The organism is Pusillimonas sp. NJUB218 (assembly GCF_003788685.1).
GTDB lineage: Bacteria > Pseudomonadota > Gammaproteobacteria > Burkholderiales > Burkholderiaceae_B > Neopusillimonas.
In genome coordinates, this window is sequence record NZ_NQMK01000001.1 from 454,578 (window position 1) to 512,248 (window position 57,671).

52 protein-coding genes and 2 tRNA genes (2 of these 54 cut by a window edge) are annotated in these 57,671 nt (G+C 59.0%); 16 read left to right on the top strand and 38 right to left on the bottom strand.

The annotated features are described in order from the left end of the window. A protein-coding gene (locus tag CHR62_RS02135; RefSeq protein ID WP_123659849.1) for a hypothetical protein crosses the window boundary here: on the top strand, positions 1-217 show its 3' portion. The gene continues 158 nt to the left of window position 1, outside the view; only the last 217 of its 375 coding nucleotides appear in the window; its start codon lies beyond the left edge, outside the window; the stop codon is at positions 215-217. Positions 218-399: 182 nt separating this feature from the next. Further along, positions 400-1,908, top strand: a complete 1,509-nt coding sequence (locus CHR62_RS02140) for an IS5 family transposase (protein ID WP_233574805.1) — start codon at positions 400-402, stop codon at positions 1,906-1,908. Positions 1,909-1,984: 76 nt separating this feature from the next. On the opposite strand, the gene CHR62_RS02145 is transcribed toward CHR62_RS02140, so the two are convergent. The 3 genes from CHR62_RS02145 to dcm form a co-directional block, all read right to left on the bottom strand. Next, on the bottom strand, positions 1,985-3,196 hold the full coding sequence (locus tag CHR62_RS02145; RefSeq protein ID WP_123659850.1) for a type II restriction endonuclease: 1,212 nt from the start codon (positions 3,194-3,196) through the stop codon (positions 1,985-1,987). A gap of 112 nt (positions 3,197-3,308) precedes the next feature. Further along, on the bottom strand, positions 3,309-3,767 hold the full coding sequence (locus CHR62_RS02150; RefSeq protein WP_123659851.1) for a very short patch repair endonuclease: 459 nt from the start codon (positions 3,765-3,767) through the stop codon (positions 3,309-3,311). A 1-nt stretch (position 3,768) separates the two neighbouring features. Beyond that, positions 3,769-5,016, bottom strand: a complete 1,248-nt coding sequence (gene dcm / locus CHR62_RS02155; protein ID WP_123659852.1) for a DNA (cytosine-5-)-methyltransferase — start codon at positions 5,014-5,016, stop codon at positions 3,769-3,771. 775 nt (positions 5,017-5,791) lie between these two features. Here dcm and CHR62_RS02160 point away from each other — a divergent pair. From CHR62_RS02160 to CHR62_RS02190, 8 genes are all read left to right on the top strand, one after another. Beyond that, positions 5,792-6,322, top strand: a complete 531-nt coding sequence (locus CHR62_RS02160) for a RadC family protein (protein ID WP_123659853.1) — start codon at positions 5,792-5,794, stop codon at positions 6,320-6,322. Positions 6,323-6,456: 134 nt separating this feature from the next. Continuing rightward, positions 6,457-6,864 (top strand): DUF6573 family protein, encoded by a 408-nt coding sequence (locus CHR62_RS02165; protein ID WP_123659854.1) that lies wholly within the window; start codon positions 6,457-6,459, stop codon positions 6,862-6,864. Between the two features lie 77 nt (positions 6,865-6,941). Next, the gene (locus CHR62_RS15675) at positions 6,942-7,112 is read left to right on the top strand and encodes a hypothetical protein (protein WP_199722876.1); all 171 of its coding nucleotides are present in this window, start codon (positions 6,942-6,944) and stop codon (positions 7,110-7,112) included. Between the two features lie 892 nt (positions 7,113-8,004). Next, complete coding sequence (locus tag CHR62_RS02170; protein WP_123659855.1) at positions 8,005-9,303, top strand: SAVED domain-containing protein; 1,299 nt, start codon at positions 8,005-8,007, stop codon at positions 9,301-9,303. Then, positions 9,296-10,636 carry a nucleotidyltransferase gene (locus CHR62_RS02175; RefSeq protein ID WP_233574807.1) on the top strand — a complete coding sequence of 447 codons (1,341 nt, stop codon included), beginning with the start codon at positions 9,296-9,298 and terminating at the stop codon, positions 10,634-10,636. Before CHR62_RS02170 ends, CHR62_RS02175 begins: the two co-directional genes overlap by 8 nt. Before the next feature lie 519 nt (positions 10,637-11,155). After that, entirely contained in the window at positions 11,156-12,106 is a 951-nt protein-coding gene (locus CHR62_RS02180) for a DUF1837 domain-containing protein (protein WP_123659856.1), read from the top strand. Continuing rightward, entirely contained in the window at positions 12,103-14,703 is a 2,601-nt protein-coding gene (locus tag CHR62_RS02185) for a DEAD/DEAH box helicase (protein WP_123659857.1), read from the top strand. Before CHR62_RS02180 ends, CHR62_RS02185 begins: the two co-directional genes overlap by 4 nt. 26 nt (positions 14,704-14,729) lie before the next feature. After that, on the top strand, positions 14,730-15,026 hold the full coding sequence (locus CHR62_RS02190; protein WP_050451002.1) for a DCL family protein: 297 nt from the start codon (positions 14,730-14,732) through the stop codon (positions 15,024-15,026). 437 nt (positions 15,027-15,463) lie between these two features. On the opposite strand, the gene CHR62_RS02195 is transcribed toward CHR62_RS02190, so the two are convergent. From CHR62_RS02195 to CHR62_RS02320, 26 genes are all read right to left on the bottom strand, one after another. Further along, entirely contained in the window at positions 15,464-16,741 is a 1,278-nt protein-coding gene (locus tag CHR62_RS02195; RefSeq protein WP_123659858.1) for a hypothetical protein, read from the bottom strand. Positions 16,742-17,078: 337 nt separating this feature from the next. After that, entirely contained in the window at positions 17,079-19,994 is a 2,916-nt protein-coding gene (mobF, locus tag CHR62_RS02200) for a MobF family relaxase (protein WP_233574809.1), read from the bottom strand. A 69-nt stretch (positions 19,995-20,063) separates the two neighbouring features. Then, positions 20,064-21,683, bottom strand: a complete 1,620-nt coding sequence (locus CHR62_RS02205) for a type IV secretion system DNA-binding domain-containing protein (protein ID WP_123659859.1) — start codon at positions 21,681-21,683, stop codon at positions 20,064-20,066. Between the two features lie 61 nt (positions 21,684-21,744). Further along, entirely contained in the window at positions 21,745-22,191 is a 447-nt protein-coding gene (locus CHR62_RS02210; RefSeq protein ID WP_123659860.1) for a hypothetical protein, read from the bottom strand. 4 nt (positions 22,192-22,195) lie between these two features. After that, entirely contained in the window at positions 22,196-22,906 is a 711-nt protein-coding gene (gene stbB, locus CHR62_RS02215; protein WP_123659861.1) for a StbB family protein, read from the bottom strand. A gap of 5 nt (positions 22,907-22,911) precedes the next feature. Further along, positions 22,912-23,388 carry a hypothetical protein gene (locus CHR62_RS02220; RefSeq protein ID WP_123659862.1) on the bottom strand — a complete coding sequence of 159 codons (477 nt, stop codon included), beginning with the start codon at positions 23,386-23,388 and terminating at the stop codon, positions 22,912-22,914. Beyond that, positions 23,385-23,660 (bottom strand): hypothetical protein, encoded by a 276-nt coding sequence (locus CHR62_RS02225; protein ID WP_123659863.1) that lies wholly within the window; start codon positions 23,658-23,660, stop codon positions 23,385-23,387. Before CHR62_RS02225 ends, CHR62_RS02220 begins: the two co-directional genes overlap by 4 nt. A 361-nt stretch (positions 23,661-24,021) precedes the next feature. Then, positions 24,022-24,954 carry a TrfA gene (locus tag CHR62_RS02230; protein ID WP_123659864.1) on the bottom strand — a complete coding sequence of 311 codons (933 nt, stop codon included), beginning with the start codon at positions 24,952-24,954 and terminating at the stop codon, positions 24,022-24,024. 98 nt (positions 24,955-25,052) lie between these two features. Continuing rightward, complete coding sequence (virB11, locus tag CHR62_RS02235; protein WP_233574811.1) at positions 25,053-26,027, bottom strand: P-type DNA transfer ATPase VirB11; 975 nt, start codon at positions 26,025-26,027, stop codon at positions 25,053-25,055. A gap of 10 nt (positions 26,028-26,037) precedes the next feature. Continuing rightward, positions 26,038-27,192: a type IV secretion system protein VirB10 gene (virB10, locus tag CHR62_RS02240; protein ID WP_123659866.1), complete on the bottom strand. Its 1,155-nt coding sequence runs from the start codon at positions 27,190-27,192 to the stop codon at positions 26,038-26,040. Further along, positions 27,189-28,070, bottom strand: coding sequence for a TrbG/VirB9 family P-type conjugative transfer protein (locus tag CHR62_RS02245; protein ID WP_123659867.1), 882 nt, complete (start codon positions 28,068-28,070; stop codon positions 27,189-27,191). Before CHR62_RS02245 ends, virB10 begins: the two co-directional genes overlap by 4 nt. 13 nt (positions 28,071-28,083) lie before the next feature. Then, positions 28,084-28,773, bottom strand: a complete 690-nt coding sequence (locus CHR62_RS02250) for a virB8 family protein (protein WP_123659868.1) — start codon at positions 28,771-28,773, stop codon at positions 28,084-28,086. Positions 28,774-28,776: 3 nt separating this feature from the next. After that, complete coding sequence (locus tag CHR62_RS02255) at positions 28,777-28,914, bottom strand: hypothetical protein (RefSeq protein ID WP_003804188.1); 138 nt, start codon at positions 28,912-28,914, stop codon at positions 28,777-28,779. A 73-nt stretch (positions 28,915-28,987) separates the two neighbouring features. Next, positions 28,988-29,974 (bottom strand): type IV secretion system protein, encoded by a 987-nt coding sequence (locus CHR62_RS02260; protein WP_123659869.1) that lies wholly within the window; start codon positions 29,972-29,974, stop codon positions 28,988-28,990. Between the two features lie 10 nt (positions 29,975-29,984). After that, on the bottom strand, positions 29,985-30,662 hold the full coding sequence (locus CHR62_RS02265; protein WP_123659870.1) for a type IV secretion system protein: 678 nt from the start codon (positions 30,660-30,662) through the stop codon (positions 29,985-29,987). Positions 30,663-30,758: 96 nt separating this feature from the next. Then, positions 30,759-31,178: a hypothetical protein gene (locus CHR62_RS02270; RefSeq protein ID WP_123659871.1), complete on the bottom strand. Its 420-nt coding sequence runs from the start codon at positions 31,176-31,178 to the stop codon at positions 30,759-30,761. Beyond that, on the bottom strand, positions 31,162-31,626 hold the full coding sequence (locus CHR62_RS02275) for a hypothetical protein (protein WP_123659872.1): 465 nt from the start codon (positions 31,624-31,626) through the stop codon (positions 31,162-31,164). Before CHR62_RS02275 ends, CHR62_RS02270 begins: the two co-directional genes overlap by 17 nt. Before the next feature lie 10 nt (positions 31,627-31,636). Next, entirely contained in the window at positions 31,637-34,075 is a 2,439-nt protein-coding gene (locus tag CHR62_RS02280; RefSeq protein WP_123659873.1) for a VirB4 family type IV secretion/conjugal transfer ATPase, read from the bottom strand. Continuing rightward, positions 34,072-34,422 (bottom strand): type IV secretion system protein VirB3, encoded by a 351-nt coding sequence (locus CHR62_RS02285; protein WP_123659874.1) that lies wholly within the window; start codon positions 34,420-34,422, stop codon positions 34,072-34,074. The genes CHR62_RS02280 and CHR62_RS02285 overlap by 4 nt, the downstream gene beginning before the upstream one ends. 3 nt (positions 34,423-34,425) lie before the next feature. Beyond that, a complete protein-coding gene (locus CHR62_RS02290; protein ID WP_123659875.1) occupies positions 34,426-34,740 on the bottom strand; it encodes a TrbC/VirB2 family protein in 315 nt (104 codons plus the stop codon). Between the two features lie 96 nt (positions 34,741-34,836). Continuing rightward, complete coding sequence (locus CHR62_RS02295) at positions 34,837-35,493, bottom strand: lytic transglycosylase domain-containing protein (RefSeq protein ID WP_123659876.1); 657 nt, start codon at positions 35,491-35,493, stop codon at positions 34,837-34,839. 33 nt (positions 35,494-35,526) lie between these two features. Further along, complete coding sequence (locus CHR62_RS02300; protein ID WP_123659877.1) at positions 35,527-36,216, bottom strand: TrbM/KikA/MpfK family conjugal transfer protein; 690 nt, start codon at positions 36,214-36,216, stop codon at positions 35,527-35,529. Between the two features lie 24 nt (positions 36,217-36,240). Beyond that, a complete protein-coding gene (locus CHR62_RS02305) occupies positions 36,241-36,552 on the bottom strand; it encodes a hypothetical protein (protein WP_123659878.1) in 312 nt (103 codons plus the stop codon). Between the two features lie 18 nt (positions 36,553-36,570). Then, positions 36,571-37,749 carry a tyrosine-type recombinase/integrase gene (locus CHR62_RS02310; RefSeq protein WP_123659879.1) on the bottom strand — a complete coding sequence of 393 codons (1,179 nt, stop codon included), beginning with the start codon at positions 37,747-37,749 and terminating at the stop codon, positions 36,571-36,573. A 173-nt stretch (positions 37,750-37,922) separates the two neighbouring features. Further along, a tRNA-Leu gene (locus CHR62_RS02315) sits at positions 37,923-38,007 on the bottom strand. 85 nt (positions 38,008-38,092) lie between these two features. After that, the gene (locus tag CHR62_RS02320) at positions 38,093-41,128 is read right to left on the bottom strand and encodes an autotransporter domain-containing protein (protein WP_123659880.1); all 3,036 of its coding nucleotides are present in this window, start codon (positions 41,126-41,128) and stop codon (positions 38,093-38,095) included. A gap of 215 nt (positions 41,129-41,343) precedes the next feature. On the opposite strand from CHR62_RS02320, the gene htpG reads away from it, so the two are divergent. Then, positions 41,344-43,254, top strand: a complete 1,911-nt coding sequence (htpG, locus tag CHR62_RS02325; RefSeq protein WP_123659881.1) for a molecular chaperone HtpG — start codon at positions 41,344-41,346, stop codon at positions 43,252-43,254. A gap of 100 nt (positions 43,255-43,354) precedes the next feature. On the opposite strand, the gene ampD is transcribed toward htpG, so the two are convergent. From ampD to CHR62_RS02335, 3 genes are read right to left on the bottom strand one after another with little or no spacing between them, the layout of a single operon-like run. Beyond that, positions 43,355-43,939 carry a 1,6-anhydro-N-acetylmuramyl-L-alanine amidase AmpD gene (ampD, locus tag CHR62_RS02330; protein ID WP_173862507.1) on the bottom strand — a complete coding sequence of 195 codons (585 nt, stop codon included), beginning with the start codon at positions 43,937-43,939 and terminating at the stop codon, positions 43,355-43,357. Next, on the bottom strand, positions 43,936-44,220 hold the full coding sequence (locus tag CHR62_RS15570; protein ID WP_158609081.1) for a PP0621 family protein: 285 nt from the start codon (positions 44,218-44,220) through the stop codon (positions 43,936-43,938). Before CHR62_RS15570 ends, ampD begins: the two co-directional genes overlap by 4 nt. Before the next feature lies 1 nt (position 44,221). Continuing rightward, positions 44,222-45,064, bottom strand: coding sequence for an inner membrane protein YpjD (locus CHR62_RS02335; RefSeq protein WP_123659882.1), 843 nt, complete (start codon positions 45,062-45,064; stop codon positions 44,222-44,224). Positions 45,065-45,166: 102 nt separating this feature from the next. On the opposite strand from CHR62_RS02335, the gene ffh reads away from it, so the two are divergent. Continuing rightward, entirely contained in the window at positions 45,167-46,579 is a 1,413-nt protein-coding gene (gene ffh / locus CHR62_RS02340; protein ID WP_123659883.1) for a signal recognition particle protein, read from the top strand. 31 nt (positions 46,580-46,610) lie between these two features. Here the strand turns inward: ffh and thiS are convergent, their stop codons facing one another. After that, positions 46,611-46,811 carry a sulfur carrier protein ThiS gene (gene thiS / locus CHR62_RS02345; protein WP_093969678.1) on the bottom strand — a complete coding sequence of 67 codons (201 nt, stop codon included), beginning with the start codon at positions 46,809-46,811 and terminating at the stop codon, positions 46,611-46,613. Next, on the bottom strand, positions 46,808-47,560 hold the full coding sequence (gene trmB, locus CHR62_RS02350; RefSeq protein WP_370318028.1) for a tRNA (guanosine(46)-N7)-methyltransferase TrmB: 753 nt from the start codon (positions 47,558-47,560) through the stop codon (positions 46,808-46,810). Before trmB ends, thiS begins: the two co-directional genes overlap by 4 nt. A gap of 36 nt (positions 47,561-47,596) precedes the next feature. On the opposite strand from trmB, the gene CHR62_RS02355 reads away from it, so the two are divergent. Further along, a tRNA-Gly gene (locus tag CHR62_RS02355) sits at positions 47,597-47,670 on the top strand. A gap of 67 nt (positions 47,671-47,737) precedes the next feature. Here CHR62_RS02355 and CHR62_RS02360 read toward each other — a convergent pair. From CHR62_RS02360 to CHR62_RS02375, 4 genes are all read right to left on the bottom strand, one after another. Then, complete coding sequence (locus tag CHR62_RS02360) at positions 47,738-49,207, bottom strand: NAD-dependent succinate-semialdehyde dehydrogenase (protein ID WP_123659885.1); 1,470 nt, start codon at positions 49,205-49,207, stop codon at positions 47,738-47,740. A 12-nt stretch (positions 49,208-49,219) separates the two neighbouring features. Beyond that, positions 49,220-50,152, bottom strand: a complete 933-nt coding sequence (locus CHR62_RS02365; protein WP_123659886.1) for a cation diffusion facilitator family transporter — start codon at positions 50,150-50,152, stop codon at positions 49,220-49,222. Further along, positions 50,152-52,224, bottom strand: coding sequence for a methionine--tRNA ligase (gene metG, locus CHR62_RS02370; RefSeq protein ID WP_123659887.1), 2,073 nt, complete (start codon positions 52,222-52,224; stop codon positions 50,152-50,154). The genes CHR62_RS02365 and metG overlap by 1 nt, the downstream gene beginning before the upstream one ends. A gap of 114 nt (positions 52,225-52,338) precedes the next feature. Next, the gene (locus CHR62_RS02375) at positions 52,339-52,623 is read right to left on the bottom strand and encodes a hypothetical protein (RefSeq protein ID WP_123659888.1); all 285 of its coding nucleotides are present in this window, start codon (positions 52,621-52,623) and stop codon (positions 52,339-52,341) included. A 106-nt stretch (positions 52,624-52,729) separates the two neighbouring features. On the opposite strand from CHR62_RS02375, the gene apbC reads away from it, so the two are divergent. The 3 genes from apbC to CHR62_RS02390 form a co-directional block, all read left to right on the top strand. Next, positions 52,730-53,812 (top strand): iron-sulfur cluster carrier protein ApbC, encoded by a 1,083-nt coding sequence (gene apbC / locus CHR62_RS02380; RefSeq protein ID WP_123659889.1) that lies wholly within the window; start codon positions 52,730-52,732, stop codon positions 53,810-53,812. An 88-nt stretch (positions 53,813-53,900) separates the two neighbouring features. After that, positions 53,901-55,673 (top strand): autotransporter assembly complex family protein, encoded by a 1,773-nt coding sequence (locus CHR62_RS02385; RefSeq protein WP_123659890.1) that lies wholly within the window; start codon positions 53,901-53,903, stop codon positions 55,671-55,673. 8 nt (positions 55,674-55,681) lie between these two features. After that, positions 55,682-57,671: the 5' portion of a translocation/assembly module TamB domain-containing protein gene (locus CHR62_RS02390; protein ID WP_123659891.1), read on the top strand. The gene runs 1,556 nt beyond the window's last position; only the first 1,990 of its 3,546 coding nucleotides appear in the window; the start codon lies at positions 55,682-55,684; its stop codon lies beyond the right edge, outside the window.

The window sequence follows — 57,671 nt, forward strand, 5'->3', positions numbered from 1 at the left end:
AGGCATGATGGGCGGCTCTATGGCGGATCAAATGCCCGGCATGATGATGGGTGGCCGGCAAGGGATGGGCGGCATGATGGCAGGATGCCCAATGATGGGCGGAATGACGGGAGTGTTGACCCCACAGCAGCAAATGCAGATGCATGCCGAGATGATGCAGGCTATGGGACAAATTATGGAAAAGTACGCTGGGGAGGCGGGAAAAAAGCCTAATTGATTTAGTTGATTTTTAGATAAAATTTTTACGAAAATTTTTTCGTAATGGCAACTGAAAAATATTTAGTCGGCCTTGAATAATCCCCGCAACCCGCATAAACACTGATGATTGGGGCAATTTCCGATACCCGGAACTCCCGGTTTGTTGTCCAATGGAGGTTGCTTTCTGGGAGTTTTACCGTCATGTTTGCCTGCCCCGCCACCGATGACTTTTTTCGTGCCCGTATCGACCAGATGATCGACCTGCGCCATCCGCAGGCAGTGCTGGCCTCGCGCATGTCGTGGCAGGAGATTGAGGCGGCGGTGGCGCACCGGCTCGTGCGCAAGGCGCACGACGGCGTGGCCATGCCGGACCTGGACTTGTTTGGCGAGAAGGTGCAGCGCCAGGTGTCGCGCAGCAATGCCGGGCGCCCACGCGTGCCGCTGCGGATCATGATTTCGCTGCTGTATCTGAAGCATGCCTTCAACGAGTCGGACGAGGGTGTGGTTGAGCGCTGGGGCGAGACGCCAACATGGCAGTTCTTCGCAGGTCAGGCGTACTTTGAACACCGCCCGCCGTGTGACGCCACCACGCTGGTGAAGTTTCGCAAACTGCTGGGCGAGGACGGTGTAGAAGAGTTGCTGGCCCAGACCATCAATGTGGCCGTCGAGCTCAAGCTCATCAAGCCGCAGGAGCTCAGTCGAGTCATCGTGGACAGCACGGTGCAGGAGAAGGCCATCGCCCACCCGACGGACAGCCGGCTGCTGGAGACGGCACGCATCAAGCTGGTGGAAGCGGCCAAGGGTGCCGGCATTGCGCTCAAGCAGACCTTTGCCAAGGAAGGTGCGCAACTGAGCCGCCAGGCCGGGCGCTTCGCTCATGCACGCCAGTTCAAGCGGATGCGCCGGGCGATCAAACGTCAGCGAACCATCGTCGGGCGGCTGGCCCGCGAGATCGACCGCAAAGCCAGTGCGATGGGGCAGGCCGTGCGCGAAGCACTGGACGAGGTGTTGGGCAAGGCCCAGCGTATTGGGGCTCAGATTGCCCAGCGCACGACTGTCGACGGCCAGCCCAAGCTGTACGCCTGGCACGCCCCGGAGGTCAGCTGTATCAGCAAGGGCAAGGCGCGCCGGCCTTACGAGTTTGGCGTGAAGGTGGGCATTGCCAGCACCTTCAAAGGCAACCTGATTGTGGGGGCTCGGGCGTTTCATCGTAATCCGTATGATGGCCACACGCTGAGTTCCCAACTGGAGCAGGCCAGTATTCTCATGCAGGACTGTGCCGCAGTGCCGGAAACGGTCTTTGTTGATCTGGGCTACCGGGGCGTCGATGCCGACAATCCCGGCGTACGCGTGGTGCACCGGGGCAAGCCGAAACGGTTGACGGCACAGGAAAGACGGCAGCTCAAGCGACGCCAGGCCATCGAGCCGATCATCGGACACCTGAAGGCGGATCACCGGATGGACCGCTGTCACTTGAAGGGCGAATACGGCGACCGGCTGCACGCGGTGCTGTGCGCGGCGGGCTACAACATCAAGTGGCTGCTGCGCATGATCGCCAAGAAGGGCGTGCCCTTCCTGAGGGCGCTTTTTTTGCGCCTCGTGAAAGGCACGATGCCACGCTGGTTCTGGCTAGCCTTCGCCGCGAGTCGGCCTGTCGAGCGCTTGAATGACAGTCTCGGCGTTCGAAAGAAGTGGCTATTGGCGGCGTGAAAAGGGGCGCTGAGCGCTCAAATGAATATTTCAGGGACGACGAGTTAGGGGCTCCCTTCGAGATAGCCTTGCAGTGCTATTGTCTTTCTCTGACCAGTTGAATGAAGTCATGAAGACTGAGAAGCCATGGCCGCTGGTGCGTTGTGTACGAGGTATGCACTGCCTCCGGAAGCACGAGCGTCAGCCTCTTGTCGCGCATCTCGCTTGTCTGCGCGACTGAAATGCTGGGCTCAAGCGTCAACAGGTGCTTGTCCTCTATGCGGTCGGCTTCGGCGAGTACCTGACGCCATCGGTCTTTGCAAGTGGATTTCACCCCGAGCATCGTCAAGCGTCTGGTGTCGAAGTGCGGATTCAGGTACTGCTCGATTCCGGGAAAGACAAAATCGGGTTTCGACTTGTTTTCGGTGATTTTTGTGCGGTCATGGCGGATGTCATGACGGATGAAAACTTCTTCCAGGTGGTTCTCAAGTGCGTGCCCGACCCGGCTCTTGCGTCTGTTCTGTACTGACAGTGAAAAGGCGAGGAATCCGTCGACGTCGTTTTCAAAACCCTCGGTCAGGCGATCCGCAACGATGTGCCGCTCAAGTGTGCGAAAAAGTTGCTCTTCACGGACCATCCACGCCATCAGAACGCCATCAGGGTCGTCGCGTGGATCCAGCTGCGAAACAGTGCTGCGTGCGAACGTCGAGAATACTCGCGTTGTCGGAAACTTGCCGCCAAACTGTTCAAGCATTATGTCAAGGAAGTCATCGGTCTCCTCGTCCTGAACGACTCCGATTTGTTCAAGAATGAGCCTGGATGCGAACTCAAGCTTGATATGGTCTGATTCTGTTTCTGCCTTTATCGAAAACCCGGGACGTTCAGTATCGGCAAATCCGAACAACCATTTGATCTGGTTTGCTACCGTCGAGCCGGCCTCCGCCACTACCACCAGTACCGAACCGTCCTGCTTCAGGCCAATCACCATCAGGTCGCCAGGGCTGGCCCTTGTGGACACCTCTGTGGTTGGAAAGTAGAGCCGGTGCTCGGAACGGGTTGGATGCGCTGCGCGCGCGTCGTACCAGGTAAGCAACCCCTCTGAAATGACGGGCGCGTCGGTATCTTCATCCGTCAGATAGATGAACCTAGAGTAATACTTTCGCTTCTCGGAAGCCGTACCGAACAGTTTCTTCAGGGCTTCTACACCGTTGAGTTCGTGCTGGTTCGAGCTCACCAGGTCAGCTTCGACAGCGCTGAGGGTTTTTATTGCGACACCCGAGAAAAACTCTGATAAATAGCCTTTTTTCATGAGCCTTAAAAGTTTGTACGAGTCAGTTACTTTCTTGCCATCGTACACGACGACAAGGCATCAGGCTATGCGCGGCATGAAAGCATGCGTTTCCTTGAAGGCTGCCCGCCTGTCAAGGCTGACACCCACGGATTTCCAGTTCGGGGACGTCGCTACGTATCCATTTCGTAATCGCATCGGTCAAGGTGAGAAGCTCCCACTTACCTCGCCCTTTGAGAGCGCATTCCCACACGATGGCTACGCGCCATTCAGACTTCAGCAGGATGGAAATCGCCCGCTCGTCGTTATGCCTGTTGCGGTCAATCTTGGTTTTCCAGAAGTCGGTACGGGTTGATGGCAACCTGAAAAGGTTGCAGGTGTGACCATGCCAGAAACAGCCGTGAACGAAGACGGCAGCCCGGTAGCGCGGAAGAACGATATCAGGTTTGCCTGCCAGCTTCTTTTCGTGGAGTCTGTACCGGAACCCTTGTCTGAAGAGTTCTTTTCTGATGATGATCTCGGGACGCGTGTCTTTCCCCCGGATTCCCGCCATCATCTTGCTGCGGGTTCCGGGGGTAACGACATCTGTCATATCAGGTGAACAGCCGTTTCTGTGGAACCCCGGTTTGCTTCTCGATCAGGACCTGAATGTGCGGCTTCATGATCCGGGCGACCTCGGCGATAACCGGAACTGCAACTGCATTTCCGAACTGCCGGTATGCCTGGGTATCGGAAACGGGGATCTTCCAGCCTTCGGGAAAGCCCATCAGCCGGGCGCATTCGCGCGGGGTAAGACGTCGGGGGTTCTTGCCGGGGCCTTGATCCACGAGAATTTCCGAACCGTCCTTGTAGTATCGGGCCGACAGGGTGCGAGATGTCATTTCCCTGTTGACCAGCCCGAAGCCGAAACCGTTGCCAGCCGCCTTGTGCTTCTGCGCGTAATTTTGCAGATAGGCCCAAAGTTTGTCTGAAAGGGTGTACTTCGGAAGCACCTTGCCATCCGGTGTTGTGTACAGCCCATCGCCTGTCTCTGATCCATCCTCCGGGTGGAGAACAGTGTCCAGCTTTGGGCCCTGCCCGGGCAAGAGCAGGTCATCGAACGAGAATCCGGTGTTCTCCCGAAAGCCAACAATGATGATGCGCTCACGGTGCTGCGGCACAAAGTGCTTCGCATCGATGACTTTCGCTTCTACGGTGTAGCCAAGCTCGTCACGAAGGGTTTCCATGATGATGCGGAATGTATTGCCCTTGTCGTGGGAGACAAGGTTCTTCACGTTCTCCAGCAGGAACGCCTTCGGGCGCTTTGCGGCAATAATTCGTGCGACATCAAAAAACAGCGTGCCCTGGGTTGTACATTCAAAGCCATGGGGACGGCCAAGTGCGTTCTTCTTGGACACTCCGGCGATGGAGAAGGGCTGGCAGGGGAAGCCGGCCAGAAGCACGTCATGGTCTGGCACATCGTGCTCGTTGATTTCGGTAATATCCCCGTTTACCGTGTGATCGTCCCCGAAATTTGCCGAATAGGTCTTCTGCGACCATGTATTCCATTCGGATGTAAATACACATTTTCCGCCGTGCTGCTGAAAGCCCAGCCTGATGCCACCGATGCCTGCGAAAAGATCGATAAATGTAAAGTCGTGGCCATCCGGGGAGATCGCAGGAGCGTCTTTGACGACGATCTTCTCAAGCGCAAGACCAGCTATTGTCGAGGGGGGAACCTTGCCGGATTTCCAGCGTGAAACCGTCTTTGCATCGACGCCGAGCAATGCTGCTACTTCTTTCTGGGTGTTGTGCTTCAACGCTTCTTGAAGCAGGGCGAGTGCTTCGGTGGGGTCACCCATGATGTTCTCCGGTTCGCTGGGAATAATGGCGGACATTTTGCCATTTTTTATGCCTAGCGGCAAACTCTACCGATCCCTTCATTGTGGTACAAGCTGACACTGAGGTGGGCATTTTGACCATTGTTGCATATAACTGTATTTTTATACAGTTATATGTCGGTCATCTCAACATGCATAGTCCCTGTCCTTGTGATGGCTAGAATGGTGAATGGATGTCTTGTCGTCTCGTGCTTTATGGGGCCAGTTCCTCAACGATCCGTGTGCCCGGTCGTCAAAATGCCTTTCTCCCTTGGTCGGTTATCCCGGTCGGCCGCCACATCCACAACCGTTCGGGCTTGGCATCGGTGGCTGAAACATAGCCACCACACGTTTCCCCAGAAAAACAAAGTCAGATCGCCCCACGGGCGATAGTGGCGCTCGCCGCGCGGCCGGTGGTCGCAGTCAGGTGCTGGTGGGCCTGGTGTGCGTTGCCATGAGTACGCCGCCCAAACCGCCGACTGTACTGCAGTCCATTCCCGCTGCTCTGGCTTTCGCGGCATAAACGGCCCGCTCCCCGCGTGGCGGGTCCCCTCCATTTATTCCACGGTCCTGTTCATCGTGCCCGTACGGCAGTTCAGCACGGCAAGGCGACGAACTCACAGCAACGGCGGCAAACCGGGCCCAGCGTAGTACTGCGACAACCGCAAACCCTACAACAGGCTCGGAATCTTCAGCCCCGGTCAGCAGTGAACAGCCTTGACACCCTGAACTGATTCCACCCTGGAGGGAATACACCATGAAAGAGTACCAATCGCTTGCGCTTGCCTTGGACAACATGAACGACAGCCTGCCGCTGTATGTGAAAAGCCCGCGCGGTCGCTACCAGCCCGCACGTGACGACCAGATTCTGGCCGCAGCACGTCATGCGGCAGACAGCCTGATCAGCAAAGAGCAGGCACTGAACCAGCCCCCGGTTGTTGAGGCGTTTTTCAAGGCGAAGCTGGCCGGCCTGGGCCACGAATGCGCCGCCGTAGCGTATCTGGACCACCAGTTCAGACTGATTCGCTACATGGAAATATCGCAGGGCACCATCAGCCAGGCATCGGTTTACCCGCGTGAGGTCGTGAAGACGGGGCTTCGTTTGAATGCTTCGGCAGTGATTATGGCCCATAACCACCCGAGCGGATCGCCGACCCCAAGCCACGCCGACATCACCTTGACGACGCACCTGAGGAAGGCTCTGGCGCTAATTGATCTTCGCTTGCTGGATCACATCATTGTGACCGGCAAAGGCACGTCGTCGATGGCGTCTATGGGGCTGATTTGATCTAAGCGGGCCGGCTTATCACCGGCCCGCGTTATGAAAAGAAAAACTGTTCGGAACTTTTATGTTGCGGTGTGTCAAAACTAGTAACTCCGGAGTAAGAAGCAATCGCAACAAGACTAATAAGGGAGTTTGCAATGGAATTTTTCGCCATTGAAGATCACCTGGTTCACTGCTACACGCGGAGACAGGCGATGACCGACGGGATGCTTGTCGATATCAGCGAGGCAGCCGTCGAAGCAGGGTTCAGGGCTCCGGTCGCCATGACCAGAACCGCATGGGCCGATTGCGTGGAGTGGTCACAAGCCACGGCCGACCGCAAGGCGATATTGCAGGATGAGGAGGGCAGGCTGTGGGATGTGGTGTACATGGCCATGCTGGCTGCACGACGCAGCGAAGGCATGTCCCGCACGGTGTTCGACGTGTACCGCGTGCCGGTCACCGGGAAGGGCGTGAAGCCGCGCCGCACTACGCTGGTGATGCAGATTGGCCCCGGTGATGCCGGGGAACCCGTGATCACGATTTCGCTTCCCGGCGAAGACTGAAACGAGATACCCCGATCCGGCAGGCCCGCGAAAGCTGGGCGCCGGATCATCGAAATCATTCATAGGAACGCGACATCATGACGCATGATCTGGATAGCCTGGCGCAAGCCGTTTGGCGGTCTCATTTTCTGGGTATCTCGTACCGGCTACCGCCCATGACGGCCAAAGAGCTGGGCATACTTTGCCGCTTGCTGGAGTTTCCGGCGACACAGGACGTGGCAAACGCCAGCGGTGGTGTACTGCAATAACAACGGAAAGCGGAAAAAAGCAGGCTGTACTGGCTGGGTGCCAGCGCAGCCTTTTTTCATACATCAAGCTGAATTGTGCGCTTCGGCTGCTGGTGGTGGTATGCGTCAGTTGAATGCCTGAGTGATGCGGGGGAGGGGATGCGTTCCCTTTCTTGGCATGATGGTGACGGTGAGTGTTCCCCGGAGTTTCCGGGTCCCAGGGCATAGACCTTGCAGTCACTGACGTGCCTGCAGACGCCTTGACGTGCTGAAACGTGAAGCGTGTTTCATCCCTTAAAGGCGTCACACATGACGCACCCGGGTTGGGTGGGGGGAATGCAGGTATGGGTTGGTTCCGGGCGGTTTGCGAGCGAAATTGTTTGTGGCCGCAGCAGAGCTGGGTTATTGTTTATCCTGTTGATTTTTATAACCTATCGTGTAGGCCGGTTGTAGTTTCCAGTTCGGGCGAACCGCCGTAGTTAGGCTGCATGATTGGGCGGGTGATGAGTCCGATACGGCATAGGTATCCGCTGGATACTTGGTTGAGACAGTTTGAGACTTTCGTTGCACTCCTTGGGGATCATCCGATGAGCGAATGGATAGGGGTTGAGGACGTAGGTGCCTCTGGCGTCATGCTTGAGGTGGAATCTCTTTCGAGAGAGCAGGGCTGACTGCCTGAAAACGGCCAAAACCGGACTGTCAGATATTCAGAGGGGAAAACGTTTAAAGGGCTGCTCAAATCGTAAATCGGCTAAAAATGACACACACGTGCTCCTCAGCCGTTGAATTCGTTGATGCCAGCGAGCTGGAATGACTCCTCTCCTTTAGTTACAGAACAACGGTCTATTGGTCATCTAAGACTGGGGAACCTACTATCCGTACCCAACTTCTTGGAGCAACAGGAACAAGCTCAATGTCACTTTCTTCTTACAACTTACCCGCGCCATCCGATTGGCAGGCATTCGAGCGCTTCACTCGCGATCTATTCAGCGCCGTCTGGAACGACCCGCGTGCCCAGATGAATGGCCGTAACGGTCAGCCGCAATCAGGCGTTGACGTGTTCGGCATCAATGTGCGAACCGACTCCCTCGAAGGGGTTCAGTGCAAAGGCAAGGACGCCCGCTATGGGCACAGCGTCACTATCGATGAGCTCAAGAGCGAGGTGAGTAAAGCGCTGACATTTTCCCCGGCGCTATCTCACTACTACTTGGTGACCAGCGGCGTTGCAGACGTAAAAGTGCAGGAGGAGGCGCGCCGCATCAACGACACGCATAAGAAGGCAGGGCTGTTTGGCGTTGACGTCTATAGCTGGGACCAGTTGCTGGCGCATCTGCAAGACTACCCTAAAGTTGCCCGTAACCACTACCGAGCGCTGCAGGTGGCCCTATCCGAAATACATGAGCCGGCGGAGCTTATTGCCATTTGCCATCAATCCTTCCAGAACGCGAACGCGCAGTTCCAAACCGTGGATGCAGTCGCCGCAGCGGAGGGTTTTTACCCAATCCAGATGGACGCCTCAATGCACTACGAATCCGGCGTGCTAGACGTGAAAGCTGCGCTCGCCGGTCAGCGCAACTTGTTCCGCGACATCACAGGCCAAATTAGAGCCCACCCGGATGCGATGGTGGCCTATTTCGGCATCGCGCACATTCCGCTGACGATGCACGCTGGAACTGCCGCGTCGACCAAAAAGGCGATTCGGCTGTACGAGCTAGATGCAACCACAGGGCAGTGGGAGGTGCTACGGGAAGAGCCTGGGCCAGATCTCGGTGTGGAGTTGGTGGACATGGGCGGCCCGGTAGGCGGACCTCACGCCGTCATCCAAGTCGAGGTGAGCGCGCGAGTTGCCAAGAGTGACATCGACCAGACCATCACGCAGCCGTATCGGCACCTCGTCGTTCGCATTGCGGAGCCAAAGCGTGGAGTCGTAATGCACCACGATCAGGCGCGCGCCGTGGCAAACAAGTTTCGGGAGGCGGTCGACCAAATCCACAACGAGAACCCCGGCAGTACGCAACACATCTTCGCTGCCACCCCAGTGTCCGTTTCGTTCCGCCTCGGCCAAATGGTAAGTCAGACAATGCACCGCTCGGTGCTTGTCTACAACTACTCACAACGAAGCATCCCGCCCTACCAGTGGGCTGTCGATTTGGTTGCCGCGGACGGAGCTCCCGACCAACTCTGGATTTCAGAAGGAAAACCTCGTGTTTGATGTATCCAAAGAACTGAACGTCTTTTACGAGAGCCATGTCCGCTTGAGTACCGACCTACGCAATGACTTGGGGCGCTACCGAGAATTGAACCTGCAGAGGCTTACGGACGGCTTAAAGGTGCTAGGCGACAAGAAAGGTGTGATCTTCAACAGATTTGTCGATAACAAGAATCAGGGCAGCTACGCAATGCATACCCTGAATCAGTGCGTGCACACTGATTACGACATCGACGTGGCCGTCATTTTTGAGAATGACGACTTGCCAGAAGACGCTGCGGACGCTCGTAAGCGGGTGCGTGATGCTCTGGCTGAGAAATGCAGTAACTTCACAAAGGAGCCAGAAGCGCGCAAAAACGCGGTAACCATCTGGTACGCAGAGGGCTACCACATCGACTTCGCGGTCTACCGGCGCAGAACAAATTGGCTGGGCGACACCGTCATTGAACACGCCGGTGGCGATGGTTGGACTGAGCGCGATCCCTTGTCTTACACGAACTGGTTCACCGATAAGGTGACCACAATGAGCCCGCACACGACGCTTGAAAGCCTACTCGGTACGAAGGTCACCGTGTCTAAGCAGCAGCTGCGGCGTATAGTTCGCTTCGTAAAGGCCTTCGCTAGGTCGCGCTCATCCTGGGCGCTGCCCGGCGGCATCATCATCTCGACTCTGGTCTGCGAGGTTTACAAATCCCATCCAACGCGGGATGACGTTGCATTGCATGACACGCTGAAGGCGCTGCTGACCCGGCTGAAGGCCAACGTGCATGTCGACAACCCTGTGCAACCCGGCATGAGATTTACAGCTTACGAGCGCCGGTGCAAGGAGGTCGAGCGCCTGCGAGACTGCCTTGAGGAGAAGCTTCCAAGCCTAGATGTTCTACACCGTTCGGACTGCACGGCACTCCAGGCCTCCGCCGCATGGGATGCCATTTTCTGGCACGACTTTTGGGCAGAGCAAAAGCACGCGGCCTACTGCGCCCCTGCTACTGAAGGAATCTCCGTCGAGTGCTGGCTGGCTAGGAATGAAGGGGGGGCTGTATTCAAAAAGCATCGCAGCGATTCCACGCCGTTACCCAAGGGCTTGCATCTACGGTTCACGGCAAAGCCGGAAGGCATCGTACCGCCATATACCATTCGCTGGTCCGTCCAAAATGAGGGTCATGAAGCCCAGGACGCTGGGCAACTGGCTCACAACTCGGTGAAGTCGGCGAACGAGCCGTACTGGACGTCAACGGCATTTAAGGGTCGACAGAAGATGATTTGCGAAGTGCTGAAGGACGGAGTCACCGTGCGTAGAACCGAACACTACGTGCGCATCGGTACTAGCCGATAGCCTAGATGTTCCCTGGGGTCATAGTAGTGAGGTGTCTAAATCTAGACTTGATCTGACTAATACTGTCAGGCAGGAAACGACCTAAAGCGGAAGTTCCAATATTTGCCGTGAGCGTCTGGTAAAAGCAGCTTTTAGTCATCCGAGATCTGCGACGCAACAGCCGTTGTCAGACTGAATCAAGCATGCGAAATACGAAGAATTTTGAAACAGCATCATAGCCTGGTGGGGCCCAGACAGGCTGGTCTACCTATCAATTCAGGACTTCATTGATCTCAATTTCAAGTGCTGCACGGACTTTCCCAACACAGGTCGTCGGGTATCAGTTGAATGACATGGATGTTGTTATGCAATCATGCCCGTCAACCGAGCCCGGCAGAGGGGCGATTATGTTGTGATTTGACCGACTTAATCCCTGCTTAAAGCGCCTTAAGCGTCAGTTCGTGGACTATGGAGGTTTATTCGGTTACATTTGCTTTCGTTGCCCGTCTGTAGGAGACGGGTAGACGATATGGAGGCCGTTTGTCGACCATCACTGCCACTGATCTCGAATCTGCCCTAACGGGAAATCCAGAAGCACTAGAGGTTCATCTTACGCTAGTGGAGCGAGACGTCCCCATTGAGGGACATTCAGTCAAGATTCACTGTCACTGTCTTTCGGTGGATGGGAATGGTCGTGTTCAACCGCATCGACTGGCGGAGTTCATGCGGAACGCCGTCGTTGACTATGCGATCCCGCGCTCGAAACTCGCCGATGCGAAGGCGCGCGATCATAGGTTCAATAGCACTGAGGCAGTCGCCGAACTCGTCGAGCGGGCCAAACGCTCATTTACCGATTTGGCGAACACCGGCGAGGGTGGCGAGATGTTGCTGTTCCTACTGGCGGAGCGCTTCCTCAAGTTGCCACAAATTCTTTGCAAGATGGATCTCAAGACGGACACGCGAATGCACTATCACGGCGCGGACGGAGTGTATGCCGGGGTGACACCAGAAGGAGTATTAAAGCTCTACTGGGGTGAATCAAAAATCTACGGTGATGCGAGCGCTGCGATTCGTGCCTGCCTTAATTCCCTCGGCCCCTTCCTGATCGAACTCGAACACGAGGAGGCAGAGCGGGAGCGCGACCTGATGCTCCTGAGCGACAAGGCCGACCTTAGTAACCCAGCTCTCACCGATGCGCTCAAGAACTATTTTGACAAGTCGTCGGTCATGTCGAAGCGGGTCCAATATTGCGGCGTGGCCCTTGTAGGCTTCGACGCACCATTCTACCCAGAAGCCGATGCGAAGGCTGTTGCTGAGGAGATAGTCAAGGCATCCCGCACGGCACTTACTGGTTGGAGCAATAGCATTGGGGAACGGCTCAAATTGGAGAATCTTGACCAGATGGAAATCGAGATGTTCTGTATCCCTCTGCCTTCAGCCGAAGGTTTCCGCGCCGCATTCCTCAAGGCGATGGGGATCAAGGAACAATGAGCCTCGCTGACCTCCAATCCTGGCTGCTCCAAGAAGGCGTCCGAGACGATCTCGATGCAATTACCCGACTCACAGTACGCCACGAACTAGATAATCTGGCGCCAGACCCGTCCGCACCGTCCGCCACGGCGATTGATTGGCCCAGATTGTTGCTCGCTGGCAGCATTCTGGCGCGATCCGATCAAAGGCACGATCAAGAAGCCGCGCTCCGGATCGCAACCGCTGCAATTTCTCTGACGGACGGTCAAGCACTCAACGACGCAGGTGCCGTCCTCTTGGGTAAGCTTTCCAACTTCCGGGCCATCGCGTTAGCCACGAATCGGGGCCTGCTGACAGCTGACCTTGACGGGCGGCTGGGCGTCGGGTTGCGTCTCGAAGCTCAGCGCCGCGAGATGGACCGTTCCATCTTGGTGCAATCGAGTGGTGCTTGGCTACAAGTAAACGATTTTCAGCAACGCTTCTGGAGCAATGCGGGAGGGGAACGCTGGCTCTCGGCATCCGCGCCTACCGCCTCTGGCAAGACGTTTCTCGTGCTTCAGTGGCTGATCGACCAAGTGATTGCGCGTGAGGCGCGGGTGGCCGTCTACCTCGCGCCGACCCGCGCGCTGGTCTCCGAGATAGAGACCAGTCTCAAGAGACTCCTAGGTAATACCGAGGAAATTGAGGTGTCGTCTCTTCCCCTTCCCGATAAGTATAGAGTCGCTCGCGCTGGCGGCGCGCGAGTGATTCTCGTATTCACACAGGAACGGTTGCACTTTCTCGCCAACGTCCTCAGTGACGTGCTTTCGATCGATCTGCTCATCGTGGACGAAGCGCACAAGATCGGTGACAACCAGCGCGGCGTGATTTTGCAGGATGCAATAGAGCGGGCCACCCGTGCTAACCCAAAGTTGAAGGCTGTATTTATCAGTCCGGCGACCCAGAACCCAGAAGAGCTACTCACGGATGCCCCCGATGGTGTACAGACCGTCGCCGTCGATAGCGACTTCTCCACCGTCCTTCAGAACCTCATGGTTGCGACCCAGGTACCGCGAAAATCGAAGCTCTGGACGCTTACTCTTCGACAGGAGGGAGCAACACTTCCGGTAGGGACTCTACAGCTCGCGAGCACGCCGGATGGACTCAAGAAGCGCCTTGCGTTCATCGCCGCGGCTGTCGGTGAGAGGGGTGGTACGCTCGTCTACACGAATGGCGCCGGAGAGGCGGAAGAGGTCGCCGATCTGATCAGTCAGCTCGTCCCCAAGCTTAGACCCGTCGATTCGGAGCTCTTAGAACTCGCTGAACTTGCTCGGAAGGGCGTGCACCAGGACTTTCGGCTTGCACCGTTAGTTGAGCGAGGGGTGGCGTTTCACTACGGCAACATGCCATCGCTGCTCCGGCTAGAGATAGAACGGCTGTTCCGTTCAGGAAAAATTCGCTTCCTTGTATGTACCTCAACTCTGATCGAGGGCGTGAACCTGTCGTGTCGCACAATAGTTGTGCGTGGACCGCGAAAAGGGAAAGGCCATCCGATGGAGCCGCACGACTTCTGGAACTTGGCTGGCCGCGCAGGCAGATGGGGAGATGAGTTCCAAGGAAACATCATCTGTATCGATCCGGAGGATACGCAGGCTTGGCCCAGCGGTGTGCCCAGCCGCGCGCGCTACCCCATTAAGCGCGAAAGCGACGCTGTTCTCGACCTTGGCGACGGTATGGCGGACTATCTATCCGAGCGTGGATTATCGGATATTTCCAGCATTGAGGATACGGATAAATTCGAACAGGTTGGCGCCTATCTGCTCACCACGTTCATGCGGCTTGGCTCTATATCAGCAGCTAGCCTCTCGAAGCGCCATGACGCTGCGTCGATTGCGAAGCTCGACCAGGCTCTCGGTGCCTTGGCAGCGCAGATCGAAATCGACGTTGATCTGGCGGCTCGGCATCCAGGGGTTAGCGCGGTTGGCCTTCAGCGCCTTCTTGAAGCTTTCCGTTCATATGGCGGTGATGTCGAAAACCTGCTCCTGGCCGAGGTGGCGAGCAATGACAGTTACGACCGGTTCATAACGATTATGGGAAGGATTAACAAGCACATGTTTCTAGCCTTCACCCCCGAAAGCCGTATTAGGCTATATGCGTTGATCATCTTCAAATGGTTAAAGGGGTATTCGTTGGCTAAGATCATCCGAGATAGCATCGAATGGCACCAAAACACCGCGAGATCTTTCAAGCTCCCGGACTTGATCCGCGGCACGATGGAATTGGTGGAACAGATCGCCCGCTTCAGGGCGCCAAAGTACCTTTCAGCCTATATGGATGTACTGCACCTGCACCTGCGTGAGATTGGCCGTGAAGATTTAATCGACGACGGTTTGGATATCGGAACGCAGCTTGAGTTCGGCGTTTCGTCGACGACACTTCTCTCGCTCATGGAGCTTGGCCTTTCCCGCATGAGCGCTGTTGTTTTGTACGAAAAAATTGCCCGCGACGACCTCAGCAGAGAGGAATGCGTGGCGTGGATCGCCGAGCGTGTGGGGCAACTCCAAACAATGGATGTCCCAGCCATCATCATCCGCGAGGTGCGCGAACGTCTCACGCTGCCTGGCGACATAGCCTCGTAATACCACCACTGAATTGGAGGTTACGCATGCCCGCAAAGCCCATTGCCCTCGGCCCATTGCAGTTCGACAGGAGGGGGGATGCCGTCAAATACTTGAAGGCGATGCTCCACCGGTATGACGTGGGCGATCGAGTCAGCGCCGACGACGCAGTGATTCTACGAGCGGCGCTGGAGCGCCATCCAAATGCCGCCGCAAAAATTGGTTGCGGCATTACCGACTTCAGTGTTCGAACTGCTGACTTCGGCACAAAGTGCTTCTGGGTGAATCGTACTGATGGAACGACCGAAAAATTTTCCATTACCGGCTCCATCCACGGTAGTTAAGCAAGATAGCGTTATCCGCACTCGTCCAGGGCACTAAAAGTGATAGATCATATGCCTAATCAGCTGTCATCTTGCACTTGCTTGCAGACTGCGGGAAATTCGGTAATGCGTGCGGGGAATCGAACGCAAAACTGAACCCTAAAACAGGTCGGGGAAAGTCGCGCACGTTGGAGCTAGGCGGCGAGTGACAAACGTGCGTTCGACACTTAGCCGGACGCGATTTGCCGGACCACCGTCGGCTCCCGCAGCAAAGTAGACAGTGAGCGGCGTCTATCGAATTTACGGTTCTGGCCAATTGTAGCCAAACAGACAGCCGGCTCCGACCCTAAGCAGACGTTGAAGCAACTGAGCAGCTCGCTGGAGGATCTACCTCCGAACCGGCCTCAGCGAAGCTCTTGCCCGAGACCTAGAACCAACCGATACCAGTTCTCCCTACATCAACTCAGGGCTTGCCCATGGCGCGCTGGCTCAGAGAACATAGAGCCCGTGTAAGAGACTTCTTCGCAGCAGAACCGGCCTTCGGTATCGGCAAAAATGTCCAGCATACTGCGTCGCTTGGAAAGCGGCTTGACGTCGAAGAACATCTGCATTCCAACGAGATACCGCTTTGAAAATTCCTCCAACGAATAACTCAGGAGGTGAATGTTCTCGACATAGCTGCCCTCGTGGATGTTGAAGGAACCCACAAGGATCTCCACGGTGTCGGCGCTAATACCGCAATAGAACTTGGCGTGAAAGTCCGTTTTGAAGAACGCCTTCTTCTCATCTAGTGTGGCAAGTGTTGGGTTCAACAGACCCCAACTCTTCAGGAATTCAACGTCCATCTCCGTATCCTTTGCCGCTTCCTTCAGGAGATTAAAGGTTGCCTTACGAGTGATGAGCAGGGTCTTCGCAGGATCGGTGTACTTCAGAACCCAGTTCCAGAGGTTGGGAACCTTTTTCTTCGCACCCGGAAAGTTGAATCCGATGAAGGGCGCAGCCAGCAGAACTGCGCTGTGGCTGGCCCGCCATCGAAGGAGAAGCTTTTCCAGGATCGCGATGCAGTCGTCGCGCGAGAAGATGCCATCAACATCTAAAGTCTTATTGCCTTCCGAAAAAGGTGCGGTGGGGGCAATGTCGATTAGCCAGTAGTCTGCCGCCCGTTCAGCGACGGACTCCGCGAAATATCGATAGAAGCGAGCTTCATGGGTTCGACCACAAGTGCATGGAGTTGCAACGCGGGCGCTGATGCCTTCTGGAGCCCCTCCGCGGCTGTTAGCTAGGTACCAGTTCAGGTAGGTTGCGAATGCAGAGTTGATCGATTCCAGATGGTCGTTCAGCGCCTCATAGGCTTTTGCGTCCAGTTCCGTCCCGCATGCAGTGCATCGATACAACGCTCGAGATGCGAGGTCGTAGAAGTCTTCGAGCTCTCCATGGGTTATCAGCAGCATTCGTTCCGCGGCCTGGCCTATGTCGGCCACTCCATGCTTGGCAAGGGTATGCGCTCGGTTGTTAATCTCGTCGTCCCAACTATCAATAATGGTTGCGCCAGCCCCGACGCTGGACGCGTCGTCAGGATTCTTCACTTCTAACGGAAAGAGCGAAGCGCACGCATTGCACTTCAATACCCACCCACCGGAATCATTGACTCCGCCCGGGTAGCGCCCGACCCTCAGATTAATGTTCGCCCCGCAGCTTGGGCACTTCGCAATCTCGTCTCTATGCACGGCGTTCATTAGATTCTCACGATTGTTTTTTCACTCTTGCACGCGTAACCCACCCAAGTTGAGCAGCGAAAGATCGCTCCGGGGGCCGATCGCTACCCAGGCGAAGGCTTTCAACGGCTGCTTCTGGTCTATTGTGTTGAAAAACTCTATTCGGCACGCTCGAATTTGGACTGAGAAAGAATCGACCTTCCAGAATCGCGCATATGCCGCGATCTAACGTCAGGTAAGGGGTCAAGCACTCCTTCGGATAGTTAAAAAACTGTTGGTTTGGAGTTTTTCAACACAATAGGCCGAAACCTGTCACACCAATCATTCGGCGGTCACGTGCCGAGGAGCATTGGATTCCCTATAAAATCGCATCAAAAAATGAATCAATGTTTCCTCTTTTTACTTCATCCCTCCCGGCCAGATCAATAGCCAGACCCTTCGTTCTTTCCGTCGCCACTGCTTCCGGCAACTTCGCCACATCATTCGTAAACACCTTCACACTGTGCCTCTCCCGCGAAATGCTCACGTAGTAGGTATCCTGGGCCGTGGTCCGGCTATGGCTTTCAGCGTTGTACAGCACACGGTCACAGGTCAATCCTTGCGCACTGTGGGCCGTGGTGGCATAGGCGTGATCCAGGTGTAGTGGTTGGCCAGCTGGCAGATCAACCCGGCGATTTCCGGTCTGAACGGTCACATGCGTGTCTGACACGTGCACCACCTGGAGCCTTTGCCCGTTCACCAGATCCAGCTCGGCGCTGTTGCGCGTGATGCGTACCCAGTCGCCGGGTGAGAGCTCGGCCCGGTGTTCGCGGTACACCGACAGCTTCGACAGGCTACGCAGGTTGATATCAATGGCTTGGGATGCATCCTTGCCGTAAGGCACCACACTGATCCGGTCAGCATGCTCGTCGCAGCGCTTAACCTGATACAACCGTCCGCGCTGCAGGCCGCAGCGGTAGTCGCGTTCGGGCTGGATGATGTCGCCCACGGTGTAATACTTTGCGCAGCGCCGCTCGGCGCGGGTGGTGTCGTGGCGGGTCAGCAGGGTGAACATCTTGCCTTGGCCTTTCAGGCCCAGCAATTCATGCACGCGCTCGTTGATGGCCTGGCGTGACGCATTGGTGCCGGTCACGATCAGGGTTTTACCCTGCTCCAACGCACTCAGAGCGGTGTATTCCTGAGCAATCGCGTTGTATCTGTCCTTTCCATCACGGGTTTTTCCGCCATGTTCATCAGTGGTTATGGCATCCGGAATGCACATCACGTCATCAAGCAGTTTCAGCGATTCGCTCGCCCGGCCGGTGGCGGCCAGCGTCACGGCCTGGCGCAGCCGTTCGCTTTGCTGGCGTTTTATGTCGCTCATCACCACGGTTTTCATGCCCTGTTCCTGCAGCAGGGCAAAGGCGCGGCCGGCTTCCACCGCTTTGGTTTGTGCGGTGTCGCCCAGCGTCACGATCTTGGCGCCGGTGGCTTGCACCTGGGCCAGCAGCTTGTCCATCTGGCGCACGGGAATTACCCCGGCTTCGTCAATCACCACCACGGTTTTCGGGCCCATGTCGTGTCTGGCCCGTCGCTTGTTGCGGGCGTTCAGGAAGGCCGACACGGTTTGGGCGGCAATGCCATCTTCGCGAAGATTGTTCACCTGGCTGCCATAAGGGGCCAGCGCCTCCATGCTCAACCCCTGGCGCTGCAGCAGTTCCTTGGCCGTCTGCAGGGCATACGACTTGCCTGTGCCCGCCATGCCCTGTATGCCGGTGATCTGGTTCGGGTGATTCAGGATCAGTTCTACGGCTTCGCGTTGGCCGGCGGTCAGGCCCTTGTCTTGCAGGGCATCTTGTAGAATTGCAGAGGGCATGACGGGTTGCACGGCGCCACGGCCTTGCCGCTCTGCCTGAACAATGCGTTGTTCTGCCTCCAGGGCTACACGGGTGGCATAGGTGGGCTCATCAAACACCAATCGGCCTTCACGTATGGCGTTGTCTATTGTCTCAAGGGCATCGCCATAGGTGCGACCATGTTCGGCCACCAGCAGTGTTGCCCAGCCTTCGCGGGTGCGAGGTGTGTCCTGCCTGTCTTGCGCGGGCCGGTAGTGCGGGGCATTGCTCAGCAGTGACCCCTCATCCAGCCGGCGTTGCACGGCTTTCTTCACATCCAGCGGGCTGATGCGCCCGCTGGCATGGCGCACGGCCATGGCCAGAAGGTCAGACTCTGGCATTAGGCTTTCGCGTTCGGACAGGTGTTTGATGGCCCAGACCAGCGCCGCATTGGCCACAAAATCTGCCGGTTCGCGTTTTGAATCGGCCGTGGCGGTCGATGCCGCTGCACCGTTCTCTGGAAGGGCGCCAAACGCCATGCCGGCTTCGCGTGCCTGGGTCACCCAGTGCTGGAACAGCTCGTTGCGGCTCAGCTCAGCCGTTTTCTGCTGGCGGGTGGCGAGCGTCAGCATCTGCCGCTGTGCATGGCTGGCTGATTCGCGCTCCTTGCCGCGCTGGGCTAAGGCCGATTCCACCTGGGCGCTGCGCTTGCTGAACACGTCAATTTGTTCGCGACTGATGTGGGCCAGTTCGATATGATTCTTTTCATACCGCACGCCATAGCCCAGTTCGCGCACGCGCTTGTCCAGTTCGGCCATGTACACGGCATCCTGCAGCTTGCGCAGTTTTACGATCTGTTCGTTCGACAAGGCCACCCAGGTACCATCCTTGCGCTGGGTAGCGTTCATGATCACGGCATGGGTATGCAGGTTCGGATCGGGCGGGGCGTTCGGGGTAGGGCGGGCTGTTTCATGGCGGAAGGTGGCCACAATCAGGTTGTCGGTCTGTTCCACCCGGGTTTTGCCGTGGTCTTTCTGGCGGGCCTGGGTCAGGTGGCTTTCGATGTAGTTCAGGGTGTGGGTAACCGCTGCATCGTGGGCCTGCACCAGCCGCGCATCGGTGCCCACCAGTGCCTGCAGGGTCAGGCTTTTGGGGGCACTGAAGGTCAGGTCGATGCCGGCACGGGCGCGGCTGTCCTTGCGGATGGAACGACCGGCGCGCACGCCTTCACCGAATTCCCCGCGCAGCATGGCGTGGAACTGCTTCACATCCACAGGCCCGCTCACGCCCAGGCGACGCGCGCCCTCGCCATGCCAGGCGGTGGCGCCGGCATCGCGGCTGTAGTAATCATCGGCTTGTTCGCCGTAGTAGTGGGTAGCCCGGTCGGCCTCGGCCCGGTAAAGAATGCTGTAGGTAATCATGCGCAAGGCTCGCAAGGGAATGACGTGAGAAAAAGACATGACACATGGCGGTCATGTGTTGACCAGTGAACCTTGCTCTCTAAGGGAAAACCCGGTTATAGGCAGGTTCTACACACAGTTATCCACGGTTTTTGTGGATAAGCCGGTTGGTGTTGACGATAACGCTGGCGGATGGATGCGCTGCAGCTGGGCCGATTCCTGGAACGGATCGGTGCGCTGTGCAAAACGGGTGAACTGCATGGCCACCTTGGCAATAGGGTGATTGCCGGCGAAGGCGACATACCCTGTCAGTTCAGGGAAAGACTGGATTTCCGACGGGGTGACCACGCGTTCAGTGCTGCGCACCAGGCGGTCTGACGTGTTGCGTGAGTCAACCGATCGGGACACGCTGTAATCCGGGCGAATCACTTCGTGCTCACCCAGGCTTTTGCTCATGTCCTCGGCGGTTTGCGGGTCGGTGCGTGAGCCGCCCAGCACCACCAGATTGCGAAACGAAGCGCGCAGCGTCTGGGCCATGGTGCGCCCGTAGATGTAGTCCAGCTGCGAGGTGCTTTGCAGGCCGGCCACAATGCGCAGCCCGTTCTTGCGGCCTTTGGTCAGGCCGGCTTCCAGCGAGGGCAGGGCTTCCAGGCTGGCCAGCTCGTCGATGAACAGCCACCAGCGCCGGGCCCGGTCTTCGGGCATGGACAGAATCGAGGTAATGAACACGTCAGCCCAAGCCGAGACCAGCGGCTTCATGGCGCTGGCCATGTCTTCGCGCCAGTTGATGTACAGATTGCCGCCTGCCGGGTCATCCAGCCAGTCGCGTATTGAGAACCGTCCGGGTTTCATGCTGGTGTGTTCCGACAGTTTGTTCGATAGCACGAAGCGGGCCGACGACAGCGCTTTGCTGGCCTCGCTGGAGCCCACAAAGAGCGATTCGGCCAGCGTGCCCTCCAGAAATTTCTTCAGCTCACCGGGGTCTTCAATGGTGCACAGGCGAAACAGGTCCATGACGTTGGCACGCACAGGGTCGGTCTGGTACAGCTTGCGGGCCGTTTCGCGCAGCAGCAAACGCCCGAAGTCGTTCCACTCCTCGGCGTTCTTGTCCTGGCTCATGGGCACCATGGAATGAGCGAGCCGCTTCCAGTCGTAGTCGGCCCGGATTTCGTTGAAAAAACTCCAGCCTTCGCTGCGGATATCGTAGGGGTTCAGGATCACGTCGCCGTCCTTCCAGAACTTGCTCATCAGATCGCCGTTCGGGTCGATGACAATCATGCGGTCGCCCCGCTGGCAGACTGATGCGGCCAGACCGCGCAGCAGCACCGACTTGCCCGATCCGGTGGCCCCGCCAATCATCAGGTGCAGGTTCTCCAGTTTGGTGGGCATGGGGATGCCGGCCACATCCACCTGGGCGGTGCCCGCTTCCCGGCACAGGCGCATCAGGCGCGGTGCGGTGACGGACTGCGTGCCGCGAATGAAGCGCTTGTAGCCATCACCCTCAAAGCCGTCGGTACGGGTGGCCCGGCCCAGGAACACAATGCCGGCCAGCGCCAGCGCGAGGCCCAGTGCCAGGGCGCCGTACAGCCATGGATTCACGGGCGTGGCCAGCATCAGCTGCCACACGAGGGGCCAGTTCCAGGCGGTCGGGCTCAACGGGTAATGCCAGCTGGCAGCCAGTGTCCACAGGCCGCAAGGGCCGGCCAGCAACAGAAGCGCCGCGATGCGGCGCCGGGTGATGGGAGACATGAAACGGTTTCCTTTGACGAAGCTCAGCGGTGATTGGCCCGGGGAATTCGGCCCTGCCAATTCAACCTAGATAGCGGGCCAGTGCCATGCCGGCCAGCAGCCCGCCCAGGGCGCCGGCAGCGCCGCCCGCGATGATTGCCACCAGCGCGATATGCCGCGCCGACTGATGAGCGATGCGGGCGTACTGGGCACTGTCATGCGCCAGTGATTGCAGCCGCGTGTGCGTGGGGGCCAGGGTCTGGTGCAGGCGGTGCTGCAGCTCGTCCTGTAACCTCTGGCTGCCTGCCTGCAGACTTTGCTGAACCTGCAGACCCAGCTCCGTGGGCAAACTTGTGAGGGATTGCGATACGGTTTCCAGACGGGCGGCGAGTTTCACGAGATCGCCCACGGTGTCTGCCTGACGGGCATTCACGCCTTCGATGCGCTGGGTCAGGTCGGCCACCTCACCCAGCACCTCGTGGTATAGAAAATCCAGCTTGCTGCGGTTGGGGTGGCGTTCCTGACTCATCGGTTTACTCCTCGAACAGGGCGGCAAAGGCGGTGTTCAGTTGCCTGTCCACGGGCTTTGCCAGGGCGCGCAGGGCGTGACGGTTGGTCAGGTGGGTGATGCGGGCCGTGTCGGCGTGATCAGCCTGACGCAGCAGGTTGCGGTAGTCGGTCTGGTCAGCCAGCACGTCGGCAATGCTGGTGCGCGCGTCGGCCAGCAGTTCAAACACCTCGTTCTCGTAGACCAGCGCCTGGGCATTGGCTACGAAATCGCCTGTCTTGCTGGCATAGGTCAGCACGGGCAAGAACTCTTCTTCCACGTCGCTTTGCACGCGGTTGAACAGCACCCGGATGCGTTCGGGCGCCACGCCCAGATTCACCAGGGCGGTGATGGTCTTGATGGTTTCGCGTTGCGCCTTGCCCGTGCCGATCACGGGCAGCACGAAAAAGTCGATTTCCTCGTAGGCACCTTCGTAACGCGTCATGGCCGACAGAAAATCCTCGATGTTGCTGGCACCCACATCGACGATGGCATCGTGCAGGCGCAGCAGGTCGCGAAACAGCTTGCCAAACTGCTCTCCGCGTAGCTGATCGATATCCAGTCCAAGGTCTGCGGCGGTTTCGTTGGTGGTTTCCACAGCAAAGATGGGCGCGTGGTTCATGCGCGGGGCCAGCAGGTGCGAGGCAACAATGGTCTTGCCTACGGATCCGCTGTAGTTCAGAACGGCAACTTTCATGGGGTTTACTCCTGGGGGGTTGAGCGGTTGGGAAATGCAGGGGATGGGGTGGGGTCGGTTCCTGCCTTGGCGTGCCGGGCCTGGCGTCGCATGGCTTCGCCTTCGCGGCGCAGTGCATCCAGGTCGACTTCCATGCTGCGAATCTTGCGAAGGTCTGCCGGGTTCTCGATGCGGTTCGGCTGGCCCCGCACAGCGGCGTCTGGCGCTGCCGGTGGCAGGCCCGGCGGTGAAGGCTGCACCGTGTTCACTTCGCCTGCCCGCCGGGCTTTGCGGTGCTGGTACAGCTGCTTGGCCAGATCGTGCAGGCTGATGTCAAGGCCCGCGCGGTTCAGCTGCTCGACGATCACCTTGCGCGGGGCGCCCGCAGCCAGGCGCTGGACGATGCGTGGCAGCAGCGGGCGTAGCCGGGCGGCTTTGGGCGCGAAGGGTTCGCCCTGGGCCAGCAGCAGGCGCAGTTCCTCAACGTAGGGTTCATCGTTCATGACGGCTCTCCGTGCAGGGCCAGCGCCGTCAGTCCTTTGGCTGCCAGCCGGCAGTGCTTGCGGTAGCGGTACAGGGCAGTGCGAAAGGTTTTCATGGGTACGGGAAAGCCGGCTTCGTGCAGGTCTTCCACGATGGCGCTGTGCGGCACGCCTTCGGCCAGTCGCGTTTCGATGTAGGGCATCAGGGCGCGCAGTCTGGCGGCGGTGCTGGCGCGCGGGTCGGTGGCGTTCAGGCGGGTGCGGATTTGCGACGCGTAAAAGCTGGGGGTCATGGGCGGCATCCTGAAAAGGCAGGGTGAAAAGCACACGCTGTGAAATCAGTTGTTCACAGGCCGTGCTGGTAGAAAGAAGGTAGAAATAAAGGTAGAGGTAGAAGAAATCGCTTGAAAGCCTTTATCCATGCGGGTTTCAAAAGTCGTCACGGCTTGTTCTGACGATCTGAAGGCTTGTTATGACGATTTCACGGCTTCTTCTGACGAAGGGCGCGGCTTGTTATGACGACGCGAAACGGCAGTTATCCACAGGCCTGGAACGCCCGGAAAACGGTTTGTTATGACGACGAAAATGGCTTCTTGTGACGACGAAAGGGCGCATTTCAGAAACCCGGAAGCGGCTTTTTATGACGAGATTTCGCTACTTCTCAACACGGTTCCAGATAGCCTGCTCATTGCCCCGGCTGGCCACATCGATGCGCGGGCTGGCGATGATGTTCAGTGCTTCCAGTTCCAGCAGCGAGCGCTCCAGCACGGCGCGAAACTTGTGCATGGGCCCGGCGTACACCGCCCGTTCCTTGAGAATCTGCAGGCTGTAGCGCTGTTCCTGGTCCGACGAGGTGCCGATGAGCCGCTGCAGGCTTTTGGACAGCTCATGGCGCATTTGCAGGCGCTTTTCCCAGTCCACCAGGGTGTATTCGCGGTTGGCAAAAATCTGTGACCAGCGCGGGTCGATGAACAGCTGGTACTCGCCGTTTTCGTAGTCAAAGCCGCCAATCATGGGCAACACCCGTGTGGCCGGGTGGTGGCCGCAGCTGTACTTGATCGAGCCGTCCGGGCGTTTGGCCTCGATGCGCAGGCAGAACTGCGCCAGATCGTGCATGCCTGTGTGCAGCCAGTCGTAGGCGCTGCCCCCGGTGGGGCGGCCCAGTGCGCGCAGAAAGTCGGCGCGGTTGATGCGCGGGGCCTGCCCGGTTTGCACGGTGGTTTGCAGGAACATCGCGTGCATCCAGATATCGGCATGGTCTTCGGTCAGTTGCTTGCCGGTGCCCTTCAGAAGGATGTTCTTGCCCGTCAGAAAGGTGGCGTCATCGTGGTAGGTGCGCCAGCCCCGACGTACTGGAGCAAACAGGCCCGAGCGGGCGATGTAGTTCGGAATTGCCCGCACTGCCTCGGTCAGGCCGGGCAGCACCAGTGCCGCGCCTGATGACGCGGCGGCTGCAGAGGGTTCCGGGGCCAGGGCGGCTTTGAGGGTCAGTCGCTCCATTACCTGATTCAGGCGCTGCAGGTTGGTCGGGCGTGGCGTGGTTTTCGGGTTGGGTGTGCGGTGTGGTGTCATCTTGGGCGTGGGCATGAACGCAGCGCGCAGGGGTGCACGCCGGTCTTACCGCCGCTCTGGCACGCCTGCTGCTGTGTGGGGTTAAGGGTGGCGCGGGCGTGTGTCGGGTGGCTTTACGCCGCCATGGCCGCGCGCCTTCGTGGCACGAACCACAGCTGTTTGAGCCTGAAATGCTCAAGAAACACCACGACATCCACGGTATGGGCCAGAAAATGCTGGATCGTGGCCAGATCCAGGCGGCCGCCCGACGGTGATTGCTTGATCAGCACAGCCAGCCTGTCGAACGCATCGGCGGCGCTGTTGGCGTGTGTGGTGGTTACCGACCCGGGGTGCCCGGTGTTCAGTGCTGCCAGGTAATCCCAGGTTTCCGGTCCGCGCAGCTCGGTCAGAAAGATGCGGTCAGGGGACAAGCGCATGCAGGCCCCGATGCAATCGGTGGCACTGACGCGGCCACTGCCCGATCCGTACATCAGGTGCACGCGGTTGGCGTGGTCGGGCAGCGCCAGTTCATGCACGTCCTCGATGGTGATCAGCCGTTCGTCGCTGGGCACGCGGGCAATCAGGGAGCGTGCGAAGGTGGTTTTGCCCGAACCCGTGGCGCCGGCCACGACGATGTTGCGCCGGCGTTGTACCGCCTCATGCAGGAAGCCGGTGATATCACCACTCTGTTTCAGTTTCAGCAAGAAGGCATCCTCGTGAGACAGCCCGTTGGCGTCATAGTCGTTTTCCGACAAGGTCACTTCGGCCAGCGCGCCCTGGGCGTGCAGTTCCTCCAGGCTCAGGGCTGCCACGGCATGCTTGCGGATGTTGATGGCCACGCTGCCATCCAGGCAGGCCGGTGGTTGCACGATCTGGCAGCGTTGGCCGTCGGGCAGAATGGCCGACACAATCGGGGCTGTTCCCAGGCCGTTGAAAACGATCAGCGCATTGATCAAGGCAGCCAGTGTTGCCGGGGTGAGTGCGGTGCAGGTGTGGGGTACCCAGTGCCCGGCGGTGCGAGCAAACAGGCTGTGCGGACGCACAATGGCCAGTTCGGTGATGGCCGGATCATCCAGATAGGGCTGCAGCGGGCCAAGAAAGGTGCGCACGGCCAGTGACCTATCGAAGGGAATGGGCGAGGTGTGTGGGTTTGAGGTCATAGACTTGGCTGAAATCCAGATCACGGGCGACCATGATGCCGATGCGTTCGCCCTGGTTTTTGTAAAGGGTGGGAGGAATGTCCAGTGAACGCTCCAGAATGGCGGTGATGACTTCCTGTCCGCCGTCCATCGTCGTGTCAAAGCGCACGTTGTTCTCGCCGCGCTGGCCCTGGTTCGACGCCCAGTTGCCCAGGTCGGCGATCAGGCTGAGCAGGATGGCGTTTCCGAACCTGTCCCAGAAGTGGTTGTCCACGTCGCCATCGATTCCGGCCTCGCCCAGGGGGCCTGTGCCGGGCGAGGCCAGATTCAGAATCACCCCGGTCGGTGTTTCCAGGCGGTTCCAGGTAATGAAGGCCCGCGCCTGGCCTTGGACTATGCCGCCCGACTGGTAGCCGGTGAACTTCGTGCCCCGGTCGATCAGCTTGACCTTGCCGTTGGCACTCATCACATCGTGGGTGGCCAGGCAGGTCAGCAGCCCGGGCTGGGTGCTGACCAGGCGGGTTTGCAAGGTGCAGTCGATCATGGTGCCCTGGGTGATCAGGAAATTGCGCTCGCCAAGCTGGCCGGCCACGGACGGCGCAAGTTCCAGCGGGCGCAGCTTGTCGGCCAGCGGGCCGGCGTCCTGCATGGGCGTGGCAACCGTTTGTGTTCTTGCCCCTGAACCGGCAGCGGTTTGTCCTGCGCCATCAGCCTGCAAGGGGCTGGCCAGGCGCCGTTCGGTCACGGGGTCGGCGCCTGGGGCGGTTACATGAGTGGCCTGAACGATGATCGGTAGCGGTGCAGGGGCTGGCGCGGGCGATGCCGCCGCCTCGCGCGCCGGGGGTGGCCGGCGAAGCTGGGGCGCTTCCAGTCGGTTCGTGATGCCGCTTGTCGTGGTGTTCAGGTCCGAGGCCGCCACCGCCTCATCACCGGGTGCATACCGGTGAAAGATGAATCCTAGCGTGATCGCCGTGGCGATCAGGGCGGTGAGCCACAGAAAGGCGCGCGCCCCGCGCGGGGCGCTTTTACGGGTATCGCCGAAGTCGGCCGGGCCGCGCTCCAGCTCCATCGCCTGGGCGGGGGGTGTCGCCTTTGCCGTACGTTCCTCGTCAGATGGGTGAGTATCTGTAGTCATCGGGCTTCCTTGGGTGGGGTGGCTGGTGGCAGGCGTTGGGGTTCGGCGCCGTTGACCACCCGCGTCACGTCAGGCGAGACCGTGCCGGTATGGGCCGGGGCCTCGGTTTTTCCATACGCCTCGTTGTGTATCGCCAGAACCTGCTTGCCCAGGCGCACATGCCAGCGCGCGGCGGTCCGGTGCAGCACCATCGTGCGCTCGTCGGCCATGTGGTAGTTGGTTATCACTTCCTGGCCTTCGGGGGTGACGCGGTACACGGCGGGGATGTCGGCCTGCCGGGCAAACTGCAGCCAGGTCTGACGCCCGTCATCCCAGGCATGCACCGGAGCCAGTGTCAGGTCGCCCGACTGGGTGTAGCCCTGCCAGTTCACGGGTGCACCTGCCTGCGCGAAGGCGGTGCGTATGGCGGTTTGCTCGCGGGCGGTTTGCGCCCGTTTCGCTGCGCTGTCCGGGTAGCGGATCACCAGCTTGTACAAGGCGCGTGCATCGGGCGAGTCCGAATAGGTCAACCGGAACGCGTAGCTTCGCCGGCTGGTTACCACGATCAGGTTGGTGTTGGCCTGCTCGGCAATGGGTTTGAAAAACAGGTGGTTGTCCTTGTGGGTGAAGGCATAGGCCGCGCTGTCGCCAAAGACGTGGTAGCTGTAGGTCTCGCCTTCTTCCAGCACGATGTGGGTGGCTACGCCGATCACGGCATCGAGCTGGATGACATCGGCCGGGTTGTAGGCGGCGTATCGCACGCGGTGATCGGCGCGCGAGGCTTTGGGGATGTCGAGTGCCAGGGCGGGAGCCCCGAGCAAGGCACCGGCAAGCAGCACGGGCAAGACAAACCAGCGTGCGGCGGGCTGGCGGCTTGTCAGGTCATTCAGTAAAGTCATGAGGGGTTTCCTTTCAGCGCGACAGGTCGCTGGCCAGGTCGTAGCGCACCACCTGAAAACCCAGCGGATTGCGCCGGGCAACGGCTTCAGTCAGCGGCACGTTGATGTATTCGTAGGCAATGGAGGCGATCAGATGGCGTTGCTGGCGCATCTGGCCGGTGCTCACGTCTTTTTCCGTGGTGGTAAAGCGCACTGTGGCCGCCGCGTTGGCCCCTAGCGTGATCGAATGCACCTGCACATCGATGGTGGCCAGGTCTGTCAGCCTGGCCGTCGGGGCGTTGGGCCCGTCAAAACGCTTGCCGTACTGGTTCTGGATGGCCGGGCTGCTCAGCAGGGCGCAGGTGTCAAACTGTTCCTGGATGGTCTGCCAGCTGTAGCCTTCGCAGTTCAGCACGTAGCTGTTCAGGAAATATTTGGCGATGCGGCTGCCGTAGTCTTGCAGCGGCTCGCCCAGGCGGCTTACATGGTCAATGGCGCCGGTGGCGTTGTCCACCCGCACCACATACATTTCAGGCGGTGATTTCAGGGGGGTGAGCCCGGCGACCGCGCCCACACCGGCCAGGGCCAGCAGGGCGGCGACGGTGGCGCAGCGCCAGGCCCGGTGGCGGCTGCGAACCAGCTCGCCCAGATAGTCGCGCTCCAGGCCGCGTGAGCGTTCCAGGTGGGCGGCCAGTTCGTCGGATCGAAGAGGGTGTGTGCTCATGGCTCAGCGTCCTTGCGTCAGTGGCGGTGTGGCGTTCACCGGAACGCGGGGTGTGTCGGGAGGCAGCGGGGCCTGCGGCGCGTGAAAGGCGCAGCCGGCTAGCAGCCAGCCCGCCGTCAGGGCGGCAATCAAGGGTTTCATGGGTCAAGATGTCCTTTGCGTCCGGGCGGGTGCGTCCGGATGCGGGGTAACAGGAAGATGGGATAGCGGCTGTTTACGGGGTGCCGGGAGGCTTGGGGCCTGGGCCCGGCAGACGGGGCTTGATCAGGCTGCGCAGGCGCAAGGCGGTGTAGGCGCCGCGACTGGCCGCACCGATACCGAACTGGGCACCAAAGCCAGATGACAGCCCAGCCGCCATGCCAGGCAGCATGGTCATGATGACGATGCTGGCAATGGCGACCAGCAGTTGCCCGGCAAACAGGGCCATGAGGTTCACGTCGCCGCCATCGAGCCACTGGGCCATGGCGCGCACGAACTGCAGGTTCAGTTGCAGCAGTACGGCGAAGATCAGGCCTGCCAGCAGGGCCAGAAAGACAAAGTTCAGGGCCTGCGCCACCCAGCTGTCAAACATTTTGCGGGTAGGCTCAAACAGCAGAAAGGCAATGAATACGGGGCCTGAAGCCACGATCAATGCCATGCCCACCTTCACGACGATGGTGATGACGGCAATGATTCCGCCCACCAGCGCCGAGCTGACGGTGACCGCGAAGGTGAGCAGGGTGATGATGATCTGGCGGGCGTCGGGCACAAAATCGAACCAGCCCGAGTCGCCCGCGTTGCCCATGTTCTGTGTGGCCACCGAGGTTTCCTGCTGCAGTTTGTCGACCTGGGCTGCAACGGTGGTATCGCCGATCACCACCGAGGTCAGGGCATCGGGCAGGCCCAGCATGGTCTGGGCAATTTCCGTCTGGTACAGCCCGCCCGCTGTGGCGATCATGGCGATGATTGCCACGCCCACTGCCTTCTTGAAGAACTCGGTGACGGTCATGTTGCCCTGGCCGTGCATGATGGCAAAGGCGTAGGCCATGAATTGCAGGGTCAGCCCCAGGGTGATCACCGGCATCAGGGCGCTGGTCAGCTCGGCAATGGGTTGGGCCACAGCCGATTGCAGAACGGCTTCGGTTTGTGCGGTGATCCATTGGGCAATGCTTTCAGGGTCTTGGGGCGCGGCGACCTGGGTGCTCGCAAATCCGGCTGGCATCGCGGTGCCCCTACGGGTTCTGCCGGGCGCCGAACCAGCCGCCGTACACCCGTTCGGCCCGGGCATCGAGCAGTGCGCGTTCGGCCTGCAGCTGTTGCTGGGCCAGCTGAATGCGGGTCTGGTCGGTCTGGATGTTCGCCTGTTCAATGGCAATGCGTGCCTGAAGTTCCGCAATTTCCTTGGGATTGGTGGTTTCGTTGATCTTCGCCTGCAGTCCGTCGATGACTTCCAGGCGCTTTGTCATGGCGTCGTAGGCCCGCTGGGCCATCGCCTTGGCGGTTGCCTCGATGTTCAGCTTGCGCTCGGCCAGGGATTCCCTGTCCTGCGTGAAATTGACCGGGGCTTTCACCTGGTTCACCACGTCGTTGACGGCACCGGACAGTGCACTGTCCGGGTTGCCCAGCCGGTCGAGCAGCGCCTGTGCCTGGGCGGGCAGGGCGCCGCGTAGCTGGTCTTTGACGTCGGGGTTGGCCAGCACATAGCCGAACCCGGAGGATTGGGTAAGCGCCGCCAGCTGGGCCTTGGCCTGATCCAGCTGGCTTTTGGCGGTTTCCACCTGTTCGATCAACTGGTTCAGCTGTTCGACCGAGTTGATGTCCAGCGTGGGAATGCCGCCCAGGGCATGGGCAGGCAGGGGAACGTGTACGGCCAGCGCAAGGCTGATCGCAAGAAGACGGGGGTGAGACATGATGAATACTCCGGCGGGATGTCAGGGATACGCAACGGATACAGCGGCCATACCTTGTGAATACCGGCCAGTGACCGTTGCGAGACGGTTCGGGGATTAGCGGCGTGGGGGCACCTGGGTGGCTTGCTCGTAGTGCGCCTGGGTGATGCGGGAAAAACGGATGGACGGGTGATCGACATCGCTCAGGGTGTCGCTGGCCGGATCAAGGCGCAGTTGCTTGCGCTGGTTGATCGTCAAGGTGTTGTCCGCCTTGAGCGCCGCCGGCTGGGCGGTAACGTCGTAGCTGCCGAAGTTCATACGCCCGACGTTCACGATGTAGTGCTCGCCATCTGGTTTGATGTGCAGTGACATGGGGCGCTTGTCAGTTTGCTGCAGCCAGTAGCCGGTTACCTGCGGTGCTTGGGTGGCTTGTTCGCAACCGGCCAGCAAGAGGGCAGCACTTGCCGCGAAAAATGAAATCAGGACACGTGTGTGCATGGTGGGCAGGTCTCGCTTCGGTTCAGAATTCGTGGTCATGTTCTGCAATGCCCAGATCAATGCGCGAGAGCGCTGGCGCCGGTTCGATCCGCACATCGATCAGCCTGGCAAGTTCCTGGTAGTCCTGCATCTGGGGCGTGCGCTCATCCACAGCATGCAGGTGCAGGCTGTAGTAGGTTTCAATGCCCTGCTCGAAGTAGGCGCGGTCTTCCCGTGGCGTTACCGAGTAAAACCAGAGCGGGTTCTGCCCGTGGCTCAGATGGCTGCTTGAGGCCTGGCTGATGCCGTAGTCCCGTCCGTAGCGTTGCAGCGTGTCGGCATCGACCGTTTCGCGGTCAACCTCGATCCGGGTGTGGCCGATGTCACCGGCCAGGTCATCCCGGGCCGTGCGCTCTTCGCTGTAGATGGAAATCAGGTAGCGGCGGGAGTCCTCTTCGAGGTGTTTTTCCCGGGTGGCCCAATGGCGGGCGATGGCTTTGGCGTCCATGACGGCTCCTTCAGAAAGCGTTGATAGCCTGGCGGCTCTGTTTGACGGTGTTCAGGTACACCGGCAGCCAGTCGGCGGGGTTCGCGCCTGCCTGGGCAACGGCATGCTCGGCGGCCTCGGCCATGTCGGGGCTGCCCGAGAACACCAGCAATTCGTCTTCGCACCCCGACAGGTCGAGAGATGCGACAGTGACGTTGCCGCCTTGCTTGATGACGAACTGGCGGCTGGCTTCGCCCAGCTGGCGGATCAGCTCGAATTCGGCATGGGTCAGACCAAAGCCTTCGATGTAGTCGCGGGCTTTGGCTTGCGGGTTGGGCAGAAAAATCAGGGTGGCGGCCTGCTGGATCAGTGAGGGCCCCACCGGGTTGCCCAGAATCGCGCCCGGCTCCTGGGTGGCAAAGGCCAAAACGCCGTTCTTCTTGCGAATGGTGCGGCTTGCATCCTGCATGTCCTCCTGAAAATGGGCATCTTTCAGCGGGTGCTGGCACTCATCGAACAGATTGATGATGCGCCGCCCGTCGTGCAGGGCGTTGATGCGGTGGCGCAGGTACAGGGTGGCTGCCCCGCGCACATCGCCATCGTCCAGAAGTTCGGTCAGATCAAAGCCCAGAATGGCGGCATCAACCGCGTCTGTATCCAGGGTCAGTGCGTCGCGCGGGTTGTCGAACACCCAGCCGTATTCCCCGCCCTGGCACCAGGGCAGAAGGCGCGCATGCACACTGCCGGTGTTGCCGGCGGTGTAGGGGTTGGGTAGCAGGGTGGTCAGCATCGAGAGACTGCGACTGTGCAGATCAATGCCGGTGGTCATCTGCTCGACTGCCCGGGTGATTTCACCGTGCTGGGCGGTGCTCAGCGGATCGCCGCGACGTTCGGCCAGATACACCACCAGGCGCCGCATGAAGGCGACGTTGCCTTTGGTAGGTGGCATCTGGAACGGATTCCAGCCGGTGGGCTCGCCCAGACGCAGCTTGAAGTAGCGACCGCCCAAGGCCATGACCAGTACCTGCATACCCTGGTCTTTGTCCCACACCACGCAGGTGGCATTGAATTTCTGGGCCTGGGTCAGCAACATACCCTGCAGCACGGTCTTGCCGGTGCCGGTCATGCCGATCAGCATGGTGTTGCCTGGCCGGCGCTTGCCCAGTTCATCCACATCGTCGGTGGAGGCGTGAAAATTGAAGAAAAACGGGCTTCCGGTACGGGTCTTGAGCATGGTCACCGCCGGCCCCCAGGGGTTGCCCGCCGGCTTGCCCGTCATCTGGTTATGCAGGCTGGACAGGCACAGCAGGTTGTACGAGGTGATGGGCACCGGGCGCGGGCGCCAGGCCCAGTTTCCGGGCAATTGCGCCCAGAACCCGGCCTCCAGGGCGCGTTCCAGTGGTTTGGCCACCAGGGCCACTTCAGCAAGCGCACTGATGGTGTTGGCCATGCTCTGGCGCACCGAGTTCGCGTCATGGCCGAACAACAGCAAGGTGGCATGGTGATCGCCCAGCCCCAGGCGCCCCGAGGTCAGGTCGTCCATGGCTTCATCCAGTTGTGCCAGCTGACTGTGGGCTGCGTCGTTGGAGTCGGCCAGCAGCTTGCGATGCTTGCGCACCAGCCCCTTGGCAGCGGCACCGGTGAAACTGCCCCAGGATTGGGTCAGCACAAACTCGCAGGGCTGGTCCAGCAATACGTCCAGATGGCCCGCCCTTGTTTGTTCCGGGTAGTCGCGCAGCTCGATCATGCCGAACAGGCGTGAGCCGGTGACACTGCGCAGTTCGCCCAGCTCGCCGTAGCGCGAGAACACCGGGCGGGCCATGCTCAGGCTGGTCCCCAGGCGGTCACGGGTAATCGGTACCGGGTGATGGCTGCCGTTGCACAGCAGGCCCAGAAACTCGGCGGTTTCGCTGAAGGCGTAGCCGTTGCGGTCCACGATGCCCAGCACCGTGGGGTCGTAACGGCTCAGGGCGGCTGTCATGGCCCGCAGCAGGTTCTGCAAACGGTCAATCGATTCGGCCTGCCATTGGGCCAGGCGGCTGGCGTCCGCCTTCTCCAGGCTGGCAAAGGTGCCCATGACAGGGTCGGCCACCGGGTGTACCAGCACGCTCAGGTACAAATCGTTCACCATCAGCCCGTTGGCATCGAAGGTGGCCCGGTAGGCGTGGTCGAACTGAGCTGCAAAGGGCTGGGCGAAGCGGCTTTGCGGGTATTCGGTGACGCGGCGCCGGACGATGTGTGAATACAGCCCTACCGTGCCCAGCGGCAAGCCACGCAGCACGTTGTGCAGGGCCTCGATCCATTCGTGGCGTTCCTGCGCGCTGTGGGCATCGGGAGAGCGCCCGGCCACACGGATGACGGCCAGGTATTCCAGGTTGTCGCAGGCAATGATCTGATGGGTGACGTGATGGGAATAGGGCAGGTAACGGGCAGCGAGCCGTTCCGGCCCCAAAGCGGGTGCGCAAGTCATCGGTCGTGGTCTCCGGTGCGGCGTTGCAGCCAGGGGCGTTGTGGCGGGTAGGCACTCGGGGCGTAGCTCGACCCGTTCCAGAACGCCTTGTTGCGGTTGCGTGTGCGGGTTTTTAGCTCCAGCCACAGCACATCGAACGCTTTGTCGTCGTGGCGGGTCAGTACGGCAATGGTGGGTAACACCACCACCAGCAGACCCCACCACGCAAGGCCTGCCAGCATGGCAATGAAGGCCACGGCAAGAAAGGCGCCGAATAGCAAAGTGGTGGGCACGCCCAGGAATGTCGGCTTGCGCCCCAGTCCCTTGAAGACGGGGTAAGCCGTGGGGGTGTGGGGTTCAGTGGACATGGCTTATTTCCAGAGCAGAACCACGATTTCGCCGATGGAGCCGGCGATGACCAGGCCAATCAGCCAGCGCACCATGTCGTCTTTGCGCATGATTTCGGCCATGTACAGCACCACAATGATCAAGCCAATGATGACGGCCGCGATCGGCAGAATCAGTTCCAGGTTATCTTTGATCAGCTGCAGGGTGGATTGCGCTTTGGCCAGCCCGCCGGAGGCCGCCATGGCTGGCGAGGAAAGCAGGGTCAGGGCAGCGGCGGTGCCCATGCGTTGGGTGTGTCGTTGGGCAAGGTTGGCAAGGCGTGTGTGAAGTGAGGGCATAGCAGGGCTCCAGGCGCCAGGGCACAAGGCCGGGCACCGCAGGGGTGGATATGGGAAAGTAGGTGAAACGTGAAAGGTGTGGCGACGGCACCAGCGTCAGGACGGCGGCACCGGCGATTTGGGCTCTGGCGGGCTGGATGGCTCGGCCGGCAGCGAAAAACCATCGGGTGCGGGGTTGCTGACGAAGCCATCCCGGTCGCCACGCGGTGCAGGTTCCGGTTTGCTGTCCGGTGTGGGCTGCGCATTGTTGGCAGGGGCCTTGCCTGCAGACGGTGCAGCGCGCAGGGCAGGAATCTTGATACCGGCCTGGGCCAGTACCTTGCCCACGTAGCCGTTGCGAAACCCACGTTCGAAATTGCCGGTGTTGTAGCAGGACAGCGCCGCCTGCAGCGCCAGTTGCTGCGCCTGATGGCGTTTGACGGCACGCGAATAACAGTCGGTCAGCACGGTTTGGGCCGCCTGCAGGTTGGCGCAGGGTTCAAACACTGTCTCGGCGGTTAGCTTCAGCCATCCCCAGTTGCGTACGTTGATCTGGCCGAGGCCGGCATCGAAATCCACGCCTTGGGCCATCAGGGTTCTGGCCAGTGCAACAGCCTCTTCGCGTGATCGAGGTTGGCGTGCAAGACGGGTGCCACTGTTTACGCCAATGGCGTAGGGCTGACGGCGCGATTCGTGTTTCACCAGTGCATCCAAGGTGACGGGATGAACGTTCGGCGCACAGACCATGGCCAGCGCGGCCAGTTCGCCGATCATGGCGGGTCTCCTGGCGGTTGTCGGGTATGGGCGTCAGTTGCCATGGTTCATTCCCAGCGGGCTGCGGGGGTCATTCCATGAATACGTCCAGCCGCTGGCCCACTGGCCGCCGTGTTCGGCCTGCCAGCGCGCTTGCGCGGTGTTGAAGTCTTTGGCTTTTACCCAATAGCCGCCTTTTAGCGGTTCGCCCACATACTTGACGCTCAGGTCGTAGGTCCAGGCGTGGTCGTTGTAGCTGACGCAGTAGCCGGGCAAGGTGTTCTGGTTCACGGTGGCAATCGGCTGGACATCATAGGTAGTGATTTCGCCTGCATCGCCGCCCGCGCTTGCCGTCTTGCGGTAACGGTAAGCGGTTGCGGCAAAGGCGCTGTTCAGGCTTTGCGGGTCGCACTTGCCGGCCCCGTGGGCGATGGCGTCGATGCGGGCAGGCATGCCCGGGGCATCGGCGGCCGGGCACATACCCAGGAAAACCCGGCGCGCTGCTACCGTGGCGCCCCAGTCCAGGCCGTACTTGTTGAATATCTGGATGCCGAAGTAATGGTTCAGCGAGGGTGCGCACTCTCCCGGCTGCAGGCTGCTGGACAGGCAGAGAATCGCCTGGCAGGCCAGGCCGGGCAGGCCGTCCAGCGTCTGGCTTGATGGGGTAACGGGCGATTTAGCCAGAGCGGTGCCGCACGCGCAGGCGAGCGCCACCGCACCGAGCATGAAAGATCGGTGAGTCATGGGGAAAACTCCGGGGGAATGGGATCAGGCGGGGAGGGATTCGATACCCAGGCGCTTCATGGCGGCATGGGCGATGGCGATCTGTTCGGGGCGGGCGTGGGCGCGAGCCAGCAGGGCTGATTCCACGGCGGCCGCATGGGCCTGGGAAATCTGGTCCAAACGGTTCACCGCCTGGCGCAGCAGGGTCAGTTCTTCGGCCAGGGCATCGGCAGCGGCCAGGCGGCGCCGGATGTAATTCGACAGGTTCTGGCCGGATACCGCCGCGGCCTCGGACAGCGTGCGGTATTGGTTGCGTGAAAGCCGAACCCGTACGAGTTCGGAAAGGGGCTCATCCATGCGGGATTCCTTCGGGGGTCAGGCAGGAAGGCCTGGCCGTTGTCCCCGAGGCGTGCCAGACCGGGAATATCCGGAGTCGATTCCGCCTGTATCTAGGCGTTGCGTTCCGGAGGGATCGCGTGGCTGATGTTCAGCCAGTGAGTTGGGCAGTGAATGGGCGATGCGGCTGGCATCGTTGTTGTAATAGGTGTCCCTGAGCAGCTTCAGGTCTTTGGTGCCGATGGCATGCGACAGCGCAATCACGTCGATGAACCTGGCAAGCCGGGTGGCGGCCTCGTGTTTCAGATCATGAAAATGCAGATCGTCAACACCGGAACGGTCGCGGGCTTTACGCCAGAGGGCATCACGCTGGCTGTCTGTCATCCCTACTATGTAGGGTGGCATTGAGAAGTTTTCCTGTGGCTGTTGGTCCTTGGGCATGCTTTCCAGCAACTGGTCCAGCAATTCGATGGCGCGGTTGGTCAGGGGCACCCAACGTGATGCCTGGAGGGTGCCGCTCTTTGATCCTTTGCGGCCTCCGCGTTCAAGGGCGTGAACGTAGAGTGTGCGTGCGTGCCGGTCGTAGTCTTTGGGCCGGATCCGCAGAATCTCGCCAGATCGCAGCGCGGTTTCCATGGCAAGAAAGAAGCAGGCTCCAACGCGGGCCGATTTGGTCACCAGCTCGGGGTCCTCGTTGTAACCGGTGGCGATGGAAATGGCCTCGATTTCCTTGGGTGTCAGCAGGGGTCGGTTTCGGCGAACGCCTGCAGGCGGCTTCATGGCTTCTTTGCAAGGGCTGGCTTGCAGCCATTTGCGTACCTGTACGCCGTGTGTAAACACACTGCGCCACAGATTCATTTCGCGGTTGACGGTGCCGGGCACAACTTGCTTCAGGCGTGCGGTGATCCATTCGTTGATGTGGTGGGGCGTAACCTCGTGTAGATTGACTTTGGCCAGGGGGTAGGTGCAGAAGCTCATCAGCCGCAATTTGTTCCACTTGCCCGAGTCGGTCATTTCGGCCCGAGGCAGGTAGTCCAGGATAAGGTCTTCAACAGTACGTACTTTTGCATTGCTGACCGTTCCCAACTGCTTTTGACGTTCAACATTGGTCGCCCAGGCGCGAGCTTCAGTCATGGTATCGAAGGTGGCCGAGCGCTTGCCATCCGGGAACTTGACGATTGCCCGGATCGAATTTCCACGTTTTTCAAAAGATGCCATCAGTGTTCTCCGTAATTGGGGAAAATTATGGGGAACAACTTGGGGAATGGATAGCGGCGCAGCCAGGGAAAAGTGGGGAAAACCGGTGTAAATGTTCCCCGTGGTTATAGGTTCAGAACCAACAAAAAACCCCTGAAAATCAATGATTTACAGGGGTTTCATGCGTGTGGTTCTGGTGCCCGGGGCCGGAATCGAACCGGCACGCCTTGCGGCGGGGGATTTTGAGTCCCCTGCGTCTACCAATTTCACCACCCGGGCATTCGGACTGGGTCGGTGGCTAAAACGGCCACCGGGCAGAAGGGCACGATTATACGCTGAATTTAAATGTTTTGCAGCAGCCCGTTTAGTACCGCAAATTCAAATACAGCGAAGCCGTGTTTTGGGTGTTGCCGCCGCCGAACTGGCCGCTGTAGTTCAAGCCAATTTGGGTGGATTTGTTTACGTCTACTTCGCCGTTCAAGGCCAGTTGCAGCGCGTTGCGCGCTACTGGGGCGCCCTTAACGCTAAAGCCCACATCAGATGCATTGGCAAAAGCCATATGGCGTGTGGCGGTGGTGTCGCCACGGGTGTGTTGCCAACTTAGCTCGCCGTTAATGCGTGCGGTGGTGGTTGGCGTTAGCGCCAATTCACTATAGGCACGCAGGCCCAGGTTCAGGGTGCCTTGTTGGTCTGTCGCAGCGCCCGATCGCAGCGCGGCCTGGCCGCCGTTTTCACGCATCGACGACGTTTGCAGTTGGGTCCATCCTAAGCGCGCGTAGGGTTCTAGCACCAGGTTTTGGTTTGCCGAAAAGGCATACCCGAGTTCGGTAAACGACTGAATCTGGTGGGCATGATAGTCGGCCTTTAGGGTCTGGCTACCGCCAACGTCCAGTTGGCGTCGGGTGTTCAGGTCGTGGTAGGTGTAGGCGGCTGAAGCACGCCAGTTCAGGGCGCTGTTCTCACGGGTTGGCCAGTGTTTTGCGCCGTATATGGCTGCCGTGTAGCTATGCGCATCGGCGCGGCTGCGTCGTTCGCCGACGTCGATGCGTGTGTCGTGAGCCCCTAGGGCCGCGCCGGCGTGCCACCCGTTGCGTAGCGCGGTGTCTGCGCCCAGGAAAAGGCCGTTGGCGTAGCTGCGGGTAGCGGCCGAGCCATTAGCGCCATTCAGGTCACTCCATTGGCGTTGTACCGTAACCCATAGGGGGCGGCGCTGGTCAATGTCGGGGCGCGTCAGCACTTGGTTGAGTCGTCGCGTTGCAGATGCCGTCCATAACTGACTTTGGCTGAATAAGCTAGACGTAACGCTGGCGTGAACTTCGCCGCTCAGGGCGTCCATGAGCCCAGGCAAGGTTCTGGCGGTGGCATTCAAGACGTCGTCGTACACGCCCGACAGCGCGGTTGGCGGGTTGGCCGAGAAAGGGTCGAGCGCGGCAGCAACGTTGCGCTGGTTGGCGGTGTGGGTATACGCGGCAAAGGCTTGCGCGTTGCGGGCCACCGACAGCGAAATGCCCGTTCCCGAAACACTAAGGCTTGGGCTTAGAAAGAGCAAAGAGGTATCGATTTGCGCAAAGTTGCCTGTTAAGCCACCGCCGCCGGTCACCGACAAAAAGTTGTAGTTCACGCCTTGGCGAAATGGCCCGCCGCGCAATGCCAGTGTGCCGTCCAGTGCGGCGTTGCCTTCTACAACCAGTTGGTCAAAGCCGTTATTGCCGTCAACTTCAATTTCTAGCACCGACGTTGCCGTCTGGGTGTAGTTGCCTTTTACGGTCAGTGTGCCGACCGAGTTGCCGGGGGCGACGGTGCCTTCGTTGACCAAGATGCCGACATTGCCGCGGCCACCCAAAATGCCGTTAAGTTTGACGGTCGTGGTGCTGGTGGTTGCTAGGTTACCGTTGACCACCATTTTGCCGCCATTGACGGTATTGGTGGTCGAGTTCAATTGGCCGCTGCGGTCTACGGTCAGGTTGCCCCCATTAACAATGGTGTCGCCCGTGTTGTTGGTGCCGGCAACAATAAGGGTGCCGCCTTCAACGGATGTTGTGCCCGTATAGTTGTTGGTGCCGGCCAAGGTCAGCGTACCGGCACCGCGTTTGATTAACGACCCGGCGCCCAGCCCTTCGCCCGACAGATCCCCAATATTGTTAGAAAACGTCGCGCTGTACCCTTTGGTGTCTACATCAAAAACCGATACAAACGCCGACGGGCCCAAAACGGCTTTGCCGACGTTTAACAAGCCCCAGCCGAAGATGTCGTCGTAGCGTTTGTTATCCGATGGTGTCAGGTCGGTTGCGGTGGTTAGCAGGGTCTGCTGCAATTGGTAGGCGTTAAAAAACGGGAAGGCCTCTTTGACCAGGGCCGCTGCGCCGGTGACGTGGGGTGCGGCCATCGAGGTGCCGGGCAGGGAGACGTAAAGTCCGTCCTTGTTAACAGACCAAATGCCTTGCCAGGTGCTCGAGTCGTTGGCGTCGGGGGTCGATCGGCTGCCCGGAGCGGCCAGACACCACGCTTTGGCATCACCACATTTGTTGGCGTAGGTGGCTACAACCGGGTTGTTGAAGTCGATATCCACGTTAACGGCGGTGACGGCCAGCCAGTTGGGGGCGAGTTCGGGGTACAGCACAGGCATGCCGGCCAGTATGTCGGGTTGCGGCTGGGACTCGTTGCCTGTGGCAAACACCATTAGTGTGCCGGCATCTTTTAACCGATGCATCGCCAAAATGGTCTCGCCAAACAGTTCGTCGACCTTGAAATTGCCGGTGTAGCCGGTGTCGGTGCTTAAACCAAAATCTTTAACGTTGCAGGGTTCGGTTGCGGTGCCAGATGCGCCAGGTGCGCAACTATTCAGTCCCAGGCTATTGTTTATGACCGTCAGCCCCTGGCGCGCCATGTAGTTCCAGGCGGAGCTCAAGACGGGGTCAAACGCCTGGGCTTTTTCAAGAAATGTGATGCCGCTACCGATGTCGAAATCGTCGATTCCGTTGTCGTCATCATCATCGTCGTCGTTATCGTCAGCCCCGTAACGGGTGGAAAATATCTTCGAGTTGAAAGCGACGCCATGCATGCCCACGCCGTCGCGTCGGGCCGCCATAATGCCGCTCACGTGCGAGCCGTGCCCATCGGTGTCGATGCCGCTGGATTGGCTGACTGCCTGACTCAATCTGAAGTCATAGCCGCCCACAATTTGTCCGGCAAACTCTGGGTGCCAGGCCGCAATGCCCGAGTCAACCACGCCGATAGTGACCCCCTGTCCGGTAAAGCCCAGGCGGTAAGCGTCCCCGGCCTTGATCAAGTCAAGGCCGGTTTGGTTACGATATTCTTCGGTGTTGTAGTCTTGGGTGTGCCCCGCAGAATGGAAAGCGGTGACGGCAGCGAGTAAAGAGATAGTGATTAAACGGCGCATGACATGACAGGAGGTGATGCAATCCGGCGAAACCTTAGCACTATTTAATGGCAATTGCCCAGCATTCATGCGGCATTGGTTCCGCTGTCCCGAGCGTTTTGTTGCATAGAAGCAAGCTGGGCCCTTGAAAACGGGCAGACAGCCCCCAAATATGCCCAGTTCGCCGCCTGTGGCGGCTGCTACCGTTTTTAACCGCATTTATGGAGTGCGCTGACATGAGCCAATCCGAAACCGCAATGGCCTCTGAAACCCTGGGTTTCCAGGCCGAAGTCAAACAGTTGCTGCACCTGATGATTCATTCGTTGTACAGCAATAAAGAAATTTTCTTGCGCGAACTGGTGTCGAATGCGTCAGACGCCTGCGACAAGTTGCGTTTCGAAGCCATCGACAAACCCGAGCTAATGCAGGGTGATGCCGATTTGCGCATCCGTGTTGAATACGATGCCGATAAGCGCACTATTACCATTTCAGACAACGGTATTGGTTTGTCGCGTGACGAAGCCGTTGCCAACTTGGGCACCATTGCCCGTTCTGGTACCAAAGAATTCTTTTCTCAACTGACAGGCGACAAGCAAAAAGACGCGCATCTTATCGGTCAGTTTGGTGTGGGCTTTTATTCGTCGTTTATCGTCGCTGACAAGGTTTCGGTGTTAAGCCGTCGTGCCGGCGCCGATGCAACCGAAGCCGTGCTTTGGGAATCTGACGGCCAGGGCGAGTTTTCCATCATGACGGTCGAGAAGGCGGACCGCGGCACCGCGGTAACCCTGCACTTGCGTGCCGACGAAGACGAATTTTTAAGCGGCTGGAAACTGCGCGAAATTTTGCGTCGCTATTCCGACCATATTTCGTTGCCCGTGCAGATGCTGAAAGAAGAGTGGGACAGCGAAGCATCGAAGCAGGTCAAGACGACTGAATGGGAAACCGTCAACCAGGCCAATGCCTTGTGGACACGCGCCAAGTCTGACGTGACCGACGAGCAGTACAAAGAATTCTACAAACACGTTTCACACGACTTCGAAGACCCGCTGGCCTGGACCCATAACCGGGTAGAAGGCCGCAGCGAGTACACCCAACTGCTCTACGTGCCCAAGCGGGCGCCGTTCGACCTGTGGGACCGCGATGCGCGCCGTGGGGTCAAGCTTTACGTCAAGCGTGTGTTCATCATGGACGACGCCGAACAGCTGCTGCCGGCTTACTTGCGGTTTGTACGTGGCGTGATTGATTCGGCCGATTTGCCGCTGAACGTTTCGCGCGAAATCTTGCAAGAAAGCCGTGATGTTCGCGCTATTCGCGAGGGTTCGACCAAGCGCATTTTGTCGGTGCTTGAAGACATGGCCGAGAACAATGCCGAGCAGTACGCCGAGTTTTGGGGGCAGTTTGGCCAGGTTCTGAAAGAAGGTATGGGCGAAGATGCGGCCAACAAAGAGCGCATTGCCAAGTTGCTGCGTTTTGCGTCGACCCAGGCCAACAGCGCTACCCAAAATGTGTCGCTGGCCGATTATGTGTCGCGCATGAAAGAGGGCCAGGACAAGATTTACTACGTTACGGGTGAATCTTATGCGGCAGCCAGCAATAGCCCGCACCTCGAGATCTTCCGCAAGAAGGGTCTTGAAGTGTTGTTGCTGTCCGATCGCGTTGACGAATGGATGCTGTCCTTCATGCAAGAATTTGAAGGCAAGTCGTTGGTGTCGATTGCCAAGGGTGGGCTCGACCTCGATGCTTTGGCCGACGAAGACGAGAAAAAGCGTCAGGAAGAAGTCGCCGAAAACTTCAAGCCGCTGGTCGAGCGCCTGAAAACGTCATTGGGCGACAAAGTAAAAGACGTGCGCGTGACCGTTCGTCTGGTCGATTCGCCGTCGTGCGTGGTGGTCGATGCTAATGAGCTGAGCCCGCACTTGCTGCGTATGTTGCAAGCAGCGGGCCAGGCGGCGCCCGAGGTCAAGCCTATTCTTGAAATCAACCCCGAGCACCCGCTGATTGGTCGTGTGCAAGACGCCAACGAAGCCGATTTTGCCGAGTGGGCGCTGTTGTTGCTGGACCAGGCTATGTTGGCTGAAGGCGCGCAACTGAAAGATTCAGCCTCTTTCGTGAAGCGGCTGAACAAGTTGTTGTTGCAAGGTGCATAGTCGTTAACGGCTATTGCGCATAAAACAAAGGCACGCATAAGCGTGCCTTTGTTTTATTGGGGGGGGGTGTGGCGCTTTAAGGCAATGGCTTATTCGTGCATTACGCCAGTGGCGGCAGTTGCCGCAAAAGCCAGCGGGCCTCGCGGCCGTAGCGACGCCAGTTAAAGTGAGGCCCCGGGTCGGTTTTCCGGCCTGGCGCAATGTGTTCGTGGCCGCGCACGGCCGTTAAGGTATGCCGCGCCTGCAGCGCGGTCGTCAGCCGTTTTAAGGCGTGGTATTGCTCGTCGGTAAATGGCTCGGTGTCAGTGCCTTCCAGCTCGATACCAATTGAAAAGTCGTTGCAGTTGTCGCGTTGGTTAAAGCGCGAAACCCCGGCATGCCAGGCGCGATGCAGGGTCGAAACAAACTGCACGACATCGCCGTCGCGACGAATTAAAAAATGGGCCGATACTTTTACCCCCCTGATGTTCTCAAACCAGGGGTGACTGTCGCAATCCAGCTTATTCTGAAAAAAATCGCAAATGGCGTTGCCGCTGAACTGCCCCGGGGGCAGGCTGATGTTATGCAGCACCAGCAGCGTGGGCTCGACCCCTTTGGGGCGTTTGTCGAAATTGGGGGAAGGCAGGCGTTGTACCTTGCCGTGCGGTTTAAGCCAGCCTTGTCTGTCGAGCATCAGCCCGATCATTGGCGGACCCCAAGCTTGGCGTGTTCGGCGCTGCACCAAGTGTCGCCGCCGGAAAGCACCGCTTCAGAGCGTGGCATATGTATGCCACAGTGGGCGCAGCGCACCATAGATTCGGCGTTTGCAGTGCTACCAGCAACCGATTTTTCGCCAGGCTTGTTGCGCGCTGTTGTGGTTGTTGTGCCGTTGTCGGCTGCGTTTTTATTGCGGTTGTGTATAGCCAGCAGGCGTACGGCCACCAGCGCTGCAATAACAACAATGATCCAGAAAAGCAGTTTTCCCACATTAGCCCCGTTGAAGAATGACGTCGATGACGAACCGGCTGCCTGTGTAGGCCAGCAGCACAAATGCAAAGCCGGTGAGTGTCCAGCGCAAGGCCAGCCGACCGCGCCAGCCGCGGACATAGCGCCCCGCCAGCAAGACGGCAAAGGTCAGCCATGACAGCAGCGTAAAAATGGTTTTGTGGTCTATCGGAAACGCTGGGCCGGCCAGGTTAAGCGACACCAGCGAGCCAGTAATAAGCGTGAGCGTCAGGGCAATGAAGCTGATCCAGATCAGCCGGAACAGCAAGCGCTCTTGTACCAGCAATGGCGGCATGACATCGAGCGCGTGGGTAAACCAGGGCGCGTGTTGTGATTGCTCGGCCGGGCGGTGCAGATAGCGATCGAGCGCAGCCATTAAAATGCTTTGTAGGGCAGCGACAGTGACCAGGCCATAGGCCATAAGCGCAATGAGCAGGTGAAGCCGCAGAAGTTCGTTGTGGGCGTGCGCAACCAGGTGCCCGGTGGGGAAGAGGGCGGCCAGTGCGCTGACCAGGGCGCTGCCGGGGAGTAAAATAAGCAGCAAGCCGTTAAGACTGAGCACCAGGCTTTCAAGCCAGAAAATTAGCATGCCCAGCCATATGGCGGCCGATAGCGCCAGCGCCCAGCCCAAGTAAAGCCCGGTGGCCGGTAATACGGCTTGGTAAAGCGCAACGCCGTGCAGTACCAGTGCGCCCAGCAGGCAACCTTTGGCGGCTGCGCTGGTGTTGGTAGGTATCCGGCCGTGCCGCAGGGGGCGCCAAACCAATAGGGCTAAAGCGGCGTAGGCCAGTGCGGCCAAGGTGTGAAATACAATGCCTTCAGACATACATCCTGCGTTGTTCGTTGATGGCCTGGGGCATAATGCCCTAAAGCCATCATTTTAGACGGTATCCCACGATACTAAACCAGTTTCAGCGAATCCATCGTCATGCTAGAAAATCTTACCCAGCGTCTTTCCCGTGTTGTTAAAACCATCAAGGGCGAAGCGCGTTTAACCGAAGCCAACACGCAAGATATGCTGCGCGAAGTGCGCATGGCCTTGCTCGAGGCCGACGTTGCTCTGCCTGTGGTGCGCGATTTCATCGCCCGCGTCAAAGAACAGGCGCTGGGCACCGAGGTAGCCGACAGCCTTAACCCAGGGCAGGCTCTGGTCGGGGTAGTGCATAAAGAACTCACCGGCTTGATGGGCGGGTCCGATGGCGAATTCGCCAGCGAGTTATCGCTGGCGACCCAGCCGCCCGCCGTCATTCTCATGGCTGGTTTGCAGGGTGCGGGTAAAACAACCACCACGGGTAAGTTGGCCAAGTGGCTGTCCGAAGGCGGGCATACGGCCAAGGGTAAAAAATCGGGTAAAAAGAAAACGCTGGTTGTCAGTGCCGACGTCTATCGTCCCGCGGCTATCGATCAGCTGAAAACCGTAGCCGCCCAGGTCGGGGTCGACTTTTTCCCGTCCGATGGTTCGCAAAAGCCCGAAGACATAGCGCGTGCTGCGCTCGATCACGCCAAGCGTCATCATTACGACATACTTATTGTTGATACTGCCGGTCGCCTGGGTATCGACGAAGACATGATGCGCGAAATCCGCGCGCTCTACGATTTGCTCAACCCCATCGAAACCCTGTTTGTGGTCGACGCCATGCAGGGTCAAGATGCGGTCAATGTGGCCAAGGCGTTTGGCGATGCCCTGCCGCTTACCGGGGTCGTGCTCACCAAGCTCGATGGCGATGCGCGCGGCGGTGCGGCATTGTCGGTACGTCATGTCACCGGTAAGTCGCTCAAGTTTGTCGGGGTGTCTGAAAAGCTTGACGGCCTTGAACCCTTCCACCCCGAACGCATGGCCCAACGCGTCCTGGGCATGGGCGATATCGTTTCTCTGGTAGAGCAAGCGCAAAAAAACATCGATATTGCCGAAGCCCAGAAGCTGGCCACCAAACTTAAGTCGGGCGACAAATTCGATCTGAACGATTTTCGCGACCAGTTGCAGCAGGTCAAGAAAATGGGCGATATGGGGTCGATGCTCGAAAAGTTGCCCGCCCAGTTTGCGCAGGCGGCCAGTCAGTTGCAAAGTGGTCAGGCCGAAAAGCAACTGCGTCGTACCGAGGGCATTCTTAATTCCATGACGCCGGCCGAACGCGCCAAGCCCGAATTGCTCAAGGCGTCGCGCAAGCGCCGCATTGCGGCGGGCTCGGGTGTGTCGGTGCAAGAGGTCAACAGGCTGCTGGCCCAGTTCGACCAAATGCAGGGCATGATGAAGCAAATGAAGAAGGGCGGCATGGCCAAAATGATGCGGGCCATGGGCGGCCTGAAGGGCCTGGGCAAGGGCGGTTTCCCGTTCCGTTAAGCCTTTGGCGTTCAGGGTGTGGGGCGGGGGGTTAGCCGCCGCCTACAGCCACCACAATTTCAATTTCATCACCCTCGGCCAGCGCTTGCTGGCCGTGTTGGCTTTTGGGCACGATGTCACCGTTGCGTTCTACGGCAATACGTTTGCCTTCGTAACCCAGATAACGAATCAGGTCGGCCACAGTCGCCACCTGGTCCAGCGCTTTGGGCTGGCCGTTCAGTGTGATGTTCATGACGGTTTGCGTGTAAAGATCAAGTCCCAGACGCCGTGGCCTAAACGCAGGCCTCGGGTTTCGAATTTGGTTTGCGGGCGGTAGTCGGGCCGGGGCGCGTAGTCTGTGCAGGTGTTTTGCAGCAAGGGCTCGCCGCTCAAGACCTCGAGCATTTGTTCGGCATAGTTTTCCCAGTCGGTAGCGCAGTGAAAATAGCCGCCCGGCGCAATGCGGCTGGCCAGCAGCTGTACAAATGGGGGCTGCAGCAAACGGCGTTTATGGTGCCGCTTTTTGGGCCAGGGGTCGGGAAAGTAAACATGCACGCCAGCCAGGCTGTCGGGAGCGATCATGTCGCGTACGACCTCGACGGCATCGTGCTGAATAATGCGAATATTTTGCAGCCCGTTTTCATCGATACGCTTTAACAGCGCGCCAACTCCGGCATTAAAAACTTCAACGCCCAGAAAGTTGTCATCGGGCCGTGCCGCTGCAATTCTTGCAGTGGTTTCGCCCATGCCAAAGCCAATTTCTAAAATAAGGGGACCCGAGCGCCCAAACGTCTGTTCGACATTTAACAGCGTGTTTTTATAGGGCAATGACCACTTGGGCATTAGCACATCGATAGCCGCCTGCTGGCTGGGCGTAATGTGGCTGCGGCGATGCACGAAGCTTCGGATATGGCCGGTGCGCAGCGCTTCGGTATCGGCGCTATCGGAGGCAGGGCTATTGGGGGTGTCGGACATGAGGTTGGAATTAGGCGTGCTGGTCATGCGCGCCATTATACTTGGCGCTATAATGCGTGCGCCGCGGGTGTAGTTTAATGGTAAAACTGAAGCTTCCCAAGCTTCCGTCGTGGGTTCGATTCCCATCACCCGCTCCAGAATTTTTCGAAGCCGTCTGTGGTTTCACGCAAAAAGCCAACCCTAAAACGGTTGGCTTTTTTGCTTTTACAGCCCACCCATCGCCATATATTTAAGTTCCAGGTATTCGTCCAGCCCGTGGCGCGAGCCTTCGCGGCCCAGGCCCGAGTGCTTGATGCCGCCAAACGGGGCAACTTCAGATGAAATGGCGCCGGTGTTGATGCCCACCATGCCGTATTCAAGTGCTTCGCCCACCCGCCAGGCCCGTCCGATGTCGCGCGTGTAAAAATACGCGGCCAGGCCGTATTCGGTATCGTGGGCCATGGCAATGGCTTGCTCTTCGGTATCGAAGCGGAATACGGCGGAGACCGGGCCAAAGATTTCTTGGCGGGCAATGTCCATGTCTGGCGTCAGGTTGGCAAGCACGGTGGGCTCGAACCATAGGGTGTCGGCACTGCGACGTTTGCCCCCGGTGTGGATTTGCGCGCCTTTATGGGCGGCGTCTGCAATAAGTCGCTCTACTTTTTGCACAGCGGCATCGTTGATTAGCGGGCCTTGAACGACGTCTTCTTCCAGACCGTTGCCCACTTTGAGCGTTTGGGTGGCTGAGGTCAGCTTTTCGACGAAGCGCTCGTAAACGCCCGACTGCACCAGAAAGCGATTGACGCAGATGCAGGTTTGGCCGGTATTACGGTATTTGGCGGCCATGGCGCCCTTGACGGCAGCGTCGATGTCGGCGTCGTCGAAGACAATGAATGGTGCATTGCCGCCCAACTCAAGCGACAATTTTTTAAGCGTCGGCGCGCACTGCTCCATCAGCAGCTTGCCTACCGGGGTAGAGCCTGTAAACGATAGTTTTCGCACAATCGGGTTGCGGCAGAGTTCTGCACCAATGGCTTTGGCATCGCCGGTCACAATATTGAACACCCCTGCCGGGATGCCGGCGCGTTCTGCCAGTTCGGCCAAAGCCAGGGCCGATAAAGGCGTAAGTTCGGCCGGTTTCAGTACCAGTGTGCATCCTGCGGCCAATGCCGGCGCGGCCTTGCGCGTAATCATGGCCGATGGAAAGTTCCAGGGGGTAATGGCGGCGCATACGCCGACCGGCTGCTTGACCACCACGTAACGTGCGTTGGGTGCCGGCGCTGGAATGACCTCGCCGTAGGCACGCTTGCCTTCCTCGGCAAACCATTCAATAAACGAGGCCGCATACCCGATTTCGCCGATGGCTTCGGCCAGCGGTTTGCCTTGTTCCAGCGTCATGATGCGCGCTAGATCGGCCTTGTGTTCTAGCATCAGTTCGTACCAGCGTCGCAGATATCGTGCGCGTTCGGCTGCCGTCAGGGCGCGCCAGGCAGGTAAGGCGCTCTGGGCGGCGTCTATCGCCTGCCGGGTTTCGTCGGTGCCGGCCTCAGGAACATGCGCAAGTACTTGGCCATTGGCAGGGTTAATGACAGCCAGCGTTTTGCCATTGTTTGCATCGCGCCACTGACCATCGACATAACATTGGGTGTGCAACAGGGTGGGGTCTTGCAACTGGAATGTGGCGGCAGTGGTCATGAGCAGCTCCGTTCAGGAAGGTGGGTTAGGGGTAGCCTGGGCGCGGGTGGTGATGTCGACCGGGTCGAAGTGTGTCATGACATCGAGTACGGGTTCGTTCTCGATGACTCGACGGCGCGCCTCGACAGCGATGTCGTGGCCTTGGGCGATAGTGAGTGTCGCATCCATTTCAAGGTCGACTTCGACCCAGATCATGTCACCCAATTTTCGGGTTTTCAGGTCGTGAACCCCTTGGACGCCGGGCGTGGACAACAGGTGTGCTCGGATACGGTCTTCGGTATCGTTGTCGACGGCGCGGTCCATCAGGTCGCTGAAGGCGTTATGAAAAAACCGCCAACCCATGCGCCCGACCATAAGCCCGACGATAAGCGCCGCAAGGGGGTCTGCCATAGGGAAGCCCAGCATGTTGGCGCCAATGCCCACGACAACCACGAGCGACGAGGCTGCATCGGAGCGGGCATGCCAGGCGTTGGCAATCAACATACTGGAGCGCACGCGTTCGCCCACCCTGAGCAAATAGCGGAACAGCCACTCTTTGCAGGCCAGCGTCAGAACGCCTGCCACTAGCGCAGCCCAATGAACTTGTGGGATGAGTGTCGGGTCTTGCAGCTTGCTAAATGCTGCCCAGAGCATACCAATGCCGACGATCAGGAGCAGTACGCCAAGTATTAAAGACGCTGCTGTCTCGAAGCGCAGATGGCCGTAGTGGTGGTCGGCGTCAGGCGCTTTTTGCCCCTGTTTGTTGGCTACCAGTACAACAAAGTCAGAGAGCAGGTCGGACAGCGAGTGCACGGCGTCGGCCACCAGCGCTTGTGACTGGGCAAAGACGCCGATGACGGCTTGCGCAACGGTTAAAACAACATTGACCACCACACTGACCCAGGTGCTGAATTGCCCCTGGGCATATCGTGACGTGTGTGGTGGGTCGTCTGTATGTTTATCCATTAACTGATGCGCATGCCGGGTTCTGCGCCGGCAACGGGTTCAAGAATATAAATACCGGGGTTTGTGCCTTCGTCGGCGTGACTGGCTGCCAGCACCATGCCTTCAGACACGCCAAACCGCATTTTGCGCGGGGCCAGGTTGGCCACGACAACGGTGAGCTTGCCGACCAGGTCTTCTGGCTTGTAGGCGGCCTTGATGCCAGAGAAAATCTGGCGGTGGCGGCCTTCGCCAACGTCGAGCATGAGCCGCAGTAGTTTGTCTGAGCCGTCGACTTCTGTGCATTCGACAATACGGGCAATACGCAGGTCGATTTTTGCGAAATCTTTGAAGTCGATGGTGTCTGCAATGGCTTCGCCGCCGGGTTTGGGAGCTTCTACTACCGGGGGCTCGAACAGGTCTTCGAGCATCTGGGGCTCGACGCGCTGCATGAGGTGTTTGAAGGCATTGATTTTGGACGGCAGCTGGGTAGCGTCGGCCCACTGGTAGTGGTCGGCATCGGCAAACAGCTCTTGGGCCACGCGCGCGGTAAGTACGGGCAAAATGGGGCTTAACATTACCGACAAGGCCTTGAAGCCGGCCAAAGCACGCGAGCAGATGTCCTGCAGTTGTGCTTTTTGTTCGTCGGACGCTTGGGCAATGCCCTTGGCCAGTACCCAAGGCTGCGCAGTATCGAAGGCCTGGTTCAGGCGATCGGCATAAGCCATGGCGGTACGCACAGCACGGCCGTACTCCCGGGCTTCAAGGTCGGCCTGAACGGCGGTGACCACTTCGGTGATGTCGTTGGTCAGGCCCGATGTATCGCCCACGTAGCCCAATTGGCCATCAAAATATTTGCTGATGAAATTGGCGGCGCGGCTGGCAATATTGACGTATTTGCCGACCAGGTCGCTGTTGACCCGTGCGATGAAGTCATCAGGGTTGAAGTCGAGGTCTTCGACTCGTGCGTTCAGTTTGGCCGCGATGTAATAGCGCATCCATTCGGCGTTCATACCCAATTCGAGGTAACGCAGGGGAGAAATGCCGGTGCCGCGGCTTTTCGACATTTTTTCGCCGCTGACGGTAATGAAACCGTGTACATGTAATTGGTCGGGCACCTTGCGCCCTGAAAACTGCAAGGTGGCGGGCCAGAACAGCGCGTGGAAGTAAACGATGTCTTTACCAATGAAGTGAACCTGCTCGGTAGCGCTGTCGGGTGCGACAAGCGCATCGTAGTCAAGGCCCTGCTTGGCGCAATAGGCTTTCAGCGACGCCAGGTAGCCAATGGGTGCGTCGAGCCAGACATAGAAGTACTTGCCCGGTGCGTCGGGAATTTCAATACCAAAATATGGCGCATCGCGGGAAATATCCCAGTCGGCCAGGTTGGCCTCGCTGTCGGCCTCGCCAGAACCCAACCATTCGCGGGTTTTGGCCAGAATTTCGCTTTGCAGGCGCTTTTGGCCGCGCGTGTTGGTGCCGGTCGTCCACTCTTGCAAAAACGCCACGCAACGTGGGTCGGACAAATTAAAGAAGTAGTGCTCGGAGCTTTTGAGTACGGGCGTAGCCTTAGTCAGCGTTGAATAGGGCTTGATCAGGTCGGTGGGTGCATACACCGCGCCGCACGATTCGCACGAGTCGCCATATTGGTCGGCGGCGTGACATTTGGGGCATTCGCCCTTGATGTAGCGGTCGGGCAGGAACATGCCCTTGACCGGGTCATAAAACTGTTCGATTTGGCGGGTACTGATCAGGCCCTGGGCTTTAAGCGCTTTATAAATACTTTGCGACAGTTCGACGTTTTCGGGCGAATCGGTTGAGTGCCAGTGGTCGAACTGGATATGAAAGCCATTCAGGTATTGAGGGCGTTCGTTCGCGTAGCGCTGTACCAGCGCCTGCGGCGTGATGCCTTCGGCCTGGGCCTTGAGCATGATGGGCGCGCCGTGGGCATCGTCGGCCCCGACAAAGTGTACGGTGTGGCCCGCCATTCGCATGGTGCGCACCCAAATGTCGGCCTGGATATACTCCATGATGTGGCCGATATGGAATGAGCCGTTGGCGTAGGGAAGTGCTGTGGTAACGAATAGGGTGCGCGACATGGGCAGGCGTATTTATCAACAATAGAAACGAAGTCTCTATTGTAATGAATCGTCTGCCGTGGTGTTCGGGGCGTAACCCCGCAGCGCCGGCACAAGCCGGCCTGGTTGGGGTAACTAGCGGATTTCGCGCATTTCAACGTCGACGACGTCGTTTTTGTTAAAGCGTGAAGCCTGTTTGGCTGCACCGGGTCGATACCGGCCGGCACTGGCGGCGGCCGCACGCTGGCGTGCCTCCCAGTAGGCGCGGGCGCCAAAGGGCCTGCCTTTGATTTTGGCCACAATGTACAAAATGCCAATGGCAATGGCGGTGGATACCATGAAAATAAACGCCATGGCCATGCCAAAAATGGCAAGTACAAAGAACAGCAGGCCGCGAAGAATTTGAGTGAATGTATTCATATGATCAAGTATGACATTTTTGCGGGGAAAAGTTCCAGTCCCCAAGAATCACGGCAATCCGCTATGCTTTGACTTTAGCTGAAAACAATACCTGCAAGGCCACACCATGAGCTTTACCGTAGAGCAAATCCAGACACTATTGTCTGACGTTGTTGACCCGAACACGCAAAAAAAACTGGGCCCAATCGTAAAAAAAAGTGAGATCGTCATCGACGGATCGGTTCTTAAGCTTAATCTGGCGTTAGGCTACCCGGTTTTCAATGGGGTCGATGCACTTCGGCAATCAATTGAAACCGTTTTGACCGAGGCCGGGTTGTCGCTCGATCGCCTCGATTGCTCGCTGGCGGTCGAAACCCACGCGGTGCAGCGCGGCCTTAAACCCTTGTCTAATGTGCGCAATATTATTGCCGTGGCTTCGGGTAAAGGGGGCGTGGGCAAAAGCACGACGTCGGTCAACCTGGCGTTGGCCTTGCGGGCGCAAGGGGCCAAGGTAGGCTTGCTCGACGCCGATATCTACGGCCCTAGTGTTCCCATCATGTTGGGCTTGTCGGGCAAGCCCGAAAGTCGCGACAACAAAACCATGGAGCCGCTGGTAGGGCACGGCATCGAGGCCAATTCCATCGGGTTTCTTATCGACCCTGACGCACCTGCTATTTGGCGCGGTCCAATGGTCAGTCAGGCCCTTGAGCAGTTGTTGCGTCAAACTAATTGGGGCGACCTCGATTACCTGATTATCGACATGCCGCCGGGTACCGGCGATATCGCGCTGACCTTGTCCCAAAAAGTGCCGCTCACCGCGGCGGTTATCGTCACTACGCCGCAAGACCTGGCACTGGCTGATGCTCGCAAAGGGTTACAAATGTTTCGTAAAGTCGACGTTCCCGTTTTGGGCATCGTCGAAAATATGGCTATGCATATTTGTTCAAACTGCGGTCACGCCGAACCGATTTTCGGCGAGCACGGCGGTCAGCATCTGGCGGCCGAGTTTAATTTGCCCTGGTTAGGGTCTTTGCCTTTGGCCATGAGTATCCGGTCTCAAACCGATGCGGGTACGCCTACCGTTGTGGCCGACCCGCAAAGCGACGCCGCGGCCGAGTATCAGCGTATTGCGCACAGGGTAGCGATGCTGGTGGCAGCGTTGCCCAAAGATATGGCGGCCAAGATGCCGTCTGTCGTCGTCCAGAACTAAGTTACCCATGTCGTTGCGGGTGTTTTACGCGGGTAATCGGGGTTCGAATCGGTCTGGCCTGGCTCGGGCAAAGTCTGGTGGGGTGGTTATGTCGGCCCGACGCCTGCTGCTTGCATTGGGCCTGGCTGGTACGCAACTGGCGTGGGCCGCCAAACCCGAAGTTATTATCGACCCTGGCGTGGTGCCGCCCGAAGCGTTGCAATCGATTATGGGGGCTATCGACGCCATCACGCGTCTGGCCGAAGACCAAGATGGCGGCGAGGTCTCGCGGTTGCGTCGTCGCGCACGAGACGCGACGCTGTCGGCACTCGAGACTCAGGGCTATTTTGCGTCTAAGGTCGATCTGGTTGTCGGGCAAGACTACGCCGGTGAAACCTGGGAAATCACAATAGACCCAGGGCCACGCGCCCAGGTTGGGCAGGTCGATATTCGCTTCTCCGGTAAAATCGCCGAGCCCGAGTTCGCGGGTCGTGTGCGTTTACTGGAAGAAGAGTGGCCGCTCGACGAGGGGATGCCGTTTATCAACGAGTCGTGGAGCAAGGCCAAGTCTGACCTGATTACCGAAGTAAGCCGCAAAGACTTTTTGCTGGCCCGCATGGTTCGGTCTCAAGCCACTGTTTTGGCGGAAGAGGCTCGGGCCGATCTCGATGTTGAGGTCGATAGCGGCCCGCGTGTGCGGATGGGCGAGTTGACGTTAATCGGCTTGAAGCGTGTGCCGCCCAAGCTTATCGACCGTTACGTCCGTTATGCCCCGGGTGACGCCTACGATCAGGACAAACTCGACGAGTGGCAGCAGGCCTTGCAGTCAACCGCTTTTTTTCGGGGCGCTTTTGTCGTCATGGACACCAGCGCAGACCAGCGTATCCAGCTTCCCGATGGCGACGTAGAAATGCCGGTAGTTGTTCGGGTGACCGAGGCGCCGCCGCGCGTGTATACGGCATCACTGGGTTTTGATACCGATAACGGTGCCCGTGTCGAAGGCCTTTATCGCCAGAATGTGGTGTTCGGTCAGCCGGTTTGGATTGAAACCGGGCTGGGCGTCGATAAAAACCGTCAGCGTTTATTTTTCGATGTGCATTTGCCACCCGACACGAGCGGTTATACCGACAGTTTTGGTGTGCTGGCGAGTCATTCCGACATCGAAGGCCTGGACACCTCCCGTTATGGTTTGGGGTGGCGGCGTAATCAAACGCGTAAAGCGGCCGGTAATAGTCGAGTCGAGTACGAAACGCAATGGAGCTTGGTGGCCGCCCAAGACGAAACCAAAATTGCGGGGGCCGAATCGTATCGCGTCCCAACAATGGTGGCAGGCTGGCAATGGCTGCGCCGCGACGTCAACGACAAGTACGACCCGCGCGACGGCAATCTGATTGATCTTAGCTTGGGTGCCGGCGTAACGCTCGATCGTGGCGAACCGTTCTATAAAACCAGTCTGCGCGGTCAGCAATGGTGGCCGGTTGGGCGTCGCGACGTGTTTACCGTGCGTGCCGAAGTGGGTAAGGTCTGGTCACAAACCGAACGTTTGCCTGAAGATTTCGGGTTTCGCACCGGCGGGGCGCGAACTATTCGTGGTTATGGGTACAACAGTATTGGTATCCCGCGGGGCGATGCCATTATTGGCGCGCCCGCCTTGGCTTGGGCCAGTATTGAGTACATGCATTTCTTTACCGAGCAGTGGGGTATGCGGGCATTTTTTGATGCGGGCGATGCAGCGCCATCGTTCCGCGACATGAATATGTACTATGGCTATGGTTTGGGTGCGGTATTGCGCACGCCTGCTGGGCCATTTGCGATCGACTTGGCCTATGGTCAGCGCGATCGTCGCCTGAAACTGCATTTTTCCCTGAGCGTGGCATTTTGAGCGGGCCAATGCGTCGACTTCGTCGTTTTCTGTTCTGGCTGGGGCCGGTTCTGGTTTTGCTTGTCGCCATTTTGGCGGGGTTCGTGTATTGGGTCGTGGCCTCATCGCCGGGGTCGCGTTGGGCGCTTGAAACAGGTGTCGGTCTGGCCGGTGGCCGGGTTGCGCAAATCGACGGCACCATTTGGGCAGGTCTTCGCGTCGGCGAACTCGAGGTCGATACGCCAGCGGTAAAAATCGGGCTGGCCGACGTCAACCTGGTTGTTGATTGGCCGGCATTGCGTGACCGCCGTCTGCATGCGCAAAATATCTCTGCCGGACGGTTGTCGCTCGATGTACTTGAAAGCGACGAGCCGCCGCCCGAAGATCAGCCGTTTGCGTTGCCGGCGATTCCCGTCACCCTGGCGCTTGACCGCATTGCGCTGGGCGAACTGAATGTATCGCTCAATGGTGAACCCGTGCTGGCCCGCGTTAAAAATCTCGAAGCCTCGCTGGCGTTGAACGCGCAAGATGCGCAGCTGGTGTTTCGTCGGGTGTTGCTGGGCCAGCAAGATATCGACGCCGATGTTACTGGCGAATTTAGGTTGTTGGCGCTGGCCGACCCGTGGCCTTTCTCGCTGGCCATAGAAACCAATGCTAAAAGCAGCGTGCCCGATTCCTTGTTGTGCGCGCGCCGTTTTTTGCCGGGGTTACCGCAGTCAACGGAAACGGAGGCGGCAGCGTCAGCGCCGTCCAGCGGCGAGCCGGCTACCGAACTTGACGCCATCAGCACCTTTTGTGCGGTAGATCTGAAAGCGACGGCAGAAGGTTCCCTTGACGCAGTGTCTGTCAAGCTGGAAGGCAGCGGTCAGGACATGACACTTGACGCAGCCGCGCAGTTGGCGCCGCGCGAGCCGTTCCCGCTGCGCACGGCCAGACTGCAGCTGGGTTTGAGCGACGGTGCATCGGTCAACGCCGACCTTGACTGGAAAAGCGGTGTCGATGCCGATCAGGTAAACGGGCAACTGACTGTCCGTCAATTGAACCTGACGGGTCTGGCAGGGGCAGGGTTGCCCGAGGCGCTGTTGTCATCCAGCCTGACGTTTGCGGCGACGCTTAAAGAGAAAACCCAGTTGCAGGCCGCCGACCTGACATGGAAGGTTGATGATGGTTCGCGGTGGAACGGTCAACCCTTAAAAGCCGACGTGGCTTTGGCAATAAGGCACACCGCACCCGTGGCGCCTGACGACCCGGGGTTTCGGGCCGACAATCTGCAACTCGATGTTCGGCTCGGGTCGCATCAGCTCAAGGGCAGTGGGCGCCTGGGGTGGTCAGACACCCAAATGCAGTTGGCACTCAGCGCGTCACGATTGGCCGATTTCTGGCCTGGGCTACCAGGCGGGCTTTCTGTCGAGACCCGTCTTTCGGGGGCGATGGCTGCTCACAATCTCACTGTTAAAGGGCAGTACGATTTAAACCAGCCCGGCGGCAATACCCTGGGAGAAGCGCCCGTTGTGCTCGATGCCCAGGTCGAGGGTGGCTATACCGCGAGGCCCGATTTGCCGTCAGCATGGTCGGGCCGTGTTACCCGGCTCGATATCGGGCACGCCGGCGTCAAGGTCGATGCGCGCTCACCGGTACCGCTGCAAGTTGTGCCGACGGCTCAGGCGCCGGCTTGGCTGCTCGACGTTGGCGCAACGAAAATCGAACTGGCCCTGCCGTCGCGTAATAGTGTGGTCATCGATCACGCGCGTACTTTGTTTTCGCCGGGCCGTTGGTCCACCCGGGGTGATATCAATCGCCTGACGCTCTCGAAGCGGATCATTGATGAGGTGACGGCAATGATCGACGCGGCAAGCCCCGCAGGCGGGGACGACCGCGGGCGCGTCATTCTCGATGTCGACGATCGTAATGACCTGGTCGAAATCACCTACGCGCTTAATTGGGATTTTGCTTTTGAAGGAGCGCTTTCGGGCGCCGCGCAGGTGCGACGTCTGGGCGGCGACATGATTGTGCCGGGCG

Bases quoted from the DNA above. Each gene is read 5' to 3' on its own strand.
- htpG (WP_123659881.1), top strand. From the start codon at position 41,344: ATGAGCCAATCCGAAACCGCAATGGCCTCTGAAACCCTGGGTTTCCAG.
- CHR62_RS02305 (WP_123659878.1), bottom strand. From the start codon at position 36,552: ATGGATGAGCCCCTTTCCGAACTCGTACGGGTTCGGCTTTCACGCAAC.
- CHR62_RS15675 (WP_199722876.1), top strand. From the start codon at position 6,942: ATGACGCATGATCTGGATAGCCTGGCGCAAGCCGTTTGGCGGTCTCAT.
- CHR62_RS02275 (WP_123659872.1), bottom strand. From the start codon at position 31,626: ATGGACGCCAAAGCCATCGCCCGCCATTGGGCCACCCGGGAAAAACAC.
- CHR62_RS02365 (WP_123659886.1), bottom strand. From the start codon at position 50,152: ATGGATAAACATACAGACGACCCACCACACACGTCACGATATGCCCAG.
- virB10 (WP_123659866.1), bottom strand. From the start codon at position 27,192: ATGACTACAGATACTCACCCATCTGACGAGGAACGTACGGCAAAGGCG.
- CHR62_RS02360 (WP_123659885.1), bottom strand. From the start codon at position 49,207: ATGACCACTGCCGCCACATTCCAGTTGCAAGACCCCACCCTGTTGCAC.
- CHR62_RS02290 (WP_123659875.1), bottom strand. From the start codon at position 34,740: ATGCCCTCACTTCACACACGCCTTGCCAACCTTGCCCAACGACACACC.
- CHR62_RS02170 (WP_123659855.1), top strand. From the start codon at position 8,005: ATGTCACTTTCTTCTTACAACTTACCCGCGCCATCCGATTGGCAGGCA.
- CHR62_RS02375 (WP_123659888.1), bottom strand. From the start codon at position 52,623: ATGAATACATTCACTCAAATTCTTCGCGGCCTGCTGTTCTTTGTACTT.
- CHR62_RS02245 (WP_123659867.1), bottom strand. From the start codon at position 28,070: ATGACTTTACTGAATGACCTGACAAGCCGCCAGCCCGCCGCACGCTGG.
- ampD (WP_173862507.1), bottom strand. From the start codon at position 43,939: ATGATCGGGCTGATGCTCGACAGACAAGGCTGGCTTAAACCGCACGGC.
- apbC (WP_123659889.1), top strand. From the start codon at position 52,730: ATGAGCTTTACCGTAGAGCAAATCCAGACACTATTGTCTGACGTTGTT.
- CHR62_RS02260 (WP_123659869.1), bottom strand. From the start codon at position 29,974: ATGCCAGCCGGATTTGCGAGCACCCAGGTCGCCGCGCCCCAAGACCCT.
- stbB (WP_123659861.1), bottom strand. From the start codon at position 22,906: ATGAAAGTTGCCGTTCTGAACTACAGCGGATCCGTAGGCAAGACCATT.
- CHR62_RS02385 (WP_123659890.1), top strand. From the start codon at position 53,901: ATGTCGGCCCGACGCCTGCTGCTTGCATTGGGCCTGGCTGGTACGCAA.
- CHR62_RS02225 (WP_123659863.1), bottom strand. From the start codon at position 23,660: ATGACCCCCAGCTTTTACGCGTCGCAAATCCGCACCCGCCTGAACGCC.
- CHR62_RS02255 (WP_003804188.1), bottom strand. From the start codon at position 28,914: ATGAAACCCTTGATTGCCGCCCTGACGGCGGGCTGGCTGCTAGCCGGC.
- CHR62_RS02205 (WP_123659859.1), bottom strand. From the start codon at position 21,683: ATGTCTCCCATCACCCGGCGCCGCATCGCGGCGCTTCTGTTGCTGGCC.
- CHR62_RS02320 (WP_123659880.1), bottom strand. From the start codon at position 41,128: ATGCGCCGTTTAATCACTATCTCTTTACTCGCTGCCGTCACCGCTTTC.
- CHR62_RS02335 (WP_123659882.1), bottom strand. From the start codon at position 45,064: ATGTCTGAAGGCATTGTATTTCACACCTTGGCCGCACTGGCCTACGCC.
- ffh (WP_123659883.1), top strand. From the start codon at position 45,167: ATGCTAGAAAATCTTACCCAGCGTCTTTCCCGTGTTGTTAAAACCATC.
- CHR62_RS02230 (WP_123659864.1), bottom strand. From the start codon at position 24,954: ATGCCCACGCCCAAGATGACACCACACCGCACACCCAACCCGAAAACC.
- CHR62_RS02150 (WP_123659851.1), bottom strand. From the start codon at position 3,767: ATGACAGATGTCGTTACCCCCGGAACCCGCAGCAAGATGATGGCGGGA.
- CHR62_RS02195 (WP_123659858.1), bottom strand. From the start codon at position 16,741: ATGAACGCCGTGCATAGAGACGAGATTGCGAAGTGCCCAAGCTGCGGG.
- CHR62_RS02270 (WP_123659871.1), bottom strand. From the start codon at position 31,178: ATGACCACGAATTCTGAACCGAAGCGAGACCTGCCCACCATGCACACA.
- trmB (WP_370318028.1), bottom strand. From the start codon at position 47,560: ATGACCAGCACGCCTAATTCCAACCTCATGTCCGACACCCCCAATAGC.
- CHR62_RS02250 (WP_123659868.1), bottom strand. From the start codon at position 28,773: ATGAGCACACACCCTCTTCGATCCGACGAACTGGCCGCCCACCTGGAA.
- CHR62_RS02210 (WP_123659860.1), bottom strand. From the start codon at position 22,191: ATGAGTCAGGAACGCCACCCCAACCGCAGCAAGCTGGATTTTCTATAC.
- CHR62_RS02280 (WP_123659873.1), bottom strand. From the start codon at position 34,075: ATGACTTGCGCACCCGCTTTGGGGCCGGAACGGCTCGCTGCCCGTTAC.
- metG (WP_123659887.1), bottom strand. From the start codon at position 52,224: ATGTCGCGCACCCTATTCGTTACCACAGCACTTCCCTACGCCAACGGC.
- CHR62_RS02190 (WP_050451002.1), top strand. From the start codon at position 14,730: ATGCCCGCAAAGCCCATTGCCCTCGGCCCATTGCAGTTCGACAGGAGG.
- CHR62_RS02145 (WP_123659850.1), bottom strand. From the start codon at position 3,196: ATGAAAAAAGGCTATTTATCAGAGTTTTTCTCGGGTGTCGCAATAAAA.
- CHR62_RS02310 (WP_123659879.1), bottom strand. From the start codon at position 37,749: ATGGCATCTTTTGAAAAACGTGGAAATTCGATCCGGGCAATCGTCAAG.
- thiS (WP_093969678.1), bottom strand. From the start codon at position 46,811: ATGAACATCACACTGAACGGCCAGCCCAAAGCGCTGGACCAGGTGGCG.
- CHR62_RS02285 (WP_123659874.1), bottom strand. From the start codon at position 34,422: ATGTCCACTGAACCCCACACCCCCACGGCTTACCCCGTCTTCAAGGGA.
- CHR62_RS02295 (WP_123659876.1), bottom strand. From the start codon at position 35,493: ATGATCGGCGAACTGGCCGCGCTGGCCATGGTCTGTGCGCCGAACGTT.
- mobF (WP_233574809.1), bottom strand. From the start codon at position 19,994: ATGTCTTTTTCTCACGTCATTCCCTTGCGAGCCTTGCGCATGATTACC.
- CHR62_RS02165 (WP_123659854.1), top strand. From the start codon at position 6,457: ATGGAATTTTTCGCCATTGAAGATCACCTGGTTCACTGCTACACGCGG.
- CHR62_RS02160 (WP_123659853.1), top strand. From the start codon at position 5,792: ATGAAAGAGTACCAATCGCTTGCGCTTGCCTTGGACAACATGAACGAC.
- CHR62_RS02300 (WP_123659877.1), bottom strand. From the start codon at position 36,216: ATGACTCACCGATCTTTCATGCTCGGTGCGGTGGCGCTCGCCTGCGCG.
- CHR62_RS02265 (WP_123659870.1), bottom strand. From the start codon at position 30,662: ATGTCTCACCCCCGTCTTCTTGCGATCAGCCTTGCGCTGGCCGTACAC.
- CHR62_RS02220 (WP_123659862.1), bottom strand. From the start codon at position 23,388: ATGAACGATGAACCCTACGTTGAGGAACTGCGCCTGCTGCTGGCCCAG.
- CHR62_RS02185 (WP_123659857.1), top strand. From the start codon at position 12,103: ATGAGCCTCGCTGACCTCCAATCCTGGCTGCTCCAAGAAGGCGTCCGA.
- CHR62_RS02140 (WP_233574805.1), top strand. From the start codon at position 400: ATGTTTGCCTGCCCCGCCACCGATGACTTTTTTCGTGCCCGTATCGAC.
- dcm (WP_123659852.1), bottom strand. From the start codon at position 5,016: ATGGGTGACCCCACCGAAGCACTCGCCCTGCTTCAAGAAGCGTTGAAG.